At 73.1% G+C, this 55,486-nt stretch carries 50 protein-coding genes (1 of these 50 cut by a window edge); 20 read left to right on the top strand and 30 right to left on the bottom strand.

The features are described from left to right. From ACFFF6_RS11165 to ACFFF6_RS11145, 5 genes are all read right to left on the bottom strand, one after another. A protein-coding gene (locus ACFFF6_RS11165; RefSeq protein ID WP_376980680.1) for a very short patch repair endonuclease crosses the window boundary here: on the bottom strand, positions 1-26 show its beginning. It extends 376 nt beyond the left edge of the window; the window shows 26 of its 402 coding nt (coding positions 1-26); the start codon lies at positions 24-26; its stop codon lies beyond the left edge, outside the window. A 93-nt stretch (positions 27-119) separates the two neighbouring features. Then, positions 120-1,091, bottom strand: a complete 972-nt coding sequence (locus ACFFF6_RS11160) for a hypothetical protein (RefSeq protein ID WP_376980678.1) — start codon at positions 1,089-1,091, stop codon at positions 120-122. A gap of 3 nt (positions 1,092-1,094) precedes the next feature. Continuing rightward, a complete protein-coding gene (locus ACFFF6_RS11155; protein ID WP_376980676.1) occupies positions 1,095-2,408 on the bottom strand; it encodes a DNA cytosine methyltransferase in 1,314 nt (437 codons plus the stop codon). 74 nt (positions 2,409-2,482) lie between these two features. Next, positions 2,483-3,433 (bottom strand): NaeI family type II restriction endonuclease, encoded by a 951-nt coding sequence (locus ACFFF6_RS11150; RefSeq protein ID WP_376980674.1) that lies wholly within the window; start codon positions 3,431-3,433, stop codon positions 2,483-2,485. A gap of 183 nt (positions 3,434-3,616) precedes the next feature. Beyond that, complete coding sequence (locus ACFFF6_RS11145; RefSeq protein WP_376980673.1) at positions 3,617-3,904, bottom strand: hypothetical protein; 288 nt, start codon at positions 3,902-3,904, stop codon at positions 3,617-3,619. A gap of 199 nt (positions 3,905-4,103) precedes the next feature. Here ACFFF6_RS11145 and ACFFF6_RS11140 point away from each other — a divergent pair, with 199 nt between their 5' ends. The 6 genes from ACFFF6_RS11140 to ACFFF6_RS11115 all read left to right on the top strand — a co-directional run bounded on the left by ACFFF6_RS11140 (position 4,104) and on the right by ACFFF6_RS11115 (position 11,525). Continuing rightward, entirely contained in the window at positions 4,104-5,255 is a 1,152-nt protein-coding gene (locus ACFFF6_RS11140; protein WP_376980671.1) for a YihY/virulence factor BrkB family protein, read from the top strand. Between the two features lie 7 nt (positions 5,256-5,262). Continuing rightward, on the top strand, positions 5,263-5,997 hold the full coding sequence (locus tag ACFFF6_RS11135; protein WP_376980669.1) for an SOS response-associated peptidase: 735 nt from the start codon (positions 5,263-5,265) through the stop codon (positions 5,995-5,997). A 106-nt stretch (positions 5,998-6,103) separates the two neighbouring features. Then, a complete protein-coding gene (locus tag ACFFF6_RS11130) occupies positions 6,104-7,393 on the top strand; it encodes a sensor histidine kinase (RefSeq protein WP_376980667.1) in 1,290 nt (429 codons plus the stop codon). After that, positions 7,390-8,070, top strand: a complete 681-nt coding sequence (locus tag ACFFF6_RS11125; RefSeq protein WP_376980665.1) for a response regulator — start codon at positions 7,390-7,392, stop codon at positions 8,068-8,070. Before ACFFF6_RS11130 ends, ACFFF6_RS11125 begins: the two co-directional genes overlap by 4 nt. A gap of 147 nt (positions 8,071-8,217) precedes the next feature. After that, positions 8,218-8,973, top strand: a complete 756-nt coding sequence (locus ACFFF6_RS11120; RefSeq protein ID WP_376980663.1) for an ABC transporter ATP-binding protein — start codon at positions 8,218-8,220, stop codon at positions 8,971-8,973. After that, positions 8,970-11,525 carry an FtsX-like permease family protein gene (locus ACFFF6_RS11115; protein WP_376980661.1) on the top strand — a complete coding sequence of 852 codons (2,556 nt, stop codon included), beginning with the start codon at positions 8,970-8,972 and terminating at the stop codon, positions 11,523-11,525. The genes ACFFF6_RS11120 and ACFFF6_RS11115 overlap by 4 nt, the downstream gene beginning before the upstream one ends. 153 nt (positions 11,526-11,678) lie before the next feature. On the opposite strand, the gene ACFFF6_RS11110 is transcribed toward ACFFF6_RS11115, so the two are convergent. Beyond that, the gene (locus tag ACFFF6_RS11110) at positions 11,679-12,107 is read right to left on the bottom strand and encodes a hypothetical protein (protein ID WP_376980659.1); all 429 of its coding nucleotides are present in this window, start codon (positions 12,105-12,107) and stop codon (positions 11,679-11,681) included. Between the two features lie 288 nt (positions 12,108-12,395). Here ACFFF6_RS11110 and ACFFF6_RS11105 point away from each other — a divergent pair, with 288 nt between their 5' ends. After that, a complete protein-coding gene (locus ACFFF6_RS11105) occupies positions 12,396-12,644 on the top strand; it encodes a WhiB family transcriptional regulator (RefSeq protein WP_038372899.1) in 249 nt (82 codons plus the stop codon). Between the two features lie 83 nt (positions 12,645-12,727). On the opposite strand, the gene ACFFF6_RS11100 is transcribed toward ACFFF6_RS11105, so the two are convergent. After that, the gene (locus ACFFF6_RS11100; protein WP_376980656.1) at positions 12,728-14,221 is read right to left on the bottom strand and encodes a sensor histidine kinase; all 1,494 of its coding nucleotides are present in this window, start codon (positions 14,219-14,221) and stop codon (positions 12,728-12,730) included. Between the two features lie 106 nt (positions 14,222-14,327). Here ACFFF6_RS11100 and ACFFF6_RS11095 point away from each other — a divergent pair, with 106 nt between their 5' ends. Continuing rightward, positions 14,328-14,834: a DUF2505 domain-containing protein gene (locus ACFFF6_RS11095; RefSeq protein WP_376980654.1), complete on the top strand. Its 507-nt coding sequence runs from the start codon at positions 14,328-14,330 to the stop codon at positions 14,832-14,834. A gap of 115 nt (positions 14,835-14,949) precedes the next feature. On the opposite strand, the gene ACFFF6_RS11090 is transcribed toward ACFFF6_RS11095, so the two are convergent. From ACFFF6_RS11090 to ACFFF6_RS11080, 3 genes are read right to left on the bottom strand one after another with little or no spacing between them, the layout of a single operon-like run. Next, positions 14,950-15,408, bottom strand: a complete 459-nt coding sequence (locus ACFFF6_RS11090) for a DUF6912 family protein (RefSeq protein WP_376980652.1) — start codon at positions 15,406-15,408, stop codon at positions 14,950-14,952. Next, positions 15,405-16,643, bottom strand: a complete 1,239-nt coding sequence (locus ACFFF6_RS11085; RefSeq protein ID WP_376980650.1) for a CpaE/TadZ family protein — start codon at positions 16,641-16,643, stop codon at positions 15,405-15,407. The genes ACFFF6_RS11090 and ACFFF6_RS11085 overlap by 4 nt, the downstream gene beginning before the upstream one ends. Next, positions 16,640-17,281: an SAF domain-containing protein gene (locus ACFFF6_RS11080; RefSeq protein WP_376980648.1), complete on the bottom strand. Its 642-nt coding sequence runs from the start codon at positions 17,279-17,281 to the stop codon at positions 16,640-16,642. Before ACFFF6_RS11080 ends, ACFFF6_RS11085 begins: the two co-directional genes overlap by 4 nt. A 262-nt stretch (positions 17,282-17,543) precedes the next feature. On the opposite strand from ACFFF6_RS11080, the gene ACFFF6_RS11075 reads away from it, so the two are divergent. Beyond that, complete coding sequence (locus ACFFF6_RS11075; RefSeq protein WP_376980646.1) at positions 17,544-17,783, top strand: helix-turn-helix transcriptional regulator; 240 nt, start codon at positions 17,544-17,546, stop codon at positions 17,781-17,783. A 22-nt stretch (positions 17,784-17,805) separates the two neighbouring features. On the opposite strand, the gene ACFFF6_RS11070 is transcribed toward ACFFF6_RS11075, so the two are convergent. Then, the gene (locus tag ACFFF6_RS11070; RefSeq protein ID WP_376980644.1) at positions 17,806-18,354 is read right to left on the bottom strand and encodes a hypothetical protein; all 549 of its coding nucleotides are present in this window, start codon (positions 18,352-18,354) and stop codon (positions 17,806-17,808) included. 194 nt (positions 18,355-18,548) lie between these two features. Here ACFFF6_RS11070 and ACFFF6_RS11065 point away from each other — a divergent pair, with 194 nt between their 5' ends. Both ACFFF6_RS11065 and ACFFF6_RS11060 read left to right on the top strand, forming a co-directional pair. Beyond that, complete coding sequence (locus ACFFF6_RS11065; RefSeq protein ID WP_376980642.1) at positions 18,549-19,421, top strand: LysM peptidoglycan-binding domain-containing protein; 873 nt, start codon at positions 18,549-18,551, stop codon at positions 19,419-19,421. Further along, on the top strand, positions 19,418-19,822 hold the full coding sequence (locus tag ACFFF6_RS11060) for an Rv3235 family protein (RefSeq protein WP_376980640.1): 405 nt from the start codon (positions 19,418-19,420) through the stop codon (positions 19,820-19,822). Before ACFFF6_RS11065 ends, ACFFF6_RS11060 begins: the two co-directional genes overlap by 4 nt. 84 nt (positions 19,823-19,906) lie before the next feature. Here the strand turns inward: ACFFF6_RS11060 and secA are convergent, their stop codons facing one another. The 7 genes from secA to mtrA form a co-directional block, all read right to left on the bottom strand. Beyond that, positions 19,907-22,840, bottom strand: coding sequence for a preprotein translocase subunit SecA (gene secA, locus ACFFF6_RS11055; RefSeq protein ID WP_376980636.1), 2,934 nt, complete (start codon positions 22,838-22,840; stop codon positions 19,907-19,909). A 98-nt stretch (positions 22,841-22,938) separates the two neighbouring features. Continuing rightward, positions 22,939-24,243, bottom strand: coding sequence for a winged helix-turn-helix domain-containing protein (locus tag ACFFF6_RS11050; RefSeq protein ID WP_376980634.1), 1,305 nt, complete (start codon positions 24,241-24,243; stop codon positions 22,939-22,941). 177 nt (positions 24,244-24,420) lie between these two features. Beyond that, positions 24,421-25,059 (bottom strand): ribosome hibernation-promoting factor, HPF/YfiA family, encoded by a 639-nt coding sequence (gene hpf / locus ACFFF6_RS11045; RefSeq protein ID WP_376980633.1) that lies wholly within the window; start codon positions 25,057-25,059, stop codon positions 24,421-24,423. Between the two features lie 158 nt (positions 25,060-25,217). Beyond that, a complete protein-coding gene (locus tag ACFFF6_RS11040) occupies positions 25,218-26,099 on the bottom strand; it encodes a ComF family protein (RefSeq protein ID WP_376980631.1) in 882 nt (293 codons plus the stop codon). A gap of 129 nt (positions 26,100-26,228) precedes the next feature. Continuing rightward, the gene (locus ACFFF6_RS11035) at positions 26,229-27,944 is read right to left on the bottom strand and encodes an LpqB family beta-propeller domain-containing protein (RefSeq protein ID WP_376980629.1); all 1,716 of its coding nucleotides are present in this window, start codon (positions 27,942-27,944) and stop codon (positions 26,229-26,231) included. Beyond that, positions 27,941-29,641, bottom strand: coding sequence for an MtrAB system histidine kinase MtrB (gene mtrB, locus ACFFF6_RS11030; protein WP_376980627.1), 1,701 nt, complete (start codon positions 29,639-29,641; stop codon positions 27,941-27,943). The genes ACFFF6_RS11035 and mtrB overlap by 4 nt, the downstream gene beginning before the upstream one ends. Positions 29,642-29,659: 18 nt before the next feature. Continuing rightward, entirely contained in the window at positions 29,660-30,346 is a 687-nt protein-coding gene (gene mtrA, locus ACFFF6_RS11025) for an MtrAB system response regulator MtrA (RefSeq protein WP_376980625.1), read from the bottom strand. Between the two features lie 152 nt (positions 30,347-30,498). Here mtrA and ACFFF6_RS11020 point away from each other — a divergent pair, with 152 nt between their 5' ends. From ACFFF6_RS11020 to ACFFF6_RS11000, 5 genes are read left to right on the top strand one after another with little or no spacing between them, the layout of a single operon-like run. Continuing rightward, entirely contained in the window at positions 30,499-31,623 is a 1,125-nt protein-coding gene (locus ACFFF6_RS11020) for a glycerophosphoryl diester phosphodiesterase membrane domain-containing protein (protein ID WP_376980623.1), read from the top strand. Further along, the gene (locus ACFFF6_RS11015; RefSeq protein ID WP_376980621.1) at positions 31,620-32,255 is read left to right on the top strand and encodes a DUF4129 domain-containing protein; all 636 of its coding nucleotides are present in this window, start codon (positions 31,620-31,622) and stop codon (positions 32,253-32,255) included. The genes ACFFF6_RS11020 and ACFFF6_RS11015 overlap by 4 nt, the downstream gene beginning before the upstream one ends. Then, positions 32,252-33,403 (top strand): DUF4350 domain-containing protein, encoded by a 1,152-nt coding sequence (locus ACFFF6_RS11010; RefSeq protein ID WP_376980619.1) that lies wholly within the window; start codon positions 32,252-32,254, stop codon positions 33,401-33,403. The genes ACFFF6_RS11015 and ACFFF6_RS11010 overlap by 4 nt, the downstream gene beginning before the upstream one ends. After that, positions 33,400-34,368 (top strand): AAA family ATPase, encoded by a 969-nt coding sequence (locus ACFFF6_RS11005; protein WP_376980617.1) that lies wholly within the window; start codon positions 33,400-33,402, stop codon positions 34,366-34,368. Before ACFFF6_RS11010 ends, ACFFF6_RS11005 begins: the two co-directional genes overlap by 4 nt. 7 nt (positions 34,369-34,375) lie before the next feature. Beyond that, on the top strand, positions 34,376-35,674 hold the full coding sequence (locus ACFFF6_RS11000) for a DUF58 domain-containing protein (RefSeq protein ID WP_376980615.1): 1,299 nt from the start codon (positions 34,376-34,378) through the stop codon (positions 35,672-35,674). 220 nt (positions 35,675-35,894) lie between these two features. On the opposite strand, the gene ACFFF6_RS10995 is transcribed toward ACFFF6_RS11000, so the two are convergent. Then, positions 35,895-36,890, bottom strand: a complete 996-nt coding sequence (locus tag ACFFF6_RS10995; protein WP_376980613.1) for a stage II sporulation protein M — start codon at positions 36,888-36,890, stop codon at positions 35,895-35,897. 116 nt (positions 36,891-37,006) lie between these two features. Here ACFFF6_RS10995 and ACFFF6_RS10990 point away from each other — a divergent pair, with 116 nt between their 5' ends. After that, complete coding sequence (locus tag ACFFF6_RS10990) at positions 37,007-37,837, top strand: RDD family protein (protein WP_376980612.1); 831 nt, start codon at positions 37,007-37,009, stop codon at positions 37,835-37,837. Between the two features lie 336 nt (positions 37,838-38,173). Here the strand turns inward: ACFFF6_RS10990 and ACFFF6_RS10985 are convergent, their stop codons facing one another. Then, positions 38,174-40,054, bottom strand: coding sequence for a phosphomannomutase/phosphoglucomutase (locus tag ACFFF6_RS10985; RefSeq protein ID WP_376980610.1), 1,881 nt, complete (start codon positions 40,052-40,054; stop codon positions 38,174-38,176). Further along, entirely contained in the window at positions 40,047-40,376 is a 330-nt protein-coding gene (locus ACFFF6_RS10980; protein ID WP_376980608.1) for a DUF3499 domain-containing protein, read from the bottom strand. Before ACFFF6_RS10980 ends, ACFFF6_RS10985 begins: the two co-directional genes overlap by 8 nt. 150 nt (positions 40,377-40,526) lie before the next feature. Here ACFFF6_RS10980 and ACFFF6_RS10975 point away from each other — a divergent pair, with 150 nt between their 5' ends. Further along, positions 40,527-40,988, top strand: a complete 462-nt coding sequence (locus ACFFF6_RS10975; protein ID WP_376980606.1) for a metallopeptidase family protein — start codon at positions 40,527-40,529, stop codon at positions 40,986-40,988. 21 nt (positions 40,989-41,009) lie between these two features. On the opposite strand, the gene ACFFF6_RS10970 is transcribed toward ACFFF6_RS10975, so the two are convergent. Genes ACFFF6_RS10970 through ACFFF6_RS10960 form a run of 3 tightly spaced genes read right to left on the bottom strand, consistent with a single transcriptional unit; the run spans position 41,010 to position 46,282 of the window. Further along, complete coding sequence (locus ACFFF6_RS10970) at positions 41,010-42,593, bottom strand: DUF5719 family protein (RefSeq protein WP_376980604.1); 1,584 nt, start codon at positions 42,591-42,593, stop codon at positions 41,010-41,012. Next, complete coding sequence (locus tag ACFFF6_RS10965) at positions 42,590-45,964, bottom strand: hypothetical protein (RefSeq protein ID WP_376980602.1); 3,375 nt, start codon at positions 45,962-45,964, stop codon at positions 42,590-42,592. Before ACFFF6_RS10965 ends, ACFFF6_RS10970 begins: the two co-directional genes overlap by 4 nt. 18 nt (positions 45,965-45,982) lie before the next feature. Then, entirely contained in the window at positions 45,983-46,282 is a 300-nt protein-coding gene (locus tag ACFFF6_RS10960; RefSeq protein WP_376980599.1) for a WhiB family transcriptional regulator, read from the bottom strand. 177 nt (positions 46,283-46,459) lie between these two features. Between ACFFF6_RS10960 and ACFFF6_RS10955 the strand changes: the two genes are divergently transcribed. Then, on the top strand, positions 46,460-47,572 hold the full coding sequence (locus tag ACFFF6_RS10955; protein ID WP_376980597.1) for a coenzyme F420-0:L-glutamate ligase: 1,113 nt from the start codon (positions 46,460-46,462) through the stop codon (positions 47,570-47,572). Next, complete coding sequence (locus ACFFF6_RS10950; protein ID WP_376980595.1) at positions 47,569-48,267, top strand: TIGR03089 family protein; 699 nt, start codon at positions 47,569-47,571, stop codon at positions 48,265-48,267. The genes ACFFF6_RS10955 and ACFFF6_RS10950 overlap by 4 nt, the downstream gene beginning before the upstream one ends. Positions 48,268-48,269: 2 nt before the next feature. Here the strand turns inward: ACFFF6_RS10950 and ACFFF6_RS10945 are convergent, their stop codons facing one another. From ACFFF6_RS10945 to ACFFF6_RS10920, 6 genes are all read right to left on the bottom strand, one after another. Beyond that, positions 48,270-49,037 (bottom strand): ABC transporter ATP-binding protein, encoded by a 768-nt coding sequence (locus ACFFF6_RS10945; RefSeq protein WP_376980593.1) that lies wholly within the window; start codon positions 49,035-49,037, stop codon positions 48,270-48,272. 1 nt (position 49,038) lies between these two features. Further along, a complete protein-coding gene (locus tag ACFFF6_RS10940) occupies positions 49,039-49,965 on the bottom strand; it encodes an ABC transporter permease (protein WP_376980591.1) in 927 nt (308 codons plus the stop codon). Continuing rightward, positions 49,962-51,953 (bottom strand): glycosyltransferase, encoded by a 1,992-nt coding sequence (locus tag ACFFF6_RS10935; RefSeq protein WP_376980809.1) that lies wholly within the window; start codon positions 51,951-51,953, stop codon positions 49,962-49,964. The genes ACFFF6_RS10940 and ACFFF6_RS10935 overlap by 4 nt, the downstream gene beginning before the upstream one ends. A 57-nt stretch (positions 51,954-52,010) precedes the next feature. Continuing rightward, a complete protein-coding gene (glf, locus tag ACFFF6_RS10930) occupies positions 52,011-53,168 on the bottom strand; it encodes a UDP-galactopyranose mutase (protein WP_376980590.1) in 1,158 nt (385 codons plus the stop codon). A gap of 129 nt (positions 53,169-53,297) precedes the next feature. Then, the gene (locus ACFFF6_RS10925; RefSeq protein WP_376980588.1) at positions 53,298-54,122 is read right to left on the bottom strand and encodes a glycosyltransferase; all 825 of its coding nucleotides are present in this window, start codon (positions 54,120-54,122) and stop codon (positions 53,298-53,300) included. After that, a complete protein-coding gene (locus tag ACFFF6_RS10920) occupies positions 54,119-55,060 on the bottom strand; it encodes a glycosyltransferase (RefSeq protein ID WP_376980807.1) in 942 nt (313 codons plus the stop codon). Before ACFFF6_RS10920 ends, ACFFF6_RS10925 begins: the two co-directional genes overlap by 4 nt. Positions 55,061-55,486: the final 426 nt, after the last annotated feature.

Below are 55,486 nucleotides of genomic sequence, written 5' to 3'. Positions count from 1 at the left end.
GTGTCCCGTGTGCGCTGCAGCTGCATCCGGCTGCGGACGCCCGGGGTCGACGCGTAAGACGTCGCCGCGGACTCGGGCCGACTGGTACGCTCGCTCGTTCCTGGCCGCCCAGCCATGCCTCAATCATCCAACTCTTCAGGCGACGGGTCGACACCCCTACCATCGGCGTCTGGGTCAAGGACCTGCGCCGGCGTGTTCAGCAGCGCGGAGATGTCGGCGAAGAGGTCCGTGAGGTCGAACAGGTGCTCCTTCATGTGGAGCCACCGCTGGTACTTCTTCGCATTCGCATGATCTCCGGTGAGCGTGGACGGCGGCACGCCAGCGCCTGCCGGGATCCTGGAGAACGGCGCGTAGAGCTCGAGCAGCATGCGCTTGTTGACGTGGTAGACCCGGTCGACCAGCGGGTCGGTGCTGAGGTGGCGGAGGATGTTCGGCTGGAACTCACTGACCCCGAACGCGATCTGCAGGTCGGGCCGACGCCGCCTGTAGAAATACGACTCGTGCAGGTAGGTGCCGATCCGCTCCTTGCGCAGCGTCCACTTCGTCGAGATGAGCAGCCGGAAGTCGCGCGGGCCGAACAGCACCAGGTCGGGCTTGGAATGGTAGCCGACAGGGGCCAGCTCGAATCCCTGCAGCGTGTGAAGGTCGGGCGTCCGGGACGGGGTGACTCCGCACAGCTTGCCGATGATCACCTGGAGGGAGGTCTCGAACGCCGCCCCCGTGACGTTGGGGTCACGCTTCTTCTGCAGCGGCCCGAAGCCCTGGCTCGACCGCTCATTTCCGTAGGCGGCCCCGATGTGGTCGACCAGAGCGAAGGGGTCGCACGTGCTCCCGGGGACGAGATGGGTGGAGAGGTAGTCAGCTGCCCGGTCGGCGAGGTCGCGCCCTGCGTTCGTCTTGAGCTTGTCGGACTCGACGATGTGAAGATAGTCCTTGCCGCGGTGGTTCTCCGACCACATCGTGATCGCATACACATATGCCCACGCGTTGTCGACGGTCAGATCGCCGAGGAGGGGCGGCAGCGTGTTCTCGACCAGGTCGGTGACCGTCGAGCGGTACCAGCCGGCCGGGAGCTTGAAACTCTTCGCCACGGCTCAGCTGATCCTCGAGCGCAGTTTGCCCGTGGCGAACGCCGCGTGACGGGCATGGTCCTCCTGGCCGCGGAACGCGCGCCACTCGCCCAGGCGGTATGTAGGTGCCCCGCCGCGGAGCCGCACGTCGATCTCGAAGTCCCGGCGCAGGAACTCGACCCGCCGTTCGATCTCGCTGTCGCCCAGCGCCCCGCCGAGGGCCTTGCGCAGCCCTGCGAGCGAGACGAACCCGTCGTGCTCCCGCAGCGCCCGGTACACCTCGTCGCGGTACTGGCTGCCCGTGCCGTGGTCGCTGGCCGAGCGAGTCTCCTTGCGCAGCGCCGAAGCGATCGCCAGCCCGATCGCGCGGGCCACCGGCGGCGGGAACGCGTTGCCGATCTGCCGGTACGTCGCGGTCTTCCGCCCCTTGCGGTCGCCGAAGTCCCACTCGTAACCGGGACCGGCCCATCCCTGGATGCGCGCGACCATCTCGTTGGTCAGCTTGGGCACGAAGTCGGTGGGCACCTCGGGTCCGGGGGCGGCATCTGCGATCCCGAGGCCGTCCACACCCATCGTGCGCCACTCCCGTTTCGCCCGGGTAGGCCCGAGATCAGGGCCGCCGTGCTTCTTGGAGCCGCCTACGATCGTCGGGGCCACGCGGTCCGCACGCTTCGCCCACGCCTCCGCGCCGGGCCAGCCATTCGCGGCCATCAGGTCGTACAGGGCAGAGCCGACCGTCTGCACCACGGGTGTCGGCTCTGGCCAGGAGAAGTAAGGAGCGAACTCCTCGCGGAGGGCCACGAGGATGAAGCGCGGGCGCAGTTGTGGGACGCCGAAGTCCCTGGCCTCCAGCAGCCGCCAGTCGGCGCGGTAGCCCAGCTCGGCGAAGCGGTCGAGAACGGCTTGGCGGTACCCGGCGAAGCGCGGCATGGACAGCCCGCGGACGTTCTCGAGGAGCACGGCGTCCGGCTGCATGCGGCCCGCGGCCTCCACGGCCCAGGCGAACAGGTCGCGCTCGTCGGACGAGCCCAACTGCTTGCCCGCAATCGAGAACGGCGGGCAGGGCACGCCGCCCGCGAGAAGAGAGACGCCCTTGTGCTCCTCTGGTCGCCACACAGACTCGTCCGCGACGTCGCCAACTGCCACTACAGGCTCGGGGTGGCCCACTGCGGACGCGAGTCGAGACAGGTTGCGCTCGAGCGTGGCGGCCGCGTCGCGGTCGAGCTCGACCGCCATAGTGTGTCGGAATCCTGCGAGGTGGAGGCCGAGGCTCTGCCCGCCGGCCCCGGCGCAGATCTCGACCGCTGTCAGCTCGTGGTCGCGCGTGCTTCTGTCCATGATGAGCCCATCATGGCAGGGGTCGTCGCCGCGGCCAGGATGCGCGCCGGCCACCTGAGAACTGGTCGCCGAGGTCACTTGCTGCCCCGTCGGTCGCCGTACCACAGAGGGTCGAATGCTTCGCAGGTATCAGGCGTCGCGGCACGCAGTGCAAGCCCCGACGGGCCGAGCGCGACCTTGCCTGGCCACCCCGGCGCGGCGGAGGCCACGTGCCCGGCGACGTACTCCGTCCGGCGCGGGACAGGGAGGCCGAGCTCTCTCGCCGCTGCTCTCTGCCAGTCGTACGCGCCGCCAAGAATGACGATGCCCTCGGCGGCCAAAGGATCGCGCGCTCCGCTCTGGCCGCCGCGGACGCGGCGGGTGACGTCGAGCTGCGCGGCGATGGTCGCCACGGCGGCCCGGCCGACCACGTTCCCTGCGGTGCGGCGGAACAGCTCGGAGATGCGCGAGGTGCCCGCTCCCGCTGCCAGGACCGCCGCAACATCCGCTTCCGGCATGTGCAGCAGCGTGTTCGGCGGCAGGTCCGCGTCCTTCTGCAGCCAGGCGATCGTAGACCTGCCTGCCGCGTTCAGAGTGCGCTTGGCGTCACGGTTCTGTCCGCCGTTGAGCAGGTCCTCCGACGCGCGGACGACGCCGACCGAGAAGCGGGACTTCTGGTCGCTAGCAGTGATCACCATGCACAGCTCGCCGACGGCCTCGGGCGGGAGCATCCAGCCGCCGACCGACTGGCTGTACTTCGCGTCGACCTCTTGGCCCGCGATGCAGTAATCGAGCTTGACCCCGTCCGCGTACTCGAACTCCCTCTGGAGGTTGATCTCGACGAGCGTGCCGAAGTGGGTCTTTTCGGTCTTGAAGAGCTGGTCCCAGCGGTAGCGCCGCGTCCGCATACCGTCGTAGAGCTGGTCGAAGGTGTCGCGAAGAACCTGCCCCGTGACCGCGCCGCCGGGGTCGAGCCGTTCCATCTCCCGCACGACGCTGTCGCGTGCAGGGTCGTCGGGGAGAGGGAGAGGAAGCTCAAGATTCACGCATGAGACGTTACCTGCGGCCAGGGACATTCGGACCCGACGTGACTGATGCGATCATCGTGGTCCACCTAACCAGGCATCTCCATGTGGCACGGCGCGCCCGGAAGCCCGCTTGACGGGCTGGGTTCGCAAGCATGGCCTGGGCAACTGGGAAAAACACGCAGGCTGCACGCCAGCCACTGATCACGAGAGAGTCATTGCACCGTATGAGGGCCCGTTGGACCAGATCTCCTCGACGCTCGGGTCGTCCAGCAGGTCCTGGAGCGCCCCGTAGCCGCCGATGCGGGCTGCGACCTGGGCGATCACGAGGTCCAGATCTCGCACGGGCGGTACGGAGCCATGCGCGGAGCGCTCGTCGTAGTCGCCTGCGACGTCCCGGATCAGGTGCTCGAGGCCGCCGGCGCGGACGTCGAGACCGCGGCGACGGATGGCCTCGCGGGTCTCCGCCTCGATGATCGCCTGCGCCTCCACCGGTCCTGCCCCTTCCCCGTGCCCCCATCGCCTGAGGAGAGCCCGAGCGTGCTCTGAGACGATGCTGTGATGCCTGACACCCTACGAGTTCCGGAGCCGGTCCGCCCGACGGGCCGCAGAATTGTGGAAAACTCGCCCGTCGTCGTGCCGTGCGAGGATGGCCACCCCTGCAGCGCCCACCCCGGGAGGAACGATGTCGATGACGCCCCCCGCCCGTCCCGATGATCCCTCGGAGCCCGCGCGGGAGCGGCGGCCCCGCCTGAGCGGGACGACGGCCCGGTACCTGGTGCGTCGCGTGCTCGCGGAGTTCACCCGGCACGGCGGCACCGACCAGGCCGCGAAGCTGACGTACTTCATGGTGCTGTCCGTCGCCCCGACCCTGCTCGCCGTCTTCTCCCTCGCCACCCTCCTGCTCCACGGCATCCAGGACCAGATCTCCGCGCTGATCAAGGACGCGATCGCCCGCTCCGGGGCCGCCGGGGAGGAGCTCGACCTGGGCTCCCTGGTCGACACGACCCTGGACGCGCTGCTGGGCAGCACGACCGGCGGCACCGTCGCCCTCCTGATCGGCATCGGCACCGCCCTGTGGTCCGCCTCCGCCTACGTGAAGGCGTACTCCCGCGCCTCGAACGCGATGTACGAGGTCCCGGAGGGACGCGGTCCGCTGCGCATGAACGGCACGATGCTGGCGCTCACCGCCGCGCTCGTGCTGGGGATCCTCCTGATCGCCGTCTCCCTGCTGCTGAGCGACGGGATCGTGCAGGCGCTGCTGGGCCCGATCGCCGAGCCGATCGGCGCGGGAGGACTGCTCGCCTTCCTCACCGACCAGTTCCTGCCGATCTGGGCGTGGCTGCGCTACCCGGTCGTCGTCGTGCTGCTGTTCGTCCTCGTCTCCCTGCTGAACTGGGGGACCCCCAACATCGCGACCCCGTTCCGCCTCGTCTCCCCCGGCGGTGTGTTCGCGGTCCTGGGGATCGGCCTGGCGATCGCGGCCCTGTCCGTGTACATGGCGCGCTTCGCCTCGTACTCGTCCTATGGTGCGATCGGCTCGATCATGGCGGTGCTGTTCGCGCTGTGGGTGATCAACACCGTGCTGCTGCTGGGAGCGCACGTCGACGTCGAGTACGACCGTGCCCTGCGCCTCGAGGCCGGGAAGCCGGCGGAGGACGCCCTGGATCTGCCCCAGCGCGCCCGCGGCGCGGCGGAGAAGGCGGAGCAGAAGTACGAGGCGCTCGTCGACGAGGGCCGCGACATCCGGCTGCGGAACCTGCACCGCAACAGCGATGCGTACACCGCCCCGGAGCTGCGTCTCGAGCCCCATCAGGGTCCCGCCTCGGACCGGGAGGGATGAGGAGCCGATGTGCGGACGCTTCGCCCTCTTCCGCGGTATGGATCCGCTGGTCGACGACCTCGACGCGATCGACCTGACGGGCGGTTCCGTCCCTCCGCGCTGGAACACCGCGCCGACCGTGCCGGTCGCTGTCGTGACCGAGTCCGTCGACCGCGCCTCCGGAGAAGTCCTGCGCGCCCTCCGGGTGGCGCGCTGGGGGCTGCTCCCTCCGTTCGCGAAGGATCTGTCCTTCTCCGCCCACACCTTCAACGCGCGTCTGGAGACCCTCGACCGGAAGCCGTCCTTCCGCGGACAGCTGGCGCGCTACCGGGCGCTCATCCCGATGGACGGCTACTACGAATGGCGCCGCTGCGAGGACGACCGCACCAAGCAGCCTTTCTTCATCACCCCCGCCGACGGCACCCCGCTGTACATGGCCGCCCTCGTGGCCTGGTGGCGCGGCGACGGCGGCCACAGCGGCCCCGCCGCGAGCCCCGACGGCGCCTGGCTGCTGAGCGCGAGCATCATCACCCGGGCCGCCGCTGGAGGACTCGCGGAGATCCACGACCGTACCCCGGTCATGCTGCGGCGCGCGGCGGTCGACGCCTGGCTCGACCCGCAGCTCTCCTCCTCCCGCGAGGTCATGGCCTTCCTGCACGAGGAGGCGCATCTGCTGCCCGATGCGGCCCTCGAGCTGCGGCCCGTCGGACCGGCCGTCGGGAACGTCCGCGTGGACGGGCCCGAGCTCATCGCGCGCGTCTGAGACCCGCCGCACCAGGGACCGCGCTCATACCGCGGTCCGCCCCGCTGCGCCGTGATTCCGCCCGCGGGAGGACGCTCGGGCGCTCCTGCGGCCCTAGGCTCGAAGGATGAGCACCCCCGATCGCCGTCTGCCGTCCCGCAGCGGCGCCGCGCCCGTCCGCCGGGACGCCGCACCCCCGCGGCGCGGCTTCGACCCCTTCCGCTGGGTCGTGGAGCATCCCGGCTGGGTCGACCTCGTCGTGTTCGGCGGGGCGGCGACGGTCCTGCTCTGCCTCAGCGTGCTCAGCGGCACCTGGGAGCTCTGGGTCCCGTTCTCGGTCCTCATGATCGGGGCGGGCGCCTTCCTCCGCACCCGGACCGGCTGGGCGACCCTCGCCATCGGCGTGCTCGCCGTGCTCCACTTCGTCCTCGGGGAACCCTTCCTGATGGGCGACGTGATGATCTTCTACGCCCTGTTCTGCGCGACCGTGCATGCCGCCCCGCTGGTGCGGCGCCTCGCCCTCGGCGCCGCCTTCTTCGGCGCCTTCCTGCAGGCGGCCGGGGTCGCCGTCGGCGTCGCCGGCTACGCACAGTCCGCGCAGGAGCTCCTCGAGGCGGTCATCGCCTTCTTCAGCTCGCTGTTCGTGGGCTGCATCGCCGTGCTCGGGACCTGGGCCATCGGCCGCTACCAGCACGTCCGCGTGGACCAGCTCCGGCTCGCCCGGGAGGCGGCGGCCCAGGCCGTGCAGCAGCGCGAGCAGCGCACCGCCCTCGCGGTCGCCGACGAGCGCGCGCGCATCGCGCGGGAGATGCACGACGTGGTCGCGCACTCGCTGTCGGTGATCATCGCACAGGCGGACGGCGGCCGCTTCGTGGCCGCGCAGAGCCCGGAGAAGGCCCAGGAGGTCCTCACGACCATCGGCTCCACGGGCCGCGCGGCCCTGGCCGACATGCGGGGCCTGCTCGGGGTGCTGCGCCAGGAGGAGGAGACGAGCTTCGGACCGCAGCCGGGACTGGACATGCTCGACGACCTGGTCGGGCGCGTGCGCAGCGCCGGACTCGCGGTGGACCTCGAGCGGCAGGGCGATCTCGCCGCCGTGCCGCATGCGCTCAGCCTGACGGTGTTCCGCGTCGTGCAGGAGGCGCTCACGAATGTCATGAAGCATGCGGGGCCCGGGGCGAGCGCCCGCATCCGTCTGCTGCACGAGCCCGGCATGCTCCGCCTGGACGTGCTCGACGACGGCCGCGGGCACGACCCCGACTCCGACGGCCAGGGCCACGGCCTCACCGGCATGCGCGAGCGGATCTCCGCCTTCCACGGCGAGCTCCAGACCGGTCCGCTGCCCGGCGGCGGCTACCGTGTGAGCGCACGCATCCCCCTGCAGCCCCCCGCCGCCCGTGGAAGGATCTCCTCATGACCGCATCCGCTCCCCTGCGCATCGCCCTCGTCGACGACCAGCCGCTGGTCCGTGCCGGATTCGCGATGGTGATCGACTCCCAGCCCGACCTCGAGGTCGTCCTCCAGGCGGACGACGGAGCCGCGGCCGTCGAGGCCCTCGCCGCCCGGAGCGTCGACGTGGTCCTCATGGACGTGCGCATGCCCCGGATGGACGGGATCGAGGCGAGCGCCCGGATCCTCGCGCAGGCGCCCGAGGGGCGCGCACCGCGCATCATCGTGCTGACGACCTTCGACCTGGATGACTACGTGGTCGCGGCGATCCGCGCCGGGGCGAGCGGCTTCATGCTCAAGGACTCTCAGCCGGAGGAGCTGCTCGCGGCGATCCGGACCGTCCACCGCGGCGACGCGGTGATCGCCCCCTCGGCGACCCGCCGGCTCATGGAGCAGATGGTCACCTCCGCTCCCGCCGTGGAACCCGACACGAGCGTCCTGGACTCCCTCACCGAGCGCGAGCGGGAGGTCCTCGTCCTCATGGCCCGCGGGTTCTCGAACACCGAGATCGGGGCCGAGCTGTTCGTCGCCGAGGCCACGGTCAAGACGCACGTCGGCCGCGTGCTGTCCAAGCTCGGCGCCCGCGACCGGGTCCATGCCGTGATCACCGCTTTCGAGACGGGGCTCGTGCGCCCGGGATCATGATCCCGGCTCCCGCGTCATACCGGGGGCGGACGTGGCCTCCTGCGCAGGTCCCACACCGGGCCGGAACCACGAGACCGGGCGCCGATGCCGGTCGGCCCTGCCGCAGGGGAGGCTGGTGGGGTACCGACCACCAGCGAAGGAAGCTCCATGTCATCCTCCCCCGCATCCCCCGCCGTGACCGCGCCCGCTGTGCGCGCCCGTGACCTGCGCCGCCACTACGGCCACGGCGACTCCCGCGTCACGGCGCTGGACGGCGTCGACCTCGATCTGGACCGCGGCGCCTTCACCGCGATCATGGGTCCCTCGGGCTCGGGCAAGTCCACCCTGCTGCACGTGCTCGCGGGACTGGACGCGGCGGACTCCGGCAGCATCGAGCTCGACGGGACGGAGCTGACGGGCCTGGACGATGACGCGCTCACCCGGGTGCGCCGTGACCGCATCGGCTTCGTGTTCCAGTCCTTCAACCTGCTGCCGATGCTCACCGCGGAGCAGAACATCCTGCTTCCCCTGGATCTGGCCGGCACCCGGGTGGACCGTGCGTGGTTCGACACGATCACCGCGGCCTTCGGCCTCACCGACCGCCTCGACCACCTGCCCTCGCAGCTCTCGGGCGGGCAGGTGCAGCGCGTGGCGATCTCGCGGGCGCTGATCGGCTCGCCTGCCGTGATCTTCGCCGACGAGCCGACCGGCAACCTCGACTCCCGCACGACCGAGGAGGTCCTCGACTTCCTGCGTCTGTCGGTCGACGAGTTCGGGCAGACCGTCGTGATGGTCACCCACGAGCGCGATGCCGCCGAGCGCGCGGATCGCATCGTCTCCCTCGCCGACGGCCGCATCGCGCACGACGAGCGGGCGCCCTTCGCCCCGGCACCCGCCCACCGCGCCGCGGGAAGCGCCCGATGAGCCGCCCGCAGAGCCGGCGTCGCGCGCGCCCGCAGCTGACGCCGCTGCGCCGCCACGTCGCCGCGATCATCACGATCGCCCTGTCCACCGCCTTCGTCGCCGTCCTCGTGCTCGCCGGCAACCTCATGACCGCCTCGATCGACCAGAGCTCCGAGGCCCCGTTCCGCGGCGCCGATCTCGTGATCGACATGAGCGGCACGGATCCGGTCGAGAATCCCGACGGCACCCTGAGCGCCCCGCCACGTCCCGAGATCGAGGGCGTCGAGACGATGTGGGCGACCGGGTCCAGCTACGTGCAGATGCGGCCCGCCACGGGCGGGGGCGCCTCCCGCTTCGTCGAGCTGCGACCGCTCCCTCCCCAGGAGGCGGCTCCGACCGCTCTGCGCGAGGGCCGGGCCGCGAGCGCCCCGGACGAGATCACCCTGTCCCCCGGCGCCGCCGAGGACTTCCAGGTCTCCGTGGGCGAGGACCTGCTCGCCCGGACCGTCGACGACCAGGGCGAGGAGCACGAGACCACGCTGCGGGTGACCGGCATCGTGGAGTCCTCCGACACGGGTTCCGCGCTGTTCTCCTTCGACTCCCCCTGGGCGGTGCTGACCGAGGCCAACGCACCGGTCCTCACGGGCGCGCCCCTGGGTGCGTACACCTCCGTGTGGCTCGCCTCCGTCGAGCCCGGCGCCGATCCCTCGGCCATCATCGCCTCCTCCTCGAGCGACGCCATGCAGATCCAGACGGCGGAGCGGGCGATCGCCGATGCCAAGTCCCAGGGACTGTCCGGAATCGTCGCGATGGGCTCGATCTTCGGCGTCTTCGTCGTGATCGCCCTGGTCACAGCCGCAGTCGTGGTCGGCAACACCTTTACCGTGACCCTCGCCCAGCGGACCCGGGACCTGGCTCTGCTGCGCACCCTCGGCGCGACCCGGCGCCAGGTCGCCGCGACCGTGCGCGGGGAGTCGCTGCGGGTCGGGCTGCTCGGCTCCGCCGCCGGCATGCTCCTGGGCCATGTGCTGGCCCAGCTCGCGCTGCTGGCCGCTTTCGCGCTCGGCTGGACCCCGGGGCTCGGCATCGTGCCCGCGAGCCTGCTCTCCGTGCTCCTTCCCCTGGGCGCCGGCGTCCTCGTGACCGGGATCGCCGGGATCGCCCCGCTGCGCCGGGCCACGGGGGTCGCTCCGCTGGAGGCCCTGCGGCCCGTCGAGGCGAGCAGCAGGGGCGCGGGTCGGCTGCGGGCCGCCGGCTCCGTGGTGGTGTTCCTGGTCGGACTGGGCCTGCTGCTGGCAGGGACCGGCATCTCCCTCGGCGGCGCCCAGGGCATCGGCCTGCTGATGGCGATCCTGGGCGGCGTGCTCAGCTTCGCGGCCGCGCTCATCGGCCTCGTGGTGATCACGCCGGTGGCGACCTCGCTCGTCGGGCGCCTCGTGCGGCGCATCGGCGGTGTCCCGGCGACTGTCGCCGCGGCCAATACGCTCCGGCATCCGCGGCGCAGCGCCGCCACCATCTCTGCGCTCCTGATCGGCACGACCCTGATGACGATGATGGCCGTGGGCGCCCACACCGCGGAGGTCTCCCTGACCGCCGATCTCGACAACCGGAAGCCGGTCGATGTGATCGTCCGCGCCGATGCGATGCCCGAGGACGCCCTCGCGCAGGTCGAGTCGGTGCAGGGCGTCGCCGACGCGGTGATCGTGCCGACCGCGGAGCTGGACGTCGACTCCGCCGACACCATGACCCTCTACGGTCCCGCCGCGGAGCAGATCGACGGCATCGCCGTGCGCGATGACATCTCCGCGAAGATGGCGGACGGCGTGCTGCTCACCGGCGGCGACCGGGCCCAGAAGTTCGGGCTCCACGACGGACAGGAGATCACCGTGCCGGCCGCGGGCGGCGGCACCGTGCGGCTGACGGTCCGCCTGGACGGCAACCTCTCGATGAGCCTGCTGACCCCGGCGACCTTCGCCGAGGTCGCCGGGCCCTCGAGCGCGACCTCGATGTTCGTGCGCCTGGCGTCCCCGGACGACCCGGCACGCGGCGGTCTCGACTCGATCACCGTCCTGATGAACCTCCAGGATTGGCTCGAGGAGAGCGGCTTCGAGAACGTGCGCGCGACCGGGGACGGCATCGAGCGCGAGATGTACGGGCAGATCCTCGGCGTGCTCCTCGCCATCACCCTCGGGATGCTCGCGGTCGCGGTGCTCGTCGCCCTGGTGGGCGTCGCGAACACGCTCAGCCTGGGCGTGGTCGAGCGCACCGGCGAGAACGCGCTCCTGCGAGCCCTGGGCACGACCCGCACGCAGATGCGGGCGATGCTCGCCTGGGAGGGGCTGCTGCTCGCTCTGATCGGCGCGGCCCTCGGCGTGGCGCTGGGGATGCTCTACGGCACGACCGGGATCATGGCGATCTTCGGAGCGACCTTCCCGACCGTGGTCACGGTGCCGTGGGTCCAGGTCCTGACCGTCATCGGGCTCACCCTGCTCGCAGGCCTGCTCGCCTCCGTGCTCCCGGCCCGGCGCGCGGCCTCCACAGCCCCGGCCCAGGCCCTCGCGGCAGAGGGCTGACTCCCCGCCAGGGATCGGGCGCAGCACGAACCGGAGGCGGGCGGCGCGAGCCCCCGCCCCCGGGCGCCGAGCGGGGGATCTCGTCCGTCCCCGCTCGGCGGAGGCGCGCCAGGTCCCCCGCTCGTCACGCCGGGCCGTCGGCGCGCGTCCCCCTCACCGGCGGGGGCGCGCGCCGCGCGCGTCGGCGCCCTCGCCCGGAAGCGGGGTCGCCCGCACGATCTGGGTGAGCAGGACGAAGGCGGCGATCGCGGCGAGGATCGCGACCGCGCCCTCGAGCAGCATGCCGGCGGTGATCAAGCTCCCGCCCACCAGGGCCTGGAACAGCTGCCAGGTGATCCCGTAGCCCACGCCGAAGCGGCCGCGCTGGAGCACCGAGCGAGCCGCCGCCAGCAGCGCGAGCGCGAAGACGACCAGGAAGACCCCCAGCCCCGTCCCGAAGCGGCCCCCTCCCTCGACCTGCGCGATCACGGCGAAGGCGAAGGTCGCCAGCCCCAGCAGCGCGAGTCCTTCGAGGCCCAGGAGCACCGCCGCGGGTCGGCGGAGACGGGGCAGCGCGGGCGGCTCGGCGCGGGAGGGATCCATGGACCGCATGCTATGACAGGGCCCCTGGACCCGCGTATCGGCCGTTTCGACGCAACCCCTTGCGCTGTGGGAAGTGCCACCCAGCTGACCTGCGCAGACCCTTGTGAGGGTTCACCGGCCCGGCAACAATGGAGGAAGCCCGCCGCTGCGCCCCGAGGGCTCCACCGAGCACCACCCCGGGGTTCGTCGCGGCCCGAACACGAATCATCGCCCGTGGCCCGCGGACGAGACCACCGCCGTGTCGGATCCTCCAGGTCCGGCGGGGCGACCCGGAAAGAGAGAGTGACGATGGACTGGCGCCACCGCGCAGAGTGCCTCACGCAGGATCCCGAGCTGTTCTTCCCGATCGGGAACACGGGACCGGCGATCACGCAGATCCAGGAGGCCAAGGCGGTCTGCCAGCGATGCGACGTGATGACGGCGTGCCTCAAGTTCGCCCTCGAGACCGGTCAGGACTCGGGCGTCTGGGGCGGCCTGTCGGAGGATGAGCGCCGCTCCCTCAAGCGCCGCAACGCGCGCGCCCGTCGCGCCGGCTGAGAGCCCGCCGCAGAGCATCCAGGAGCCCGTCGCCGTGCGCGACGGGCTCCTGTCGCATCCGCTACCGGCCCGAGCCTCGTCGCTCAGACCGCGATCGGGTCCAGGTAGACGTCCACGATCGCCCGCGTCCCGCCGGAGGGACGATTCTCCCAGGTCAGAGTGCCTCCCAGCTCTCCCTGCACGAGGGTCTGGGCGATATTGGTGCCGAGGCCCGTGGGGCCGCCGCGGCCGCCCATCCCCACCCCGTCGTCCTCGATCGAGATGACGAGATGGCTGCCCTTGCGCTCGCTGCGCACCGTGAGGGTGCCCCCCGTCGACGACAGGCCGTGCTCGACCGCATTGGTCGCCAGCTCCGTGACGACCAGGGCGAGCGGCGTCGCCTCCTCGGCGCGCACGGCGCCGGCCTTGCCCTCCTTCGAGGTTCGCACCTCGACCTGCGCGCCCTCGATCGCGGGGGCCCCCTCCTGCCGGACCGAGGCGCTCGCGGCATCCACGGCGAGGCGCAGGCAGCGGTCGATCACCTCGTCGAAGAACACCGTCTCCTCGCTGCCCTGCAGCAGGGACTCGTGCACCAGCGCGATCGTGGAGACGCGGCGCATCGCCTCGGCGAGGGCGGCACGGGCCTCCTCCGACTTCATGCGCCGGGACTGCAGACGCAGCAGGGCCGCGACCGTCTGCAGGTTGTTCTTCACGCGGTGATGCACCTCGCGGATGGTCGCGTCCTTGGTCATCAGCTCGCGCTCGCGACGACGCAGCTCGCTCACGTCCCGCACCAGGATGATGGCGCCCGTGCGCGTGCCCGCCTCGGTCAGCGGGACCGCCCTCAGCGACAGGGTCCCTCCGCGGGCCTGCATGTCGCTGCGCCAGGCCGCCCGGCCCATGAGCACGAGGGGCAGCGACTCGTCGACCGGGGACCGGGACTGGATGACCTCGGTCGAGAGCTCCGCCAGGGTGCGCTCGCGCATGTCCCCCGCGACGCCGAAGCGATGGAACGCGGACAGGGCGTTGGGCGAGGCCCACTGGACGACCCCCTGCGCGTCCAGCTGCACGATCCCGTCGCCGACGCGGGGCGCTCCTCGCCGCGGCGGGATCGGGGCTCCGGCGATCGGATAGGCCCCGGCGTCCATCATGCACAGCAGCCGGTCCCCGAGAGCATCCATGCGGGCCTCGGCGGTGCCGCTCCCGGTCTCCTGCCCCGAGGTCTCGATCGTGATCGCGGCCAGCAGCTTCCCGTCCTTGCGCACCGGTGCGAGGCGCAGGTAGGCGGGGCGGCCCTCGCGCTCGACGCCGCGGCCGCCCCGATCGACGGCATCGCCGCGCAGCAGTCCCGCGAGCAGGCCCTCCACATCGGCAGGAGCCGGGTCACCGACCGGATCGTCGTAGTAGACGGACTGCCCGGTCGAGGGACGGCAGTGGGCGATCGCGATGATCTGCTCCTCCCTCCGCACCCAGAGCACCAGGTCGGAGCGGAGCAGGTCCGCGACCAGGCTCCAATCCCCCACCAGCAGCTGCAGCCACTCGGCGGCGGGAGAGACGGCTCCGGTGGCATCGGAGAGGAACTTCGTCAGGCTCGGCATGCGACCCAGCTTAGAAGGTGTGCGGACGGCGGCGGTGCACCGGCCCGGGTCCGGCCGGGCCTGACATAGAGTTGGGCGCATCGACGACCCCTGGAGGACATGACCCATGAAGCTGACGGAGACCCTGAGCCTGCCGCTGCCCGCGCAGGACGTAGCCGCGATGTACGCAGACCCCCGGTACGCGCAGGTGCGCGGGGAGGTCCTGGGCGCGCAGAGCGCGTCCTCCCGCGTGGAGGGCGACGTCGCCGGGGCGTTCACGGTCTCGACCGAGCTCTCGATGCCGACCGATCGGGTCCCGGACATCGCCCGCCCGTTCGTGGGCTCCTCGATCACGGTCCGCGAGGTGCAGTCCTGGTCGGCGCCCCAGGCCGACGGTGCGCGCACCGGCACGACCGACCTCGTCGTCGTGGGCACCCCCGCCTCGATGACGGCCGCGGTCACCATGACCCCCGCGCAGACGGGGACGACGGAGATCGTGATCGACGGCGATCTGGTGGCGAAGATCCCGGTGCTCGGCAAGCGGCTGGAGAAGGCCGCCCTGCCCTACGTCTCGCGGGTCCTGAAGGCGGAGCAGAAGGCCGCCCGCACCTATCGCGAGGGCGCCGGCTCCTGAGCCCCTGCTCCGGAGCCTGTCGTCCTCGGAGGCGGCGTCCGGAGCCACCCCCGAGGCGCGCCGCTCCGGCCCCAGCCGTCCTCAGCCATCCGCCGATGAGCCGGGCGGCGGGACGTCAGGCCTCCGGGCCCCCGTGCAGGTAGGCGAGGGCCCGGGGGCCTTCGCTCACGTCGAACCACAGCAGGGCAGGGTCGGTGTCGTCCTGCTCGACGGCGCGCGCTCCCAGCTCGGTCACGTGCAGGGAGGCGATCCTCAGACCGGTCGCGGCGGTCGTGACGACCCCGTACGCCCCGGCCTCCTCCCCCGCCTCCGCGAGCGCGGCGTCCTCCGTGTCCCCGGCGACGACGAGAGCGCGACGGTGCGGATCGTCGTCGTCGGAGCCGGTCTGCAGCGCCGCGTACACCGCGTCCTGCAGGGCGTCGTACTCGAGGTCCTCGAGGTCCTCGCGGGGCCGATCCGCACGGGCCGAAGCGGTCACCGCCCAGGCGGTGCGGCCGGGCTCGAGCGCGAGCCGGGCCGCGCCGGAGCGCAGGAGGGCGTGCTCGGTGTCGGCGACGGGCAGGAAGATCCTCATGGGACCATCCTGCCATCCGCTCCCGCCGCGACCGGCGCGAGCAGTCCCAGGACACGTCCCGAGACGGCGATCTCCGCGAGCCGGCGGCGCAGGGCGCTGCGCGGCGCGCCCTCGGCGAGGAGGGTGCCGTCCCATGCCGCCCGGCGACAGGCGACGGCGTCCTCGGGGAGGGCATCGAGCGCGGCCAGCTCCATCCGCCCGGTGATCAGCTGCTCGAGCCGCTGCGGGGCCACGAGCGCGGTGGTGCGGTTCAGGACCACGTGGAGGTCCTCGACGCCCAGCTCGGCGAGTCGCTCGCGCTCGCGGATGAGCCGCGTGATGCCGACCGGTTCGGCGTCGACCACGGCGATCACGGCGTCGGCGTGCTGAAGGGCGCTCAGGGTCGCCGCGTTGCGCTGCGGCGCGCTCGTGTCATACGTGAGCTCCTCGTCCTCCTCGAGGTTCGCGGCGACGTCGACGACGATCAGGCCGCCGCGACGGCGCAGACCGGCCCATACCCCGTCGAGTCCGCTCGAGCGGACCTCCGCCCAGCGCCCCGCGACGCCGATGCCGGTCAGCAGCCGCAGACGGGGACCGAGGGCGGGAAGGAGGGCCTCGAGCGTCGCGTCGTCGAGAGCGTCGCGGGCACTGGCCCGGCAGGCGGCCACGAGTCCCGGGGCCTCCTCGAGCACGCCGAGGACCTGGGCGAGGCTCGGCGCGTAGGTGTCGGCGTCGACGAGGACGGTCTCGCAGCCGGCCGCCGCCGCCTCGGCGGCGAGGTTCGCGGCGACGGTCGACCGGCCAGGAGCGCCGTGCGGCCCCCAGACGACGACCATCCGGGACGGCGCCGCCTGGGCCGTCTGCGCGAGGGCCGGGGCATCCTGCGTCCAGACATCGACGTCGTCATCGTCCCCGAGGGCGTCCTCGACCGCGTCGAGGATCTCCTCGACGGGGGCGCTCGCGTCGACCACGTGCCGCAGCCCGAGATCGGTCCGGCCGAGGGCGGCACTGTCCGTGCGCAGGCCGACCAGGGCCGCACCGGCCCGCAGCAGCTCCGCCGCGACGTCGCGGTCGAAGCCACGCACGGTGAGGTCGATCACGACCGCGTCGCCGATCCCCGCCTCCACGGCGCCGCGGGTCTCGGCCAGGTCCGCGCAGCGGCGGACCACACGGGCCCGCCCTCCCGGCAGCCGCGAGAGCTCGTGGACGAGGCGGACCTCGTCCGCCCCCGAGGCGCACAGGACGATGTCGATCACGCCGCGGCCCCCTGCGCTCCGGGGACGCCGATGACGTCCAGACGGGCGTCCTCCGACAGGGCCTCGAGCACCCGCGGCACGTCCTGTGCCGGGACCAGGACCTCCACGGTCATCGAACGCATGCCGATCGCGCTGCCCTCGTCGACGCGGCGCACCACGGCGGAGTCGATCAGCAGCTCCGCGGTCGGCTGGGCCCCGTCGCTCCCGGCGCGGGTGCGCCACAGCTCGACCTGACCGCCCGGCCGCACCGACTCCGCCACGGACTCCGTGACGGGGAGCACGACCGGGCGCAGCGGACGGTCCGTCCCCTGGCCCACGGAGGAGAGGCTCAGCAGCTCTCCCGCACGGATGGTCTGCATCGCGACCGATCCCTCGGGCACGTCCGCGGGATCCACGACGTACAGCCCTTCGGTCTCCCCCAGGCGCACGTCGACCGTCACGAGCTTGTCCGCGGTGATGACATCGCCGGGGACGATGTCCTCCCGCGCCGCGAGCACCGGGGTCGTCTCCGCGAGGCGGCTGATGACGAGGGATCCCAGCAGGACGCTGAGCAGGACCAGGACGATCCCGACCACGAGCCGGGGGTCCTTCCACTGGGGCCGGCGCAGGCGCATGACGGCCGGGGACGGATCGGGCATGGGACAGGCCTCCTGCCGGGAAGAGGGCGGGGCGCGGAGGAGATGCGCTGAGGCGAGAGTAGACGAGCCCGGTGCCGTCGGGGGCCGATCATCGCTCCTTGTGGAAAACTCCCACCGTCGCGAGGCGAGCACCCATCGCTGTGGAGAACCCGGGGCCGAGGCGCGTCGGCCCCGCCGCTCCCACAGCGGCCGGTCGGCGCTCCGGCCGCTGTGGGAGCGGCGGGGATGCGACAATGGCCTGGCCCGATCGTGAGGAGATGCCATGCCCGCCCGCTTCGTCCCGCTGGCCGATGTCGCGGAGACCCTGTCGATCTCCGCCTCGCAGGCCTACGCTCTCGTGCGCTCCGGGGAGCTGCGGGCGATCAAGGTGGGCGGACGCGGACAGTGGCGCGTCGAGCTGAGCGAGCTCGAGGACTACATCCAGCGCAGCTACGCGGAGACCCGCACCTTCCTCGAGCAGGAGCGCGCGGCGGACGCGGCCGGCTCCGAGAGCGCCCGCTGAACCGGGCCCCCTCCCGTCGCCCTCATACCTCCTGCAGGAGCAGCAGGGCGGCGAAGGGCACGACGATCTCCTGACGTCCCGGCACCCGGCTCGCCTCTCCGGTGGGCGAGGTGAGCACGTCCAGGGCGTCCGCGCCCACCGCCCGGATCCTTCCGTGGCAGGAGCCTCCGTCCGTCCGGATCCGCACGAGCGAGCGGTCCCGGGCGAGACGCCGCAGCACGTGCCCGATGCCGCGCGGCAGGCTCGCCCGCGACTCCTCCGCCGGCCGCGCCCGCGCCGTGAGACCCTCGACCATCGCGATCCGCGGCATCGGCACGAGGGATCGCCCTCCCTCGACGGCGGCACGCAGGAGCACCCATCCCTCCCCGACCTCGTCGACGATGCCGTCGACGCGGATCCCGCCATCGAGGTGGATCCCCACCGGACGTGACTGCGCGGCGCGGAAGCGATCCGCGAGCTGGACCTGGGACCTCTCGGCGCGGGCGAGCTCGTCGGACATGGCGCGCATGTCGAGGCCCTCGAGATGCGCGAACCGTCCTTCGAGGTCGTCGAACATCCTCCCGAGGCTCATGGACCCACTGTAGCCAGCTGGGGTCGGCTCCGGTCCCCCGGCTCCCCCTCCCGCCTCTCTCGGCCTCGCTCCGCTTGCCCACATCAGCGGACCGTCGTAGGGTGCATCACATGACAGCAAACTCCATCAAACTTCACCATAGGACCGAGAGATCCCCGGATCACGAGCGCTCCGCAGGACGCGCCCCGCGGCCCATGGCCTCGGCCGTGCTGGCCATGACCGCCCTCGCCCTCGCCCTGATGTGCGCGGGGACCTTCGCGCATCTCCTCCCGCAGGCGCTGCACGGGGCCGGGACGAGCGGCATGGTCGCCAGCGCGATCCTCCTCCTCGCGGCCGCCGCCGGACTCGGCTGCCTGTACCTCGCCCTCATCTGGACGCTCGCCGCGGTCGCAGCCGCAGGCCGCTCGGGACGGGGCGGTCGCGTCAGCCTCCAGGTGCTGCGGGTCCTCGCCCCCGCCCTGGCCCGCCGCCTCGCCGTCGGCGCGGCGACGACGGCCGCGGTCGGCACCCTGGCCCTCTCCCCGGCGCTGGCCACCGACTCCTCCGCCTGGGACGAACAGGCCGGTCCCGCCCCTGCCCCCATCGCCCTGCCCATGGGCGGGACGGGGGTGGCGCGGTCCGCGGCGGGCGCCGAGCTCGAGGTGCTCCCGATCGAGGGGGACTCGGCGCGCGACGCCGGGCCCGGGGACGTGCACGTCGCATCGGAGGGGAAGCCCGGTGCGGGGGCGCCGTCGCGCCTCGGATGGGCCGACCCGGCGCCGGTCGTCGCGGCGGGCGCGGATCAGGACGCGGGGCCGGAAGTCCCGGACCCGACCTCGGTCGTCGTCCGCCCCGGCGACAGCCTCTGGTCGATCACGGACGACCTGCTCGGCCCCGGTGCGGACGATGACGCCCGCATCGCAGCGGTCTGGCCGGAGCTGTACGCCGTCAACAGCCGGATCATCGGACCCGATCCCGATCTCATCGAGCCGGGGATGGTCCTCGCCGTGCCCGTCGGCGTCGATGCGGCCGCCCAGGACGAGGCACCTACCGCCGCTCCCGGAACCGATCAGCAGGAGGAATCATGACCGCCACCGACCAGCGCTCCGCCTCAGCCCCGGCCGGGACCGGATGCGCACCCGAGGACCCGCGCTGCGTCGAGCCCATGGTCGAGCCGATCGCACGCAGCGCGATCGAGATCATCCGCGACGCCCGCCCCGTCACCGCGCTCTCCCGGATCGTCACGCCCGAGATCTCCGCGATGCTGGCGCGTCGCGCCTCGCTCACCCGTCGGCTGCGGGGGACGACGACGCGCCGCGATCCCCGATCCCTGCGGATCGCCGTGACCGGGGTGCGGGTATGCATCGTGGACGAGCGCACGGTCGAGGCGAGCGCCGTGCTGCGCGAGGCCGACCGGGCTCGCTTCCTCGCCATGCGCTGGGAGCTGCGGCACACGGGCTGGCGGGTCACCGTCCTGGAGATCGGCTGATGCTCTCCGCGCCCGCTCGCGCGAGACCGGCGGCGGCCCGGCATCCGCGAGGATGCCGGGCCGCCGCCTTGCGCCGCGGGCGTCTCAGCGGCGACGGCCGCTGCGGGGCCCCGTGCTCCGGGAGGCGGAGTCCGGACGCGGCTTCTCGCCGCTGTCCTCGGGGTTCTGCGCGGAACGGGCCGCAGGATCCGCGCGCCTCTGGCGCTCGAGCTTCGCGCGTCGGCGCCGCTCCGCACGGGACAGCGACCGGACGTCCTGGGCGCCGCTCGCCTCCGCGGAGCTGTAGCGCAGCTGTCCGGCCGAGGGGCCGTCGCCGAGGCCCTTCGCCTCCAGCACGACGTCGGCCTCCGCCGCCCCGTCCTCGCCCTGCTCCGACTCGGCCTGCTCGTCCTGCCCTGCAGCCGGCGCGGCGGCGCCGGTCGCCCCCGCGGACCCGCTCGCGGCGGCGACGGCCTTCACGCTCGCGCCGACGGCGCCGACGAGCTTGGACACCGCCTCGGGGACGACCGGAGCCGCCTTCTGGACCGTCACCTCGAGGTTGTAGAGGTAGCCGACGGCGTCCTCCTTGATCCCCGCGGTCATGTCGTTGAACATGAGGTGGCCCTCGCGCTCGTACTCGATGAGGGGGTCGCGCTGGGCCATGGCCCGCAGTCCGATGCCCTCCTTGAGATAGTCCATCTCGTAGAGGTGCTCGCGCCAGCGGCGATCGATCACGGACAGCAGGACGCGGCGCTCCAGCTGGCGCATCGCGGCCTCGCCGAGCTCCTCCTCGCGGCGGTCGTAGGCCAGGCGGGCATCGGCCAGGATCTCCTCGCGCAGATGCGAGGCGGAGAGGTTCTCCTTGCCGCCCGCGTCCTCGATGAGCTCCTCGGCGGTGATGGAGATCGGGTAGATCGACCGCAGCGCCCCCCACAGCTCCTCGAGGTCCACGTCCTCGGGGTTGGTGCCTTTGGTCGCCGCATCGACGCTGCCGCCGATGACCTCGTCGATGAAGCGGTCCACGTGCTCGGTGAGGTCCTCGCCGTCGAGGATGCGGCTGCGCTCCTCGTAGATCTTCTTGCGCTGCTTGGTGAGCACGTCGTCGTACTTGAGGACGTTCTTGCGGATCTCCGCGTTGCGCGACTCGATCGAGGTCTGCGCCCGCTGGATCGCTCCGGAGACGACGCGGCCGGTCAGCGGGATCGACTCGTCCACGCCGCCGCGGGCGAGGAGCGACTCGGCCATGGTGGCGTTGAACAGACGCATGAGATCGTCCTGCAGCGACAGGTAGAAGCGGGACTCCCCGGGGTCGCCCTGGCGCCCGGAGCGTCCGCGCAGCTGGTTGTCGATGCGACGCGACTCGTGACGTTCGGTGCCCAGCACGTACAGGCCTCCGAGCTCGACGACCTCGTCGTGCTGCTCGGCGACCGCCTCCCGGGCCTGCTCGATCGCCTCGTCCCAGGCGGCCTCGTAGCCCTCCGGGTCCTCCTCCGCGTCCAGCCCGCGTCGCGCGAGCTCGGCATGGGCCATGAACTCGACGTTGCCGCCGAGCATGATGTCGGTGCCGCGGCCGGCCATGTTGGTCGCGACGGTGACCGCGCCCTTGGCGCCGGCCATGGCGACGATCGACGCCTCCGAGGCGTGGTTCTTGGCGTTCAGCACCTCGTGGTCCACACCCTGCGCGGTCAGCAGCTTGGAGAGGTACTCGGACTTCTCGACGCTCGTGGTGCCCACCAGCACGGGCTGACCGCGGTCGTGACGGGCGACGATGTCCTCGACGACGGCGTCGAACTTCGCCTTCTCGGTGCGATAGACCCGATCGGCCTGGTCCTGGCGCTGCATCTCCTTGTGCGTGGGGATCGGCACGACGCCCAGCTCGTAGGTGTTCATGAACTCGGCGGCCTCGGTCTCGGCGGTGCCGGTCATGCCGGAGAGCTTCTCGTAGAGCTTGAAGTAGTTCTGCAGGGTGATCGTGGCCAGCGTCTGGTTCTCCGCCTTGATGGCGACGCCCTCCTTCGCCTCGATCGCCTGGTGCATGCCCTCGTTGTAGCGGCGACCTGCAAGGATGCGGCCGGTGTGCTCGTCGACGATGAGCACCTCGCCGTTGAGGATCACGTAGTCCTTGTCGCGCTTGAACAGCTCCTTCGCCTTGATGGCGTTGTTCAGGAAGCCGATCAGCGGTGTGTTCAGCGACTCGTACAGGTTGTCGATGCCCAGGTGGTCCTCGACCTTGTCGATGCCCGACTCGAGGATGCCGACGGTGCGCTTCTTCTCGTCGACCTCGTAGTCGCGGTCGCGGCGCAGGAGCTTCACGACCTTCGCGAACTCGCCGTACCACTTGTTGGCGTCCCCGCCGGCGGGGCCGGAGATGATCAGCGGCGTGCGCGCCTCGTCGATGAGGATCGAGTCGACCTCGTCGACGATCGCGAAGAAGTGCCCGCGCTGGACGCGGTCCTTCGGCGAATGCGCCATGTTGTCACGCAGATAGTCGAAGCCGAACTCGTTGTTCGTGCCGTAGGTGATGTCCGCGGCGTACTGCTCGCGACGCTGCTCGGGGGTCAGTCCCGCCGTGATCACGCCCGTCGTGAGTCCCAGGGAGCGGAACACGCGGCCCATGATGTCGCTCTGGTAGGTGGCGAGATAGTCGTTGACGGTGACGATGTGCACGCCCTTGCCCGCGAGGGCGTTGAGGTAGGCCGGGAGCGTCGCCACGAGCGTCTTGCCCTCGCCGGTCTTCATCTCCGCGATCCGACCGCGGTGCAGGGCCGCACCGCCCATGACCTGCACGTCGTACGGGCGCTGCCCCAGGGTCCGGCGCGCCGCCTCCCGGACCGCGGCGAAGGCCTCGACCTGGATGTCGTCCAGGGTCTCGCCGTCCTCGAGGCGCTCCCGGAACCGCGCCGTCTCCTCCTTCAGCTCCTCGTCGCTGAGATCGGTGAAGACGTCCTCGGCCTCCCCCACCCGCTGGGCGATGGACTCGAGCTTCCGCCGCTCCCTGCCCTCGCCGGCGCGCAGGATCTTGTCGAAGAGGTTCGCCACAGGTACTCCCGTTTCGTCTGGAATCGTCCCGCCGGACGCTTCGTGCCGTCCCATCGTAGTCGCCGGTCCTGCGGATGCGATGCAGGAACGGAGGCGGATCACGCCGGCTGCGGGACCTCGGATCCCGAGCGGACCACGGCGGCGAGCGCCGCCGAGAGCTCGCCCGTCCCGGCTCCCGTGAGGACCTCGACCGTCTCCAGGCCCTGCCAGCGAGCCGCCCGGGACAGCTCTCCCGCGAGCGCCGGCACGATGCTCTCGACCGTCGGCCGCTCCCGCGGTCGCATGCGCCCGAGCTCCTCCCGGTAGGCGCCGCGCACCTCGAGCACGCCGCGGGCCCGGTCCGCCTTGAGGTCCACCCGGGCCGGGAACCGGTCGCCCTGCAGGAACGGGAGGGAGTAGTACCCGCTGCTGCGCTGCGCGGCCGGGGTGTAGATGCCGATGCGGTACTCGACGTCGTACAGCGTCTGCAGCCGCGGCCGGTGGAAGACGATCGGGTCGAAGGGGCTCACGAGCGCGGCGCTGCGCAGCGGTGCCGGTTCCGGCGCATCGCGGTGCAGCAGGAAGGGGCGGGGCCCTTCCGGCAGCTCGACGTGCACCTCCCTCAGCTCGCCGCTGCGACGCAGCTCCTCGATCGCGGGCCGCACCTCCGTCTGCCCGAGCCGGAAGTAGTCGGCGAGCGAGGACGGCTGGGCGATGCCATGGGCGCGGGCCGCCAGGGACACGAGGGCGCGCAGGGCCGCCGGGTCCGCGGAGCCGTCCGTCGGCGGCGCGGGCAGGTCCTCCGCGCGGGGCGCCCCCTCGACCAGCATGTAGAGGCGCTCGAACTGGCTGCTGCGTCCCACGCAGTCCAGCTCGCCGCTGCGGAAGAGGTACTCGACCGCCCACTGGCTCGAGGTGCGCCGCCATCCCCAGCCCTCGCCCCGGTCGGTGTCGCCGAGATGGCGGCTGACGGCGGCGGCGCTCAGCGGCCCCTGCTCCCGGACCACGTCGCGGATCTCGTCCAGCAGCTGCGGCGACTCGCGGGCGGCGCGACGCACGGCCTCCCAGTCCCGGTGCCGCGCCCGGGCTCGGCGGAAGGCGAGGAGGTCGTGCACCTCGTGGGTGGCATAGGCGGCTTCGTGGGCGAGGGCCTCCCGCACCAGGCGCTGCTCCCCGGGCCGCGAGGCGGTGTCGAGGACGGCGGGGTCCCAGCTGCCGGTGCGCGTGAAGACCGGGAGGTGGTGGGCGCGGGCGAAGACGCTCACGGAATCGATCTGCAGCAGATGCGTGCGCTGCAGGGTTCCCGCGAGCGCCTGCAAGCTCCCGCGGCGGGAGGACGGCCGTGCCGTGCGCCGGGCGGGTCCCATTCCCTGGGCCCGCAGCGCGATCCGGCGAGCTCGCGCCCAGCTGAGGGTCTCGGTCATCGACGCCTCCCCGGCTCGAGAGGGCATCGGCAGGGTCGAGGGGCGCAGGCGGGCCCACGGGCGGGAGAGGTCATGCGGGCACGGTACCGCCGATCCGCGGACAGGAGCTGTCCGCAGACACGGCGGGGCGGGAGGCAGTCTCGCGCCTCCCGCCCCGCCGTCCCGGCGATCACCGCCTCAGGCGTCCTCAAGCTCCCGATCGAGCTCGATCACGCCGTAGCTCCAGCCCTTGCGGCGGTAGACCACCTTGGGGTTGTTCGAGTCGGCATCGATGAACAGGTAGAAGTCATGTCCGACGAGCTCCATCTGGTAGAGCGCGTCATCGATCGACATCGGGTCGGCGGCATGCCGCTTCTCGCGGATCACGACAGGGCTCAGGCCCTCGTCGGCCGGAGTCTCCTCGGCGGCGGCATCGGTCGCCGCCGCGGCGGCCTCCTGGGCGGCGTCCGGATCCGTGGGCAGGGTGCGCAGGGACGCGACCGAGGACTGGTGGGCGCGCTCCTTCCCGCGATGGCGGTCCTTGCGGCGGTCCCGTGCGCGGCGCAGGCGCTCCAGGAGCTTGCCGTAGGCCACGTCCAGCGCGGCGTAGAGATCGTCGGCCCGGGCCTCGGACCGGATGATGGATCCGTTGTCGTGCACCGTGAGCTCGACGCGATCGCTGAGCTCGCTCTGGCGCGGGTTGTTCTCGTGCGACACCTCCACGTCGACCCGGAGCGCGGCCGGGGCGAGCTGGGTGACTTTGTCGAGCTTGTCCTCCAGGTGGCGGCGGAAGCGCTCGGGGACGTCCATATGGCGTCCGACGACATTGATCTCCATGAGGTCCTCCTCGGAATCTTCGGCGCGGCCGCTCAACGCCCGGCCGCCATGGCGCTGGTTGGGGGACCCACCTCCTCGTCTCGAAGGCACTCGTCGTATCGAGTGGAGCCAGCATGACACGAACCCATGGGACTGCGCAGGGAAAACGCCGAGCAATCTCATCGCGCGGACGTCCCGGGAGCCGCCGTGCTCGTCGGGGCGGAGGATCCGGGGCGAGGTGGCGCAGGCCATCGCGCCGAGGCGACGACCACCGCGGCGAGCGTGCGATCGGCCCACGGCGCCCCCTCGTGGACGGCGCGCAGCGTCGCACCCGTGGTGACCACGTCGTCGAGCAGGATCACCCGCGGGGCGCGATCGCCGTCCCGCTCCGCGGGCGCCCGCGGACGGGACAGGACAGCGACGCGGAATCGGCGATGTCGGCGCTGCCGGGACCCCTTGCCCGCCTGGGAGCCGCTGAGGGAGCCGTGCAGCGCCCTCACCGGCACGCCCGTGCGCTGCGAGAGCTCCCGGGCGAGCAGCCGCATGTGGTCCTCCCCGCGGCGTATCCGGCTGCCCAGGCGCGAGGGGACGGGGACGAGCACGGCCTCGTGCGGCTCCTTCCCGGCCAGGAGCGCCGTGATCACCGGGGCGAGCGCATCGGCGATCTGCGCGGTGCGATGGAACGCGCCGCGGTTCTTCCACTCGACGACGAGCCGCTGCAGCGGGCCCGCGTACTCGCCGAGCGCGAGCACCGGGAAGAGCGCGTCGTAGTCGACCCCGGCGGGAGCGTGCGGCCCCAGCTCCCGCACGCGCGCCGCGCCCACGTGCTGCAGCGCGTCGCAGACGGACTGCACCTCCTGCGCCCCCTGGTGCAGAAGCGCCCGGCAGGCGGGGCACAGCAGCGTCCCCTCCTGCCCGCACGGGCATTCCAGCGGGAGGACGAGGGCACAGGTGTCGAACAGGATGCGTCGCAGCAGGCCCGTCGCGGACGCGGTCCCCGCGGAGCGGCCGCCGGCAGAGGGCGATCGGGGAGGCGGGAGGGGCGGGGAGCCGGCGGACATGACCCCAGACGATCATGTCCGGCGCCGCCGCACCGGGCGATGTGGACAGGACCGGCATGGGGAGGAGGGGCGGGGAGGGCGCGGGAGGCGTGCCATGGGGAGGCGGAGAGATCCGCCGGAGGAGGGCCGTCAGTAGAACGCCGGGTCACGCGCGGGCAGGTCCACCGGGGACCAGCCCGATCCCGTCGAGCGCAGCAGCGTCCCGTCCGAGGTCGTCGCCCAGATCGTCTCCGACAGCGCGCTGCCCGCGACCCGGTTCGTGCCCGGGCGCGGGGTCGGCATCGTCTCGAGCCCCTGCATGAGGTCCAGCACCAGCACCTGCGGCTCCTCCCCGGCGGCGGCGGACCCCAGCAGCAGGAGCTTGGCCTCGTCGTACCAGCTGACCAGAGCGATCTCCTCGAGGGCCGCGTGCAGGGCGACCGGGCTGGTGAGCGCGGTCGGCTCGCCCTTCCCGCTGCGGACCACGGCGCACAGGTCCAGGCGAGTGCCCGCGCGGTCCGCGGACAGCACGACCAGGCGCGTGGCGTCGGAGGACAGGTCCACCCCGCGCACCTCGCGTCCGGCGAGCCAGGGCGCGTCGACGGAGGCGTCGAAGGCCGAGGCCGCCGAGGAGACGGCGAGCAGCGCCCCGGCGTTCGCGACCGGCGCGGTCCACACGTACCCCGCATCGTCCACGCGCGGGGCGATGACCCGGCCTCCCTGGGCCGCATCGCGGCGGGGCACGGAGCCGTCGGTCGAGGCGAGCAGCAGCGTCGAGCCGTCGGCCGCGAGGGCCGCGGCCACCGGTGTGGACTGGCCGATCGCCGGCGCGGACACCGCCACATCGGCGAGCGCCGGCACGAGCTGCGCCGCATCGGCGCCGGCGGTGGTGTCGGCCAGCGAGATGATCCCGGTGGGTCCTGCGCCGATGGGCCGGTGCCCGGGCAGAGGCCGGGACAGGCCCTGCCCGGCGAGGTCGACCAGCTCGCCGTCGGACTCGACCCGCACCGCGCTGAGACCCTGCAGGGTGCGCAGGGAGGTCTGGATCTGGACGAGCGCCCGGGTGCGCTGCGGCTCGGGAAGGGCCCGCACGCCCTCGGGCAGCACGAGGCGGGTGCCCCCGTCGGGATCGACCGTGACCGGGGCCTCCGCGAGCTCCCCGAGGTCGGGGACCGCGCTTCCGACCGCGGCGCCGAGCACCTCCGAGGGCCCCGCGATCAGCTGGGTGAGCAGCTTCTGCACGTTCTCCTGCAGGGGGAACCAGCGCGGGTCCGGCACGAGGTGCAGACCGCGCGGGTCCACGAAGTACAGCCGCGCCGGGGTGAACAGGTTCTCGAAGGCGGCCTGCGAGAGGAACACGCCATCGGGCGCGGCGGCGATGCGCCATCGGCCGTCGACCTGCTCGAGCTGCAGGTCGAGCTCGCGGGTCGAGGCCGTGCCGAGGATCGTGCGGATCCCGCGCGCGTCGACCTGGGCCTGCGCCTGCACCGTGAGGCGGACCTCGCCCTCCGTCGTCTCCATGACCTGCAGCTCCATGCCGGCGGGATAGATCGTGACCGCCGCCTCCGGGTTCCAGGTATCGCGGAGGCCGGGCGCCAGGTAGGCGCGGGCGACGGCGTAGTCGTCCTCCGGCCCGACGCCCGCCTGCACGAACCCGAGGACGATCTCCTCCGGCGTCGCGCCGTCCCGCGGAAGGAGCGGCTGCACGTAGGGGGCGTCCAGCACGGCCGAGCCCGCGAGGGTCCGCTGCTCGACCGGCGAGGAGACGGGGATCCTGGCGCAGGCGCCGAGGGCGAGGCCCGTGCCGGCGAGCGCCGCGGCGCGCAGCAGGGTCCGTCGCGGCGGGAGCGGGCCGATGCGGCTCATGCGGGATCCTCCTCGGTGTCGATGCGCGGCAGGTCGTCGGGGCGGACCACGCTCTGGCCGCACGGGGCCGGGGTGCTCTCCGGCACCTCGCCCGGCTGCTCGATGAGGGCGAAGCGCCGCTCGAGCGGCAGCGGCGAGCGGTGCAGCACCGTGCCGGGGCGGCGCGGCAGCGTCAGGCGGAACACGGCGCCGCTGCCCTGCTGTCCCCAGGCCTGCAGCCAGCCGCCGTGCAGATGCGCGTCCTCGGCGCTGATCGCGAGCCCCAGACCCGTTCCCCCGAGGGTGCGGGCGCGCGACGGATCCGCCCGCCAGAACCGCTCGAAGACCTTGCTCGCGCTCTCGGGCGAGATGCCGTGGCCGAAGTCCTGGACCACGACCGCGACCGCCTCGTGGTCCGCGCCGGTCTGCACCAGGACGGGATGCCCTGCCCCGTGCTCGATCGCATTGGTCAGCAGGTTCCGCAGGATCCGGTCGATGCGGCGACGGTCGACCACGGCGCTCGTGGCCCCCGACTGATCGAGGCGGATGACCACGCCCTGGCGCCCGGCGAGCGGGCGGATGTCGTCGATCGCCGCACGCACCAGCTCCCCCATGTCCTCCCGGCGCGCCTCGAGGATCGCGGCGCCCGAGTCGAAGCGGGAGATCTCCAGGAGGTCGGCGAGCAGGGAGTCGAAGCGCCGCACCTGCGTGGAAAGCAGCTCGGTCGTGCGGGCGAGCTCCGGCGAGAAGGCGTCGCGTCCGTCCTCGAGCACCGATGTCGCCATGCGGATCGTGGTCAGCGGCGTGCGCAGCTCATGGGAGACGTCGGAGACGAAGCGCTGCTGGACGCGGGAGAGCTCGGTGAGGTCCTGCACCTTCTGCTCGAGGCTCTGCGCCATGTCGTTGAAGGACTCGCCCACGCGGGCCAGCTCGTCCCCGCCCTTGACCTCGACGCGGCTGGTCAGATCTCCGTCGGCGAGGCGCTCCGCGGCGGAGGCCGCGCGCTGCAGCGGGATCGTCACCAGGCGCGAGACCACGAAGGCGACCCCCACCATGAGGGCGAGGAGCACCGCGAAGCCGCCTGCCATGACGCGCTGCACGAACGAGAGGGTGCTCTGCTCCTCGTGCAGGGAGAAGACGAGGTAGAGGTCGTAGCTGCCGCTGCCGGCGACGGTGACGCGGGTGCCGACGAGGATACCCGGGTCGGTGCCGCCGTCGGGACGGGCGAGCGCGACGCTGCGGTAGGTGAGCGCGTCGGGGTCCTCGACGAGGGCGGCCGTGAAGTCCTCGTCGGCCTCCTGCTCGACGAGGTCGAGCACGGTGCGGTCCGAGGAGATGGGCACGATGCCGCCGGTCTCGTCCACGGGGATCAGGGCGGCCTCCCGCCCGGCGCTGTCGGTGCTCTGGCGCACCGTCTGGATGAAGTCCGTCGCGGAGTCGCGCTGCTGGGTGGTGGTCGTCCCCACGGACTGCTGCAGGAGCACGATCAGGTCGTCCCTCAGCACCGAGGACTCGTCCAGGACGCGCTCCTGTCGCTGGTCGAACAGGCCCTCGGCAATCACGGACGACAGGTAGGCGCCGACGGTGAGGATCGAGATCATGGCCAGCAGGATCGTGACCGCCACGACCCGGGCGGCGAGCGACCATCGGAAGATGTCCAGGCGGGCGGGGCCGTCCGCACGGGCGGCGGTCACCGGCTCCGTGTCAGGAGCGGTCACGGCACGGGGCCCGTCGTCTCAGGCCTCGGCGCCGGCGCGATAGCCCACGCCGCGCACGGTCACCACGACACGCGGGTTCTCGGGGTCTCGCTCGATCTTCGAGCGCAGGCGCTGGACGTGCACGTTCACCAGGCGGGTGTCCGCCGCGTGGCGGTACCCCCACACGTCGCGCAGCAGCACCTCCCGGGTGAAGACCTGCCAGGGCTTGCGGGCCAGCTGCGTGAGCAGGTCGAACTCGAGCGGTGTCAGCGGGATCGTCTCGCCCTCCCGGCGGACCTCGTGCCCGTCCACGTCGATCACGACGTCGCCGATCATGAGGGTCTCGGTGGTCGGCGCGTCCGTGCGGCGCACGCGCGCCTTGATGCGGGCGACCAGCTCATCGGGCTCGAAGGGCTTGGTGAGGTAGTCGTCGGCGCCGGCCTCGAGGCCCTCGACGACATCGGCCGTGTCGGAGCGGGCGGTCAGCATGATCACCGGCACTCCGGACTCGCGGCGCAGGCGGCGGCACACCTCGATGCCGTCGATGCCCGGGAGCATGAGGTCCAGCAGCACGAGGTCCGGCCTCACCCGCGGGAACGCCTCGAGCGCGGAGGCGCCGTCGGGGGTGGTCACGACCTCGAAGCCCTTGCCGCGCAGGACGATCCCGACCATCTCGGCGATGGCCTGGTCGTCGTCCACCACGAGGATGCGAGAAGGCGTCGTCATGCGCTCATTGTGCCACCGCCCCCGCCCGCGCGGAGGCAGCGCGGGGAGCCGACGCGACCAGAGGCGCCGCGGGATTCGACCAAGGTCGGTGCATGCGGACGCATCGCGCCTCGTACGGTGGTTCCCACGATCACCTGCGAAGGAAGACCGCCATGAGCTCACCCTGGTCCGCCCCCGGATCGCTCCCCGCTCCGCAGACCCACGCCGACGCGGCCCCGGAGCTCGACCCCTCCGGAGCCCCCGCCTCCCCGCTCGAGCGGGAGCTGACCGCGCGCGTCCCTCTCTTCCCCCTGCGGCCCATGAGCCTCGGAGAGATCCTGAGCGCCGCGATGCGGATCTACCGGGTGCGGCCGAGGACGGTGTTCGGCCTGTCCGCCCTCGTCTTCGGCCTCGCCTTCGTGATCACCTCCCTCCTGCAGGGCGCCGGGATGATCCCGATGATGGTGCAGATGCAGGGGCTGGCCGACGACCTGACCGCCGAGCTCGAGTCCGACCTCTCCCTCGGCGAGTCGATCCTCACCTTGGTCACGAGCGTCGCGACCGGTCTGGTGACCATGATCGCCGCACAGCTGGTGACGGTGGTGCTGGCCCGCGTCGCTCTCGACGAGGCCACCGGCCGCCGCAGCACCGAGGACCTGGTGCCCGCGACGCTGCGCCGCCGCGGTCTCCCCGCGGTCGTGCTCGGCCTGCTCGTGGGGATCGCGAGCATGGTCCCGCTCCTGGTGCTGACGATGCTGGGCGCTGTCCCGCTGCTGATCGTGCAGGAGCCGCGCTGGTGGACGATCCTCCCGCTCGTGCTCGGCGCGCTCCTGGGCCTGCTGGGCACGCTGTACATCTCCTTCCGCTGCATCCTCGCGGTGCCGGTGCTCGCCGCCGAGGAGGTCGGCGCCCTCGGTGCCCTGCGCCGCTCCCTCACGCTCACCCGCGGCGGACGCGGATGGCGGGTGATCGGCATCGGCGTGCTCATCACCGTGCTGTACGGCATCGCGCAGCAGGCCGTCGGAAGCGTCTTCGGCATCATCGCGACCGTCCTCTACCTGGGCATCCTGCTCGCCACGAACTTCACCGCCCTGGCCCTGGCCATGTCGCTGATGCTGATCGTCGCCATGTTCGGGACCTTCCTGGCCACCGTGCTCGTCGCCCCCTTCCTCGCGGCCGGGATCACCGCCCTGTACGCCGATGCGCGGATGCGCGGCGAGGGCTGGGACGTGGAGCTGCAGGCGGCCGCCCGCGGGGAGCGCGCCGCCGCGAGCCCCTCGCAGGAGACGCGGGCGTGAACCCCGTGGACCCGGACGAGGCGCGGCGGAGGATCCTCGAGGAACTCTCCCGCTCCGAGTACCGCGAGGGCGACGGCTTCATCGCCTGGCTGCTCGGCGTGATCGAGGCCTTCCTCGACCGGATGGTCGCGGACGTGTCCGGCTCCGGACCTGCCCAGTGGGCCATCGGGATCGGCGGGGGCCTGCTGGCCGTCGCGCTGCTCGTGCTCGTGGCGCGCCGCACGGGGCTGCTGCGCGGATCAGGTGCGCTGAGCGTGTCCGCGGCTCTCGATGGCGAGGAGGTCGCGGGCGCGGACGAGCTGCGGGTCCGCTCCCGGCTCGCCCTGGACGCGGGACGCCTCGACGACGCCGTCGTGCTCGCGCTGCGCTCGCTGGTCCGCGACCTCGACGAGCGCACCCTGCTCGAGGTGAGCGCCGGCATGACCGCCCACGAGGTGGCCGCCGCAGCCAGCGTCCCCTTCCCGGACCTGCGACGACGGCTCGACCTGGCTGCGGCCGCCTTCGACACCGCCGCGTATTCGCGACGGAGCGCCAGCGCGAAGCAGGCCGAGGACGCGGTCCGCCTGGTCGAGTACGTCGCCCAGACCACCCCCGACCTGGCGCGTCTCGCCGGCGAGGGGGCGGCGCCGTGACCGACCCCTCCGCGCAGAGCCCGCGCCGCAGCCGGATCCTCGTCGCCCTCATCGCGGTCGCGATCCTCGCCGCCGTGCTCGTCACGGTCCTGCGCGGCACCTACCGCGACGGCCCCCTCGAGCCCGACGCCCCCACGGCCCAGGGCTCCAAGGCCGTGGTGCGGGTCCTCGAGGATCTCGGGACGAGCGCCGAGCCGCAGCGGCGCACGACCGAGGCCGCCCAGACCCTCGAGGCCGGCGGCACCGTGCTCGTCACCACGCCGAACCTGCTGAACAGCGCACAGATCGACCTGCTGGCCGAGGCCCGCGAGACGGGGGGCGGCCGCCTCGTGCTCGTCCAGCCCGACTTCGTCACCGTGTCCGCCCTCGCCCCCGGGGTGCGGCCCTCCGGGAGCTCCGAGGAGCGCGAGCGCCTGACCTCCTCGCCGGACTGCGGGGAGGCCTCCTTCGGAGCACGCACCGTTCTGGCCGCCCCGGTCGAGGGCGTCTCGGAGTCCTCGACCGCGTACACCGCCCCCGAGGGGGCGAGCTCGTGCTTCGCCCTGCGCGGCGGCAGCCTCGTCGTCGTCACCGACGGCGTCACGGTGCTCGGCTCGGCGAGCCTTCTGAGCAACGGGGAGGTCGGCACCCTGGACAACTCCGCGGTCGCCCTGAACGCCCTGGGCGATCCGCAGGGGCTCGGCTGGTACCTGCCCTCGGCCACCGACCCGATGTCGACCTTCGCGCCGACCCTGCTGGACTACCTGCCGTCGTGGACCGGCCCGGTCGCCGTCTGGCTGCTGGCCGTGACGGGAGCGGCGCTCCTCGCGCTCAGCCGCCGCCACGGCCCCGTCGTCCTCGAACCGCTGCCGGTGCAGGTCCGCGCCCAGGAGCTGACCATCGGCCGGGCGCGGATGCTGCACCAGGCCCGTGCCCACGACCACGCCGCCGCCGCTCTCCGCGCGGCGACCTGCGCCCGGCTCGCGCACCGGCTGGGCATCCACCGGGAGACCCGGCTGGACCCTCTGCTGGACGCCCTCGCCCCCCACACGACCCTCGACGCCGCCCGTCTGCGGCATCTGCTGGGCCCGACACCTCTGGCCGGCGACCGCGAGCTGGTCGCCCTGGCCCACGACCTCGACCTTCTCGAGAAGGAGATCTCCCGATGACCACCCCGATCCCCGATACCGGGCACCGAGAGCGCATGACCGCGCTGAGCACCGAGATCCACAAGGCCGTGGTGGGCCAGGACGCGGCTGTGACGAGCCTCGTGGTCGCCCTCCTGTGCCGGGGCCACGTCCTGCTCGAGGGCGTGCCCGGCGTCGCCAAGACCCTGCTGGTGCGCTCGCTCGCCGCAGCCCTCGACGTGCAGATGCGGCGCCTCCAGTTCACCCCGGACATGATGCCCGGCGACGTGACCGGCTCCCTCATCTATGACAGCGCCACGAGCGATCTCGTCTTCCGCGAGGGCCCGGTGTTCACGAACCTGCTGTTGGCCGACGAGATCAACCGGACGCCGCCGAAGACCCAGTCCGCCCTGCTCGAGGCGATGGAGGAGCGCCAGGTGACCGTCGACGGCGTCAGCCGCCCTCTTCCGGAGCCGTTCCTGGTCGTCGCCACCCAGAACCCCATCGAGTTCGACGGCACCTATGCCCTCCCGGAGGCGCAGCTGGACCGGTTCCTGCTCAAGGCGGTGCTGCCGCTGCCCGAGCGCGACGACGAGATCGACGTGCTGCGCCGCCACGCCGACGGCTTCTCCACGAGCGACCTCGCCGGAGCGGGCCTGCGCGCCGTGGCCGATGCCGGATCCCTGCGCGCCGCCCAGGAGGACGTCGCGCGCGTGCGCGCCGAGGACGCGGTGCTCCAGTACATCGTCGACGTGTGCCGGGCCACCCGGCGCTCCCCCAGCCTGCAGCTGGGCGCCTCGCCGCGCGGCGCGATCGCTCTGCTGCGCACCTCCCGTGCCTGGGCCTACCTGGGCGGGCGCGATTTCATCACCCCCGACGATGTCAAGACGATGGCGCCGGCCACGCTCTCGCATCGGGTGCGCCTCACGACGGAGGCGGAGCTCGAGGGCGCCGGCATCTCCTCGGTCCTCGCCGCGACCCTCGCCTCCGTCCCGGTCCCCCGCTGAGGTCGACATGCGCATCTCCCCCACCGTCCCCGGTGCGCTCAGCGCGCTGCTGGCGACCCCGTTCCTCGTGCTCTGGCCGAGCGCGTGGACCCTGCTGGCCTGCACTCTCGCCTGGCTCGCGCTCCTGGGGATCGATGTGCTGCGCACCCCGGACCCGCGCCGTGTCGCGGTGCGCCGCGAGGCTCCGGGCCAGCTGCGTCTGGGCACGAGCGCGACCGGGCGCCTCCTGCTGACCAATCCCGGCCGTGCCCCGATGCAGCTGCACGTGCGCGACGCCTGGAACCCGACGGCAGGGCTCGCCCGGCAGCGGGAGCACCTGCGGATCCCCGGCGGCGAGCGCCGCGCGATCTCCCAGGTGTTCACCCCGACCCGCCGGGGCGAGCATTCCTCGCGCGCCCTGGTCATCGACTCGCGCTCCCCCTTCGGCCTGATGCGGCGCAGCGCCCGGCCCGCCGTCCCCGGCCGGATGCTGGCGCTGCATGCCTTCGGATCCCGCAGGCATCTGCCGTCCCGGGTGCGGCGCCTGCGCGAGCTCGAAGGGCTCGCGGCCGTGCATCAGCGCGGCCAGGGCACCGAGTTCGACTCCCTGCGCGACTTCGTCGACGGCGACGACGTCCGCTCGATCGACTGGCGGGCCACGGCCCGCCGTCGCAGCGTGGTCGTGCGCACCTGGCGGCCCGAGCGCGATCGGCATGTGCTGATCGTCGTGGACACCTCCCGGACCTCCGCCGCCCGGATCGGCGAGGGGCCGCGCCTGGATGCAGCCCTCGACGGGGCGCTGCTGCTGACAGCGCTGGCGACCGAGGCCGGGGATCGCGTCGACGTGCTGTGCATCGACCGGATCCCCCACGTCTCCGTCAGCGGGTCGAGCCCGCGGACGGTCCTGCACGACGTGGTCGCCGCGACCTCGCCCGTGCAGCCGGCCCTGGTGGAGACGGACTGGGAGCAGGTCGCCGCGCAGATCGAGCGCCGCACCCGGAGGCAGGCCCTGGTGGTGCTGCTGACCCCGGTCGAGCCCTCGGTGGTGGAGCAGGGGCTGCTGCCCGTGGTGTCGCGGCTGAGCGCCGCGCATCCCGTGGTGATCGCCTCCGTCGCCGACCCCTCCCTCGCGCAGCTGGCGGCGGGCCGGGCCGATGCCGAGGCGGTCTATCGGGCCGCGGCCGCCTCCCGGACCATGCTCGAGCGCGATGCCGTCTCGCAGCTGCTGACACGGGCCGGGGCGCACGTGGTCGATGCCGGCCCCGACTCCCTGCCGCAGGCCCTCGCCGACCGGTACCTGCTGCTCAAGGCCGCCGGCCGCCTCTGATCCCGGCCGACTCTGATCCCGGTCCCGCGACGCAGGCTCCCCAGCGGGGCGATCGGCCCCGTCCGGGGCGCGCGGGAGCAGGTGCGCGGACGGCTTGGGCAGCGGCATGCCCAGCGCCCTCGTCCCGTGCGCGTGAACAGGTCCGGCTCGGCGACAGCCGGGTCAGCGGCGATCGGCCGTGGGCATCAGCCGCGCACCGGGCACCGAGGAGGGCGCAGGATCACGAGGCGACCGCGACGCGGTCCCCGACGAGGTCCTCGGACAGGTCGCCGCTCACCCCCGACCGGTGCACGGTGCGGCCGCGGCCGAGCATGAGCCAGAGCACCCCGGCCCAGGCGATCACCCCGATCCCGATCCGCACCGCAGCCGGCAGGCTCGAGGGCGTCACGAAGGCCTCGATGAGCCCGGCGACCAGCAGCAGGGGGACCAGTCCGATCGCGACCGTCACCAGGGCGCGCGCAGCGCTGGCGAGGGCCCAGCCGCGGGGCAGCGGTCCCGGCCGCACCCAGGACCAGAACAGCCGCAGACCCGCACCGGCACCGATGCAGACGCAGGTGATCTCCAGCAGCCCGTGCGGGAGCAGGAACACGAAGAACGTGCCGAGGCCGCCGTGAGCCGCCATCACCCCGGCGGACAGCCCGATGTTCAGCCCGTTCTGCAGCAGCATGAGCACGGGCCAGAAGCCCGTGATGCCGAAGACCACCGCCTGCACGGTGATCCAGGCGTTGTTGGTCCACACCTGGGCGGCGAAGCCGCTGGCCTCGCCCTGGAAGTAGTAGGCGACGAAGTCGCGCTGGGCGAGCATCCGCTGCTCCGCCTGCGGCACGACGGCCTCGCGGGCCCCCGCGTCCAGGCCGAACCACAGCCCGGTCACGAGGGTCGACAGCACGACGAGCGCGCCGCACAGCGCGACCGACCAGCGGGCCTGGTGGAGGGCGGAGGGGAAGTCCTCCCAGAGCATCGTGCGGGCATGGCGCCACAGCGGGACGCGGGCACCGGTGATGCGCCCCCGCGCCCGGTTCAGGAGCATGGACAGCCGTGCGGTGAGCGTCGGATCCGGGTTCGTCGAGCGCACCGTCGAGAGCTGCGTCGCGACCCGCTGGTAGAGGGCGATCAGCTCGTCGATCTGCTCCGCATCGAGACGACGGGAGCGCGCGAGGCGGTCCAGGCGGTCCCAGTCCTCGCGGTGCACGGCGATGTAGGCGTCGATATCCACCGTTCCAGCGTAGGCGGCGGGACCGGGCCCCGCCTGCGACGAAAGTAGGCGTCACCGGCGGCGGAAGCCGACGAGGGATCGTGGTCCGGCGACGCGGCTCCTGCGAGACTGGGGGCATGGATGCACAGACCGCCCGGCAGCGCGACGCCCTCATCACGGGCGAGGCCGTGCTCCTGGACCTGCTCCCCGCCTCGTTCGCGACGCGCATGGTCTCCGCGATCATCGACGGCGTGCTGCAGCTGATCCTGTTCGCGGCGATGACGGTCGGCACGGCGCTCGCCGCGGCGAGAGGGGGTCTCGACGACGGCTTCGTCGCGGCCGCCCTGCTGCTGGCCGGCGTCCTCGCCTGGATCGGATACCCGGTCCTGTGCGAGCTGCTGCTGCACGGCCGCTCCCCGGGTCGTCTGGTGATGGGCACCCGCGTGGTGCGCGAGGACGGCGGACCGGTGCACCTGCGCCAGAGCATCCTGCGCGCCGTGATGGCGATGTTCGAGATCTGGTCGACCTCGGGGGCGCTGGCCCTGACGACGAGCGTGATCGATCGGCGTTCGCGGCGGCTGGGCGACATGCTCGCCGGCACGCTCGTGATGCAGGAGCGGCTGCGCGCGCCGATCCCCCGCCGTGAGCAGGTGCCCCCGGACCTCGCCGACTGGGCGGCGACAGCCGATGTGGGGCGGCTCCCGCTGACGCTGGCCCAGGAGATCCGCGGTTTTCTGCCGCGGGCCGGCGCGCTCGTCCCGGAGTCGCGGCGCATCCGCTCTCGCGATCTCCTCCAGCGCACCCTTCCCTCGGTGTCGCCTCCGCCGCCTCCGGGCACGGATCCGGAGGACTTCCTGCGCGCCGTGATCGCGGAGCGCTCGCGGAGGGACGAGGTGCGTCTGCGCCGGGCCGCGGAGCGCCGCAGCGCCGATGCCGAGCAGGTGGCCGCCCTCCCCTTCCGCGCCTGAGGCGTCCGCGGATCGTGCGCGGCAGGATCCGCCGTGAACGGCAGGATCCGATGCGCGGCTCCGGGGCCTGCATGCCGCCGACGCCTGCCCGGGACGCGGCCCCGCTGCCGCCCCGAGGACGATCAGACGTCGATCCCGCTCACCGGAACCGCCGCCCCACGGGGTCCGACCCTCGCCGAGGCACCACGACGACCCCCGACGGCGACCAGGCCTCGAGCCCCCTCACCGGAACCGCCGCCCCACCGAGGTGTGACCGTCGTTGACGCACAACAACAGCCCCGGGGCGAGAGCTGCCCGTGGTCGAGGCACAGCGCGGATGCCGTGCCTCGACCACGGTCAGTCCTGCGGGATGAGGACGGGGATGCCGTCCTCGACCCCGTAGCTACGGCCGCAGTCCGCGCAGCGCAGGGCGCCGGGGGCGTCGAGCAGGGTGCCGTGGCAGGAGGGACAGACGATCCGCTCGCGCACCCAGGCCGGGATATCGATCCCGGAGCCATCCATCGTCCCGACGGTCGAGGAGTCCTGCCGCGCGGCGGGCGCCACGGGCTCCGCGGACGCAGGCCCGGATGATGCGGGCACATCCGCCGCATCGGCGGGCGGGATCGGGACCTCGCGCCCGGCGGTCGCGAGCTCGGCATCGGCGGACCCGGACCCTGACCCGGACCCGGCGCCCCCGATCCGAGGCGCGACGCCCGCCGTCGGCTCGGCACCCCCGGTCCCCGGGTCGGCAGCCCCGGTCCCCGGGTCGGCCCCGGCGTTCACCGGTCTCGGCGCATCCGCGCCGTCGCCCCGGATGACCGCGAGGAGCTCGTCGCGGACGCGCTCCATGGTCCGCTCGCAGGCGGCCTCCACGTTCAGCCGCAGCAGGGGCTCCGTGTTCGAGGAGCGCAGGCTGAACCACCAGCGCTCCTCCGGCGGTGCGGCGTCCTCCCAGCTGGTGACCGTCATGCCGTCGAGCTCGTCGATCTCGAGGCGGCGGCCCTCGGCCTCCGCGGCGGCCTGCACATGGGCGCGGACCGCCTCGCGGGAGGCGGCGGGATCGGCGACCGAGGAGTTGATCTCCCCGCTCGCGGCATAGGGGTCGTGACGCGCCACGAGCGCGGAGGCCGGCCCGTCGGACTCGCGCAGGGCGGCGAGCACGTGCAGCGCCGCGAGCATGCCGGAGTCGGCGAAGAAGAAGTCGCGGAAGTAGTAGTGCGCGGAGTGCTCGCCGCCGAACACGGCGTTCTCCTGGGCCATGAGCGCCTTGATGAGCGAATGCCCGACCTGGGAGCGGACCCGGCGGCCGCCCGCCGCGACGACGGTCTCCTCCACGTGGCGGGAGGAGACGAGGTTCGCGACCACGGCCGGGCGATCCTCGCCGGCGGCACGGGCGCGGGCGATCTCCCGCTCGGCGATGAGCGCCGTGATCGCGGAGGCGGGCACGGCGCGACCGGTCTCGTCGACGACGAAGCAGCGGTCGGCGTCGCCGTCGAAGGCGAGGCCCAGGTCCGCGCCCTCGGCGAGCACGGCGGCCTGCAGATCCCGCAGGTTCGCGGGGTCCAGCGGGTTCGCCTCATGGTTCGGGAAGGTGCCGTCGAGCTCGAGGAAGAGGCCGATGATCTCGATGCCGTCGAGGCGTTCCGCCAGTGGGGGCACGGTGTGCCCGGCCATCGCGTTCGCGGCGTCGACGACCACGCGCAGCGGGCGGCCCGCCGGCACCGGGACGAGCGCGAGGACGGTGGCGAGGTACTCCTCGAGCGTGTCGAGCTCCTCGCGCCGGCCGCCCGGGACCGCTGGGATCTCCCCCGCATCGAGGTACGCCTCCGCTCGTGCCTGGATCTCCGCGAGCCCGGTGCTGCGGCTGATCGGCCGCGCCCCGGACCGGCACAGCTTGATGCCGTTGTCGGGGGCGGGGTTGTGGGAGGCGGTGAACATGGCCCCCGCCGCCCGGTGCATGCCGCTGGCGCAGTAGAGCTGGTCGGTCGAGCTGAGCCCGCTGAAGGCGACGACCGCACCGCGCAGGACCGCTCCCTCGGCGAAGGCGGATGCGAGCTGCGGGGAGGAGATCCGCATGTCGTGGGCGACGATGATCGCGTCCTCGCCGAGATGGTCGATGACGGCGGCGCCCAGCGCACGCGCGACCTCGACGGTGAGCTCGCTCCCGGCGACTCCGCGGACGTCGTAGGCCTTGACGATCCCGGAGAGATCGGCGGGTCCGGGGGCGAGCTCAGTCATTGCTGCTCCTGATCACATGCAGATGGCGGCGGGGGCTCGGCTCCGCCGCGGGAACGGGTTCGGGGACCGCGGGCCGGGGGCGGACCGCGTCCGCAAGGGCGAGGAGGTCGTCGCTCGCCCCGGAGCTGCCGGGGACTCGGATCAGCTCCCAGCCCTGCGGGGCGGTCAGCCGCTGGGCGTGGTCCGCGCAGAGGTCGTAGGCGTGGGGCTCGCTGGTGCGGGACAGGGGTCCGAGCACAGCGGTCGAGTCCTCGTACACGTAGGTCAGCGTGCTGACCGCCGGTCGGGAGCACGCGGTCCGGGAGCATTCACGGGCAGGCACGGATGCAGTCTACGCGGGGCGCCGACCTCGCCCGAGGGCGGCGCGCTGACCGCCGTGAGGCGCTCGCCACGGCCCGCGGGATAGAGTGACCGCCGACCACCACGCCTCGAGCCGGCGCCTCCCGCACGCTGCTCGACATAGGAGATACACATGGGCATCCCCTCCTCCCCCATGGGGCGCGGCAGCGCTCTGGGACCGGCGCGCAGGCCCCGGCGGGACCGGCACGGCCGGGGCTTCCGCCATGATCTGATCCCCCCGCATCTGCCCGGCCACCTCTCGCGGCGGGCCCTGTTCGACGAGACGGTCCTCGAGGCGATCCGGCCGCATCTGGAGCGGTTCGGGCGGCGGCTCGAGCATCTGCGGGTCACGGTCGAGGAGGTGCCGTCCACGGATCCTGCGCCGTGGGAGGACGAGCTGGTGCCGCTGGGCCGCTTCGTGGCCGCGGACCGCTTCGACCCTCCGACCATCGTGCTGTACCGCCGCCCGATCGAGACCCGCGCCCAGGGCGCGGCCGAGATCGCGATGATGGTCCGCCAGGTGCTCGCCGAGCAGATCGGCGCCATGCTGTCGCTGGACCCGGGCGACGTCGACCCGGAGGCCTGGGGGTCCTGATCGGGCCGACGGCCCGGCTGATCAGCGCAGGTGCACGGAGAGGGAGGCGAGCTCCCGAGCGGGCGGGAGCACGGGGATCGTCGAGAGGAGCCCGCCGAGGGCCGGGTCGTGCTCCGCCTGCACCCAGGCGGCGTGGAGCCTCCCGCTCCCCTCGCTGCTGAGCACGAGGCCGGCGGCGGCTCCGTTCATGCCGCGCAGCTCGGTCCCCCCGACCGTGACGAGCCGGCCCGCGGGGACCGGACGGACGACGGGGGCGCCGGCGCTCCCGTCCGCGCCGAGGGGGATGACGGTCGCGGTGGTGTCCGCGGAGGAGACGAGCGCCAGCAGCCCGACAGGGCCCAGCGTGGACAGGGCCAACGCCGCTCCCTGTCCGAGGGCGGGCGCGGCGGCTGCGAGCGCCAGGTCCGCGGGGGTGCCCAGCGTCTCCCCGGCCGGGGCGGGCCCGGGCACGCGGGAGCGGACGACCGCGTCGACGGGGGCGGCGGCGAGGATCCGCACGGCATAGTCCCCCGGGACGGTCAGCGGCAGCGGCACGGTGAGCACCGTCCCGGCCGGGAGATCGAGGCCCGACAGGCCCGGCAGACCCAGATCGCCCTCCGAGCCCAGCACGGTGACGTCCGCGGAGGTGTCGGTGCCGCGCGGGTTCTGGAGGATCAGCACGGGCACCAGGTCCGGGGTGGTCAGGTGCACGCCGGGGACGAGCTGCTCGGCCGCGGGCTCGGGGAGCGGCGCGAGGATCTGGGCGCCCCGGGCGGTGAGGCCGTCGCGCTCGGCCGTGCTCACGTGCATCAGCAGCGGCGCACCGACGGTGACCACGCGCAGGCCCACCGCGTCCTGACCGGCGATCACCGTGTCCAGCAGGAGCTGCGCGGTCTCCCCGGCCGCGACCACGATCCGGCTGCGGCCCTGCATCTCGGCGGGGCCGTCGGCGGTCCACACCTGGACCGACGCGGTCGCCGGACGGGGGGAGACGTTGCGCAGCACCAGCACCGAGGTGCTCCCGCGCAGGGTGCCCGCCCCCAGGAAGGAGGCGTCCACGCGCGGGCTCAGCATCCGGCTGAGGGAGAGGGAGCGGAAGTCGCCCGTCTCCGTGAGGGTGGTCTGCACGGCATCGCCGACGGGGCGGCTGCCGTCGGCCGCGGCGAGGGTCACCTGGGCTCCCGCCTCGAGGTCCGGGGCGAGCAGGCCCAGGGCGCCGTAGCCGAGCTCGGTCGGCGGGGCGGTGCTCTCGCCGCCGTCCTCGTCCACGAGCTCGATGCTCGGGGCCAGCGGGTCTCCCTGCGCGTCCTGGCGGGTGGTGCTGCTGGAGACCCGGCCGAACAGGAGGGAGGAGTCCTCCTCGAGGGCGATCGCGGAGACGCCGACGGCGGTCGAGGGCGGGATCACCCGGAAGTCGTCATCGGACTGGCCGGAGCCGAGCACCTCGTCCGGGACGGTGAGCGGTCCCTCGGTCCAGCGGGTGAGGGCCCCGGGCTGGGCGGCCTCCTCCGGCCGGATCAGCTCTCGCAGGCCCGGGGAGCCGTGCGAGGACACGGCGACCGCACCGGCGCCGACGAAGGGCAGCAGGCTGAGTGCGCCGAGCAGGGGGCGGCGGCCGATGCTCATGACGGGACCTCCATGCGGACGCCGCGGCGTCGCCACGGCACGGCGATCAGGGCGCTCAGCACGACGGTCGCGCCCAGCAGGATCTGCAGGGGCAGGCGCCAGGGCTGGTCGCGGTCCAGGTGCAGCTCTCCTCCGATGCCCGCGGGCAGGACGAATCCCTGGGCCCAGCCGCCGACGAGGACGGGTTCGAGCTCCCGCCCGTCGACCCTCGCGCTCCACTGCGCGTCCTGACGCTCGGACAGGACGATCACCCGCTCGGCCTCCGCGGCCTCGACGCTCCCGTCGACGGCGATCACCCGGCTGCGCAACGGGGCGGCGTCGGCATCGGCGGCGGCGTCGAGCACCGCGCCGTCCGCGTCCAGGCGCGGCGTACCGATCCAGGCGCGCGGCGCGGCATCGACGAGCCGCCACAGGCCCCCGGTCGTGGTCTGCGTGACCTTCTCCAGCCGCGGGGAGCTGTCGAGCGCGCCGATCAGCGCCTCCTGCTCCTCCAGCGGGCCGGGGACGACGACGTACTCGATCCCCAGCAGGTTCAGTCCCTCGCCTCCGGGCGCCGCGGCCGTGCCGAGCAGCTGGGCGGTCCCGGCCCGCAGCGCGCTCGAGGCGGGGTCCACATCGACGGCGCTGTCCTCGCCGATCGCGGCGATCGTCCGCGCCGAGGCGGCCGCCGATCGCTGGTCGAGGGACGCTCCCCCGCCGACGACGAGCTCGGCCTGCACCTGGTCCGGGCTCGTGGCGCTGAGCACGAGCACCCGCTGACGATCCGCGGAGCGGCCGCTGTCGGCGGCGGCGGCCGGGACCGGAGCGACGTCCTGGCGGTGGATCCCGAGCACGGCCGGGAGGCCGATGCTCCAGCCGACCACGAGGACCGCGCACAGGGCCGCCGTGACCCAGGCGGCGCCGAGGGAGGCGATCCGGCGCAGGCGGGAGATGCCGGGGCCGCGCCGGGCGAAGGCGTCGAAGGTCGCCCCGGCCCCCAGGAGGATCGCCAGCAGGGCGATGCTGAGCAGGCCGTGCTGGGACCCGGACAGCAGCGAGCCGTCCACGATCTCGACCGGGGTGCGGGCGGCGAGGACGGCGACGCCGAGGGCGACGGCGGCGACCAGCAGGGCGAGCCGTCCGGCGGCACCGGCGCTGCCCGCCAGGAAGGGCGCGCCGAGGGCGGCGAGCACGATCGGGGCCAGCAGCAGCACCGGGGTCATGGCGGCGAGCTGCGCGCCCACCAGCGGCGCGAGCGCCTGCCAGGCCGGCGGCACGGAGGGCCACAGGGACAGGACCGTGAGCCCGCTCTGCGTCCCGGCGGGGGTTCCCGGCACGCCGGCGAACAGGATCGAGGGGTGCTGCACGTACTGCCCGATGTAGGGGGCGTGCAGGGCGAGGGAGGGCACGAGCACCCACAGCAGCCGCAGGCGGCGGCCGGGGACGAGCGGCGCCAGCAGAGCGAGGGCCAGCGCGATCACGAGCACGAGGACGGGCTGGATCGCTCCGATCACCAGCAGCACGAGCCCGCCGGCCGCGGCCGCGGAGACGCTCGCCTGGGACAGGCGGTGCGGCAGGCCGATCGCGCGGCCGATCGCGAGGGCCAGCAGCGGCAGCAGCATGTGGACGACGAGCACCTGCCACGTCCCCGAGGACAGGGCCGAGAGCACCGTCGGCGCGCTCGCCCACACCACGGCGATCGCGAGCCGGGCCCCGACCGCGCGGGTCAGCGCGCCCGCCGCCCACCAGGCGGCGAGGGCGGACACGGGCACGGCCGCGAAGATGACGACCTCGACGAGCAGGGAGCCGGAGACGGGCACGGCGCCGAGCAGGCGCAGCAGCGGGTCGGCCGGTCCGCGCATGCCGAGCCCGCCCGGGACCCAGCTCGACCACGCGGTCTGGGCGGTGTCGCGCCAGCTCTCGGGGAGGGCGCGGAAGGACGGCCCGACGAGGTCGCCGCGCCCGAACAGCGAGCGCAGGGACACCAGGGCGATGACGGTCGCGCCGAGGGCGAGGACGAGGGTCCACACGCCGTGGCGGCCGTAGTCGGCGTCGTCCGCGCCGTGGGTGGTGCCGGAGATGCCCCAGGTGGTGCGGCGGATCCGTCGGGTGCGGTCGTCATCGGCGAACAGGCGGGTCCAGATCGCGTCGATCTGCTGGCGCAGGTCCTCGCCGCGGGGCAGGAACAGGGGCGCGAGGCGCCGCCTCGGCACCGCGGAGCGCCGTGATATCGCGGCGCCCTGGGCGAGGGCGCGCGGGGCCCGGCGCAGCATGCCGCCGAGGGCGCTCAGCTCCGCTGCGGCCAGCCGCGGCCGATGCACCACGATCGCCCCCGCGATCCGGGCGAGCGTCAGCAGGGGGGACAGCAGCAGCAGGAGGAGGGCGAAGGGCAGCGGCCGATGCTTCAGCAGCGTCAGCAGCTGGCCGCGCCGGTGCTCGCGCACGAGGTGGGCCTCGGTGCCCTCGGGAGCCGGGGACACGGCACGCGCCTCGGCGATGACGGCGACGCGCTCGCCGCCCCGCCATACCCGCTGGCACAGGTCGATCTCCGCCCAGGGCGTCGGCAGCGCGGCGTCGAAGCCTCCCGCCGCCTCGAGGGTCGACTGCCGCACGAGCATGCCGGGCAAGGCGACGGCGAGGACGTCCTCGCGCCAGTCGAGCTGGCCCTGGTCGATCTCGCCCGCCTCGACCCCGGTGTGGATCCTGCCTCCGTGGGTGAGGGTCAGCCCCACGTCGACGAGTCCGTCGGCGGCATCGGCCGTGAGCAGATGTCCCTCCTGCGGTCCGGCACCTCGATGGCGGACGCGCTTCGGGCCGACGATGGCGGTCGACGGTGAGGCCTCCACGGCCCCGAGCAGGGTCTCGAGGGTCCGCGTCCCGGGGGCGGAGTCCTCGGTGATGAACCAGAGCCAGTCATCGCCGTCGTCGGCCCGGCGCCGTCCTGATCCTCGGCGGCCGGGCGCGCCTGTCTGCTCCCGCAGCCGCGCGGGGACCTGGGCGATGGTCTCCGCCTCCCGCAGCGCCCGGCGCTCGGCCTCGTCCACGTCGATGTCGCGGGCACGGCGGCCGACCCCCGCGGAGGCGGCCTCCTGCTCCGCGTCGCGACGCACCGGGGCGATCCGATCGGGGTCGGAGAGGAGGTCGATGACGTGGCGGACGGCTCCGACGTGCCCGAGGGAGGCGGAGGTGCGCAGGAGCTCGTCGATGAGCCCGGCGTCGAAGGCATCGTCGAGCACGGACTCGGTCCCGGCGGGCAGCTCCGGCGGGGCGGTGACGACGACCCGGTCGGGGCGACGGCTCTGCGCCGCGAGAGCTGCGAAGGTCTCTCGATGATGCGTCGGCGTGTCCCGCCCGGAGAGCAGGACGACGGCGGTGACGGAGCGGTGGGTCACGACCTGCGCGGCAGCCGGTCAGACGGCGCGGCGCTTGAGCTTGCGGCGCTCGCGCTCGGACAGGCCGCCCCAGATCCCGAAGCGCTCGTCGTTCTCGAGCGCGTACTCGAGGCACTCGGCGCGGACCTCGCAGGAGACGCACACCTTCTTCGCCTCGCGGGTCGAGCCGCCCTTCTCGGGGAAGAACGCCTCGGGGTCGGTCTGGGCGCACAGCGCCCGCTCCTGCCATGACAGCTCGCCGTCGTCTCCGTCGACGTCGGCGAAGCTGAGGAGGTCCAGTTCGACGGGGGCGGCTTCCTCCGGCTGGTCGATATCCATCGGCACCTGTCCTTCCACGGCGTCGCTCCACGGGCACCTGAGGAGGGTCGTGCCCGCAGCGCACGTGCCGAAGCCGTGCACGCGCTCGCCCTAAAATACACTGCTGTAGTTCCCGCCCGTCAAGTGCGTGTGCTCCACACCGTCGCCGCGCACGCCGGCCCCCGTCCCAGGAGCCCCATGGATCCGCTCGGCACGACCTCGTCCTCCCGTCCGATCCGCCGCGCAGGGCACCGTCCCGCCGCGGCCTCCGTCCAGGTCATCCCCGTCACCGGGCTTCCGGAGATCCGGCCGGGCGATGACCTGGCCCGTCTCCTCGTCGATGCCCTGCACGCGCCCGGCGGACCGGGGCTGGCCGCGGGCGACGTGCTGTGCGTGTCGACGAAGGTCGTCTCCAAGGCGCTGGGCCTCGTGATCGACCGGGATGACAAGCAGCGGGCGATCCGGGAGCAGACCGTCCGCCTGGTCGCCCGGCGGCGGCATGACCGGGTCGTGACCTCGATCGTGCAGACGCCCCACGGGGCGGTCATGGCGGCGGCCGGGATCGACGGCTCGAACGCGCCCGACGGCCTGCTCCTGCTGCCCCGAGACCCGGACGCCGAGGCGACCCGGCTGCGCGAGCGCCTGCTGGCCGCCGCCGGGGACGCGCCGCAGGAGTACGGGGTCCTCCTGACCGACACCTCCTCCCGGATCTGGCGCGTCGGGGTGGGGGACATCGCGCTCGGGGCCGCGGGTGTCGCCTCGTTGCAGGACCTGCGCGGCACCGCCGATGCCGACGGCCGCGCCCTGGCCGTCACCGTCCGCGACCTGGCCGACGAGCTCGCCGCCGCGGCGGACCTCGTCAAGGGCAAGGCCTCCGCCGTGCCGGCCGCCGTCGTGCGGGGCGTCGCCGACGCGCTGGCGCCCGCCGTGCCGGCCGCGGAGCTGAACCGGCTCCCGCCGCAGGACTGGTTCGCCCGCCCCTCCCTGGAGTCGGTGTGGCAGGCCCTCGGCCTGGCGCCCGAGCACGAGCCGATCGCCCGCATGAGCCCGGAGGCGGCGGATATCCGGATCGCCCGCGCCCTCGAGGTGGCCCTCCTCCCCCGTGACGGCGAGGCCGCCGGGGCGCGCGCTCGCCTGCTCGGAGAGCACCGCATCGGGATCCTCCCCGCCGAGGACTCGCCGCGGGGATGGCGCGCGGCCGGCGCCCTGGCCGAGAGGCTGCGCACCGCCCTGCGCGCCGAGCACGACTGGTCCCCGCTGCCGGAGGTCGAGCTGACCTTCGAGCAGCCGTCCCCCGAGGAGCCCCGATGACCGATCCGTCCCCCCTGCTGTCCGCCCTCGAGTCCCGCGGCGCCCAGCCCGCCCTGGCCTGGCTCGGGGAGGCGGGGCGCGTCGAGCTGTCCGGGCACGTCCTCGCCAACTGGATCATCAAGTCGGTCAATCATCTCGACCAGGAGCTCGCCCTCGCCCCCGGCGACCTCGTGGTCCTGGACCTGCCGCCGCACTGGAAGCGTCTCGTCCTCGCGGTGGCCGCCTGGTCCCTCGGGGCCCGGGTCGAGCTGGCGGGCCCGACGACCGATGCGGAGGATGTCGAGGACCCGCGGGTCGCCGCGACCGCCGATCCCGCCTCCGCGCTCGCGGACCGGGCCGATGAGCTGCTCCTGCTGGATGCGGCGTCCCTGTCCCTGCACTTCTCCGGCGAGCTCCCGCCGCTGGCGCACGACTGGGTGCAGGAGGTGCGCGGGCACGCCGACGCGCTGCAGGTCCCCCTCCCCGGGTGGTCGGGCCCGGCGCTGGTCCCCGCGGCCGATGACGGCACCGCGACCCTCGGGGAGCGTCCGCTCCGTCGTCCGCTGCCGATGCGCGGCGACGGCCTCGACGAGGCCGACGCCGTGCTGGGAGCCCTGCTCGTGGGTCGCCCGCTGGTGGGACCCGCGGACGCCCTGCCCCGTCTGCCGGCCGCGGACGGCCTCGTCCCCGGGCGTCCCGGGCCGACCCGCTCCTGAGCTCAGCTCGCCCGCAGCGTCGCGACCGCCTCGCCCGGGTCCCCGTCGAAGACGATCCGCCCCTTGCGCAGCACCACGATGCGGCTGCACAGGTGCTCGAGCATGTCCAGCTCGTGGGAGACCACGACCATGGTCCGGCCGGCCTCCTGCAGCTCCCGGATCCGCTCGAGGCATTTGCGCTGGAAGGGCTCGTCGCCGACGGAGAGGATCTCGTCGACCAGGAAGATGTCCGGATCCGTGTGCACCGCGACGGAGAAGGCCAGCCGCAGGAACATCCCGGAGCTGTAGTACTTCACATCGGTGTCGATGAACTCCTCGATCTCGCTGAAGGCGAGGATGTCCGCGAAGCGCTCGTCGATCTGCTCCCGGGTCATGCCGAGGATCGCGCCGTTGAGGTAGACGTTCTCGCGGCCCGACAGGTCAGGGTGGAACCCTGCGCCGACCTCGATGAGGCCCGCGACCTTGCCGCGCAGCAGCACGCGGCCGTCGTCGGGGAACAGCACCCCCGAGATCGTCTTCAGCAGGGTCGACTTGCCCGAGCCGTTGAAGCCGATCAGCCCCACCGTCTCCCCCGCGCGCACCGTGAGGTCGACGTCCTCGAGCGCCATGAAGGTGTCGGCGAGCTTCTTGCGCTGCAGGGCGGAGAACACGAGCTGCTTGAGCGAATGGTCATGGCGCAGGGAGAAGCGCTTGGAGACGTGCTCCACGCGCACCATCTCGCGGGCCGCGGCGGGCCCGGGGTCCGAGGGCGGGGTCATGTCGGCTCTCATCTCACAGCTCCTGGGCGAAGCGGCGCTTGGACCGCTCGAACACGACGGTTCCCGCCACGAACGTCACCGCGGCGATCAGCAGTCCCGCCCACCACAGGCCGAAGGGCTCCCCCGGCTGGGTCAGGCTCGGGTCCGTGGCCGCCCGCTCCACGACATCGGGCCCGTAGCGCCAGAACGCGACGTGGAACAGCTCGACGACGATGGTCAGCGGGTTCAGCTGGTACAGCCACCACATCCACGTCCCGCCGATCGCCTCCTCGACCATCGCGATCCGGTAGAGCACGGGCGAGAGCCAGGTCGCGACCATGACGATGAGGTCCACGAAGTTCTCGACGTCGCGGAAGGCGGCGTTCAGCGCCGCCCCCAGCATGCCGAGGCCCATCGTGAACACCAGCAGGATCACCAGGCCGAGGACGAAGGCGACCGCCGCGGTCCCCGAGGGCACCCACCCGAACAGGAGCGCGCCGACGACGAGCACCACCAGCTGCGGCAGGAAGTGCACGAGGGCGACGATCATGCTCGACCACGGGAACAGCTGGCTGGGGAGATAGATCTTCGAGACCAGCGGCGCATTGCCGGTGATGGAGCGCGTCGCGTTGCCGAACACCTCGCCGAACAGGTTCACCGCGACGATGCCGCTGAACAGGTACACCGCGTAGGCCGGGGTGTCCTTCTGGAGCTGCAGGAACACGCCGAGGGCGATGTAGAAGACGACGAACTGCACGGCGGGCTTGACGTAGCTCCACACCATGCCGAGCACGCTGCCGCGGTAGCGGACGCGCAGCTCCTTCCGCACCAGCAGGAGCAGCAGGAAGCGCTCGGTGACCGGGTTCAGCCAGCCGGCGTCCTGTCCCGGCGCGCGCCAGCCCTCCGCCTTCTCGAGGCGGGAGGGCCCGCGCAGCGCCGGCCTCGAGGCCGGGGCGCTCACGCGGACGTGCCCCCGCGGGCGCGGTCCTGCTCGCGCTCCGGCGCGGGGTTGGCGGCGAAGGTCCGCTCCCAGGCGTCGAAGGAGGTGATCTCCGCGCTCGCCTCGCGGTACTGCGCGGCGAGCTCGTTCCAGCGCCGGTACAGGTCCACGTGGGCCCCGACCGCGCGGGCGAGCATGGTGCGGACCTGCTCGGGGTCGCGCTTGTACCAGGAGACCTGGGTGCCCTCCGCGTTGGAGACGAGGGCGCTGTCGTAGTGCGCGAGACGCCACCAGCGCGCGTCCTGGTGCGCGATCGCGGCCTGCGGGTTGCGGGTCGATCGCTCCTTCGGCGGCTGGACCAGCTGGGCCGCGAGCTTCTTCGCGGTCCACAGCGGCAGCAGGTAGCGGGAGGGCTGGGAGAAGGGCCGTCCCTTGCGCGGCGGCTTGTCGACGTGCACGGCCGGGTACTGGTCGGCGTCCTTCTTCGCGGAGGCGTCGTCGAAGGACGCCGCCATCGCCCGGATCGCCGGCAGCTTGGTGCCGATCTCCTCGTGCAGGACGTGCGGCCCGCGCAGGACGTCGGACTGGGCCAGCAGCCGGCCGGCCTCCGTGTAGTACTGCATGGAGATCAGGTGCTTGACGTCCATGAACTGCGACTCCTTCACGACCCGCCCGCCACGCGGATACGGGGAGTGCAGGAGAGCGGTGATGATGCGGTTGCGCTCGTGGAAGTACGCCTGCCAGCCCACCAGATCATCCTTGTCGACCCAGGAGACATGCCAGACGCCCGCCCCGGGCAGGGACACCGTGGGGTATCCGGCCTTCTTCGCGCGCAGGCCGTACTCCGCATCGTCCCACTTGATGAACACCGGCAGGGACAGGCCGATCGCGCGCACCGTCTCGGTGGGGATCATGCACATCCACCAGCCGTTGTAGTCGACGTCGGTGCGGCGGTGCAGCCAGGGGGTCGAGCGCAGCGGATCGAGGGCGAAGTCGTGCCCCAGCTCTCCCTCCGCGGAGGGCAGCGCCGGCTGGATCCGCCACGGGTCGACGACCTCGCCGAAGGTGTGCAGCACGGAGCGGTTGTTGAGATCGAACATGTGCGCGCCGACGATGGTCGGCGTGCGCGCGAAGTCCGCGAAGGTCTTCAGCCGGATCAACGACTCCGGTTCGATGACGATGTCGTCGTCGCAGTTGACGACGTAGGTGGAGGTCCCCGCGGTCGCGGCCTCGTACATGCCGCGGGAGAAGCCGCCCGAGCCGCCGATGTTGCCCTGTTCGATGATCTGCAGCTGCTGGCCCATCTCGGCCTGCAGGTCCGCGAGCTCCTCATGGTCGCGCAGGCGGTCGCTGCCCTGGTCGACGACGTACATGACGTCGAGCATCTCGCGCAGATCCGGGTTGCGGGCGATCGTGGCGATGTTCTCGAGGCAGTACGACACCTTGTTCAGGGTCGTCATCGCGATCGAGAAGGTGCCCTCGACCCGGGCGAGGGAGGCGTCCGCGCCCCACGTCGCCTGGGCGACCGTCACGTCCTCGGGCCCTGCGTACACGTCGAACCAGTACCAGCCGCCGTCGCCGAAGGCGTCCAGGGGCAGCACGAACTCGCTGATGACGCTGCCCTCGACGAGCCGGAAGTCCTGGCGCTGGATCGAGCCGCGCGCGTTCGAGCGGTAGACCACGATCTGCCCGCGGCCCGCGGTCGCTATCCGCAGCGTCACCTCGCGCACGCTCGTCCACCGGCGCCAGTAGCCCGCGGGGAAGGCGTTGAAGTAGGTGCCGAAGGAGCGCATCGCGCCCGCGGGGACGCGGGCGCTGTGGCGGGCGCTCATGTCATCGAGGTCCATCTGCGCACCGGAGGGCGCCTGGGAGCGGCTCGCAGCCGCGTCCTGGCGCGCCTTCGCCTCCGCGGAGCCGAGCCCGAAGGCGCCCCCGGCGGTCGAATGGGCCGTGGTCTGCTCGATGTACAGCGGGACGATGTCCGGGGTCGCCTCGAGCGGCATGATCATCCGGTGCAGGACGCGCTGCTCGGGCGCGGGGGTGGTGGTGCTCACAGGTGGTGCTCCTCAGGCTCGCAGCAGATCGGCCAGCTTGTTGTCGGCCATGGACAGGGCGGAGCCGATCGCCATGTGCATGTCCAGGTACTGGTAGGTGCCCAGGCGCCCGCCGAAGAGGGTGCGCGGCTCGGCATCGGCCAGGGCCCGGTAGGCGAGCAGGGTCTCGCGGTCGGAGGTCGAGTTGATCGGGTAGTACGGCTCGTCGCCGGACTGCGCGAAGCGCGAGTACTCGCGCTGGATCACGGTGCGGTCCCGGGGGTAGTCGCGCTCGGGGTGGAAGTGGCGCGGCTCGATGATGCGGGTGTAGGGGACCTCCGCATCGGCGTAGTTCATGACCGAGGTGCCCTGGAAGTCGCCGACGTCCAGGTGCTCGGTCTCCAGGTCGATCGTGCGCCAGCCCAGGGTCCCCTCGGAGAAGTCGAAGTAGCGGTCGATCGGGCCCGTGTAGACCACGGGGATCCGACCGCGCACGGCCTCCTTGTTCCACGGCTGGCTCTCGTCGAAGAAGTCCGTGGACAGCTGCACGTCGATCGAGGGGTGGTCGGCCATGCGCTCGAGCCAGGCCGTGTACCCCTGCGCGGGCAGACCCTCGTAGGTGTCGTTGAAGTAGCGGTTGTCGTACGTGTAGCGCACCGGCAGGCGCGAGATGATCGAGGCGGGCAGGTCCTTGGGATCGGTCTGCCACTGCTTGCCCGTGTAGTTCTTGATGAACGCCTCGTACAGGGGACGGCCGATGAGGCTGATGCCCTTCTCGTCGAGGTTCTCCGGATCGGTCCCGGCCAGCTCCCCGGCCTGCTCGGCGACCAGCGCGCGCGCCTGGTCCGGCGTCAGCGCGGACTGGAAGAACTGGTTGATGGTGCCGAGGTTGATCGGCATCGGGAACACCACGCCGCGGTGGTTGGTGTACACCTTGTGCTGGTAGCCGGTGAAGTCGGTGAAGCCCCGCACGTACTCCCACACCCGCGTGTTCGAGGTGTGGAACAGGTGCGCCCCGTACTTGTGGATCTCGATCCCGGTCGCCTCGTCGCGCTCCGAGTAGGCGTTGCCGCCCAGGTGGTCGCGCCGGTCGATGATGGTGACCTTCGCGCCGTGCTGCGTCACCGCCCTCTCGGCGATGGTCAGTCCGAACAGTCCGGATCCGACGATGAGGAGGTCAGGAGTCGCCACGGGTGTGCCTTTCGGTTCTCGGGCTGCGGACACAGCCACAGTAGCCCAGCGCCCCCGGCCTTCCGGGGCGGTTGCGCCGGGTCGGGGAGCAGTTCGGAAGATGGGTCACAGCGCTCCGCGCGCAGGCGGTCACAGCGAGCCCTCCACGACGGTGCGATAGCCGATCCGTCGCAGCCAGCCGGGCGCGAAGCGGTATGCGCCGCGCCGGCCGATGTTCACCAGCATCTGGCGGGGAGTCGTCACCCGGTCCTCGCAGAAGATCCGCTGGAGCCGGAGGTCGGAGGCGAACATGCGCCAGCCGCCGCGACGGGCGAACAGCCGCTTGTCCACGCGGTAGTCGACGAGGACCTCGGGCAGGTTCGCGGTGCGGGCCCCGGCCAGCAGCATCCGCTCCCACAGCCAGTAGTCCTCGAGGTGGTCCAGCTCCCGGTATCCGCCGGCCGCGAGCGCGGTGCTGCGGCGCATGACCACGGTCGGATGGTGGAAGGGGCTGTGGAAGGGCAGGTAGTCGCGGATCGCGGCGTGGGTCTGCGGGCGGCGCCGCAGAGGCCCCTGCCCGGCGGGGCGGGTGTCGGAGAACTCCTGCATCGCGCTGCCCAGCAGGTCGAGCTCGGCCATGAGCGGGATCTGGCGGGCGAAGCGCTCGGGGCGGCACAGGTCGTCGGCATCGGCCCGGGCGACGATCTCCGTGCGCGCGGCCAGCAGGCCCTCCTGCAGGACCGGGGCGAGGCCGCGGTGAGCGGGGCTGCGCCGGACGCGGGCCGGTCCGTACCGCCCGGACTCGATCCGCGCGAGCTCGTCCTCGAGCTCCGCGGGGACGGGTCCGTCGACGACGACGAGCAGCTCCTGCGGGGCGAGGGCCTGGTGGACGGTCACGGATTCGACGGCCCGGCGGAAGCGGTCGGCGCGGTCGCCGCGCCACAGGGGCATGAGGACCGTGAAGGGGTCGGTCATCGGCGGCCCGCCCGTCGCTCGATCCGCGCGATCGCCGCGGCGGCCTCCGCGTCCTCGGGTGCGAGCACGCTCGCGGAGGGCCGGGGGCCGCGGGCGAGGGCGTCGCGCAGACCGCGCCCGCCCAGGGGGCCGAGCTCCGCCGGATGCCTGCGCAGCAGGCGGAGCCAGCCCCGCAGGGTGCTGCCGCCGTAGAGGAGGCGCTCCAGCGGGGAGAAGGAGGCGGTGCGCATCAGCGCCCAGAGGCGGTTGCGGACGTCGTAGTAGAAGCGCGGCCCCGGCGAGGACTGCGCATCGCCGAAGAGGGCGGTGCGGTGCTCGACGACGGAAGCGGCGACGTGGACGCCGCGGCCGCGGCGCAGCAGGCGGCCCGTGTGCTCGAAGTCGTCCGACCAGATGAAGTAGTCGGCATGGGGCAGGCCCAGGCGCAGCACGTCCTCGGCGCGGAGGAAGGCGGAGACGTAGCTCGCGGTGCGGATGGGCCGGGCGCCGATCGCAGCGGCGTCCGCGCGCTCCCGGCGGCTCGCCCCGACCTTCGTGCGCGGCGTGTTCATCGGGTGGTCGCGCCCGTCGCTCCACACGGCGCGCGAGCTCAGCAGCGACAGGCGGGCCGGGGCCGCGGCCTCCGCCTCGAGCAGCGCCCGCAGGGCCCCGGGGCGGGCGATCGTGTCGTCGTCCATGAGCCAGATCCAGTCGGCGCCGTGCTGCTCGAGGGCGCGCGCCATGCCGGCGGCGAAGCCCCCCGCACCTCCCACGTTCCGGTGCAGGTGCAGGACGTCCGCGGCGATCGGGTGGGCGTCGGCGATGCGCCCGGAGGCATCGGTCGAGGCGTTGTCCACGACGACGACCGCATCGGGGCGCCGCGTCTGCGCGGCGAGCGCGTCGAGGCACTCCCCCACCAGATGCTCCCGGTTGAAGGTGACCACGACGGCCACGACCATGGGCCCGTGCTGCTGCCCCACGGAACCTCCTGCACGCTCTCGATCGGGCGGACGGCGACCGCTGCGGCGGATCGCGTCCCCCGAGTCTACGGACGCTCCGGGCCGGATCCGTCCAGGGAGCGCCCGGGACACGCGCGGATGCGGTGAAGGTTCCGTGCGCACCATGCGAGGTTACCGGGCAGTGTTACCGGGCAGTCAGGAAGCGAGTCGGGCGAAGCGGCTACTCTGGCCACCGCGCAGCACCCCGTCTCCTCCCCCGCGGGACCCCCGGGCAGCCGCCCGCCGCCGCGCCCGCAGCATCCGTCTCACACCCGAAGGAACACCGTGGACGAACGCGACCGCCGAGCCCGACAGCGCCCCGGCGCGCCGCGACGACCCGCCGTGAGCCGCGCCCGGCCCCGGAGCAGCGCCCGCCCGGTTCCGACC

It is taken from the genome of Brachybacterium hainanense, from assembly GCF_042434575.1.
GTDB lineage: Bacteria > Actinomycetota > Actinomycetes > Actinomycetales > Dermabacteraceae > Brachybacterium > Brachybacterium hainanense.
This window is presented reverse-complemented; position numbering and strand designations above follow the sequence as displayed.

Excerpts from the sequence above, each read along its gene's own strand:
- ACFFF6_RS11035 (WP_376980629.1), bottom strand. The coding sequence starts at position 27,944 with ATGAGCCGCATCGGCCCGCTCCCGCCGCGACGGACCCTGCTGCGCGCC.
- ACFFF6_RS11140 (WP_376980671.1), top strand. The coding sequence starts at position 4,104 with ATGACGCCCCCCGCCCGTCCCGATGATCCCTCGGAGCCCGCGCGGGAG.
- ACFFF6_RS11075 (WP_376980646.1), top strand. The coding sequence starts at position 17,544 with ATGCCCGCCCGCTTCGTCCCGCTGGCCGATGTCGCGGAGACCCTGTCG.
- ACFFF6_RS11000 (WP_376980615.1), top strand. The coding sequence starts at position 34,376 with ATGCGCATCTCCCCCACCGTCCCCGGTGCGCTCAGCGCGCTGCTGGCG.
- hpf (WP_376980633.1), bottom strand. The coding sequence starts at position 25,059 with ATGGAGATCAATGTCGTCGGACGCCATATGGACGTCCCCGAGCGCTTC.
- ACFFF6_RS11050 (WP_376980634.1), bottom strand. The coding sequence starts at position 24,243 with ATGACCGAGACCCTCAGCTGGGCGCGAGCTCGCCGGATCGCGCTGCGG.
- ACFFF6_RS10935 (WP_376980809.1), bottom strand. The coding sequence starts at position 51,953 with ATGATCATGCCGCTCGAGGCGACCCCGGACATCGTCCCGCTGTACATC.
- ACFFF6_RS11090 (WP_376980652.1), bottom strand. The coding sequence starts at position 15,408 with ATGAGGATCTTCCTGCCCGTCGCCGACACCGAGCACGCCCTCCTGCGC.
- ACFFF6_RS11125 (WP_376980665.1), top strand. The coding sequence starts at position 7,390 with ATGACCGCATCCGCTCCCCTGCGCATCGCCCTCGTCGACGACCAGCCG.
- ACFFF6_RS11110 (WP_376980659.1), bottom strand. The coding sequence starts at position 12,107 with ATGGATCCCTCCCGCGCCGAGCCGCCCGCGCTGCCCCGTCTCCGCCGA.
- ACFFF6_RS10990 (WP_376980612.1), top strand. The coding sequence starts at position 37,007 with ATGGATGCACAGACCGCCCGGCAGCGCGACGCCCTCATCACGGGCGAG.
- ACFFF6_RS11005 (WP_376980617.1), top strand. The coding sequence starts at position 33,400 with ATGACCACCCCGATCCCCGATACCGGGCACCGAGAGCGCATGACCGCG.
- ACFFF6_RS11100 (WP_376980656.1), bottom strand. The coding sequence starts at position 14,221 with ATGCCGAGCCTGACGAAGTTCCTCTCCGATGCCACCGGAGCCGTCTCT.
- mtrA (WP_376980625.1), bottom strand. The coding sequence starts at position 30,346 with ATGACGACGCCTTCTCGCATCCTCGTGGTGGACGACGACCAGGCCATC.
- ACFFF6_RS10945 (WP_376980593.1), bottom strand. The coding sequence starts at position 49,037 with ATGAGAGCCGACATGACCCCGCCCTCGGACCCCGGGCCCGCCGCGGCC.
- ACFFF6_RS11065 (WP_376980642.1), top strand. The coding sequence starts at position 18,549 with ATGGCCTCGGCCGTGCTGGCCATGACCGCCCTCGCCCTCGCCCTGATG.
- ACFFF6_RS10955 (WP_376980597.1), top strand. The coding sequence starts at position 46,460 with ATGGATCCGCTCGGCACGACCTCGTCCTCCCGTCCGATCCGCCGCGCA.
- ACFFF6_RS10950 (WP_376980595.1), top strand. The coding sequence starts at position 47,569 with ATGACCGATCCGTCCCCCCTGCTGTCCGCCCTCGAGTCCCGCGGCGCC.
- ACFFF6_RS11095 (WP_376980654.1), top strand. The coding sequence starts at position 14,328 with ATGAAGCTGACGGAGACCCTGAGCCTGCCGCTGCCCGCGCAGGACGTA.
- ACFFF6_RS11070 (WP_376980644.1), bottom strand. The coding sequence starts at position 18,354 with ATGAGCCTCGGGAGGATGTTCGACGACCTCGAAGGACGGTTCGCGCAT.
- ACFFF6_RS11130 (WP_376980667.1), top strand. The coding sequence starts at position 6,104 with ATGAGCACCCCCGATCGCCGTCTGCCGTCCCGCAGCGGCGCCGCGCCC.
- ACFFF6_RS10960 (WP_376980599.1), bottom strand. The coding sequence starts at position 46,282 with ATGGATATCGACCAGCCGGAGGAAGCCGCCCCCGTCGAACTGGACCTC.
- ACFFF6_RS11105 (WP_038372899.1), top strand. The coding sequence starts at position 12,396 with ATGGACTGGCGCCACCGCGCAGAGTGCCTCACGCAGGATCCCGAGCTG.
- ACFFF6_RS10970 (WP_376980604.1), bottom strand. The coding sequence starts at position 42,593 with ATGAGCATCGGCCGCCGCCCCCTGCTCGGCGCACTCAGCCTGCTGCCC.
- ACFFF6_RS10920 (WP_376980807.1), bottom strand. The coding sequence starts at position 55,060 with ATGGTCGTGGCCGTCGTGGTCACCTTCAACCGGGAGCATCTGGTGGGG.
- ACFFF6_RS10985 (WP_376980610.1), bottom strand. The coding sequence starts at position 40,054 with ATGACTGAGCTCGCCCCCGGACCCGCCGATCTCTCCGGGATCGTCAAG.
- ACFFF6_RS11080 (WP_376980648.1), bottom strand. The coding sequence starts at position 17,281 with ATGCCCGATCCGTCCCCGGCCGTCATGCGCCTGCGCCGGCCCCAGTGG.
- ACFFF6_RS11115 (WP_376980661.1), top strand. The coding sequence starts at position 8,970 with ATGAGCCGCCCGCAGAGCCGGCGTCGCGCGCGCCCGCAGCTGACGCCG.
- ACFFF6_RS11020 (WP_376980623.1), top strand. The coding sequence starts at position 30,499 with ATGAGCTCACCCTGGTCCGCCCCCGGATCGCTCCCCGCTCCGCAGACC.
- ACFFF6_RS11040 (WP_376980631.1), bottom strand. The coding sequence starts at position 26,099 with ATGTCCGCCGGCTCCCCGCCCCTCCCGCCTCCCCGATCGCCCTCTGCC.
- ACFFF6_RS11135 (WP_376980669.1), top strand. The coding sequence starts at position 5,263 with ATGTGCGGACGCTTCGCCCTCTTCCGCGGTATGGATCCGCTGGTCGAC.
- ACFFF6_RS11155 (WP_376980676.1), bottom strand. The coding sequence starts at position 2,408 with ATGGACAGAAGCACGCGCGACCACGAGCTGACAGCGGTCGAGATCTGC.
- ACFFF6_RS10975 (WP_376980606.1), top strand. The coding sequence starts at position 40,527 with ATGGGCATCCCCTCCTCCCCCATGGGGCGCGGCAGCGCTCTGGGACCG.
- ACFFF6_RS10925 (WP_376980588.1), bottom strand. The coding sequence starts at position 54,122 with ATGACCGACCCCTTCACGGTCCTCATGCCCCTGTGGCGCGGCGACCGC.
- ACFFF6_RS11120 (WP_376980663.1), top strand. The coding sequence starts at position 8,218 with ATGTCATCCTCCCCCGCATCCCCCGCCGTGACCGCGCCCGCTGTGCGC.
- ACFFF6_RS11060 (WP_376980640.1), top strand. The coding sequence starts at position 19,418 with ATGACCGCCACCGACCAGCGCTCCGCCTCAGCCCCGGCCGGGACCGGA.